Annotated in this window: 51 protein-coding genes and 1 pseudogene (1 of these 52 only partly in view); 34 read left to right on the top strand and 18 right to left on the bottom strand. The window is 72.0% G+C overall.

Annotated features, from left to right (window positions below; all coding sequences use genetic code 11):
* Together ACH4SI_RS34765 and ACH4SI_RS34770 are read left to right on the top strand one after the other, a co-directional pair.
* Positions 1-292, top strand: the final stretch of a protein-coding gene (locus tag ACH4SI_RS34765) for a hypothetical protein (protein ID WP_055546690.1). The gene continues 1,100 nt to the left of window position 1, outside the view; only the last 292 of its 1,392 coding nucleotides appear in the window; its start codon lies beyond the left edge, outside the window; it ends in the stop codon at positions 290-292.
* 138 nt (positions 293-430) lie between these two features.
* On the top strand, positions 431-2,419 hold the full coding sequence (locus ACH4SI_RS34770; protein ID WP_398302896.1) for a hypothetical protein: 1,989 nt from the start codon (positions 431-433) through the stop codon (positions 2,417-2,419).
* 100 nt (positions 2,420-2,519) lie between these two features.
* On the opposite strand, the gene ACH4SI_RS34775 is transcribed toward ACH4SI_RS34770, so the two are convergent.
* Positions 2,520-3,842: an ABC transporter substrate-binding protein gene (locus tag ACH4SI_RS34775; RefSeq protein ID WP_398302898.1), complete on the bottom strand. Its 1,323-nt coding sequence runs from the start codon at positions 3,840-3,842 to the stop codon at positions 2,520-2,522.
* A 172-nt stretch (positions 3,843-4,014) separates the two neighbouring features.
* Here ACH4SI_RS34775 and ACH4SI_RS34780 point away from each other — a divergent pair, with 172 nt between their 5' ends.
* Positions 4,015-4,464 (top strand): hypothetical protein, encoded by a 450-nt coding sequence (locus ACH4SI_RS34780; RefSeq protein ID WP_398302900.1) that lies wholly within the window; start codon positions 4,015-4,017, stop codon positions 4,462-4,464.
* 68 nt (positions 4,465-4,532) lie between these two features.
* Positions 4,533-5,402, top strand: coding sequence for a formyltetrahydrofolate deformylase (gene purU / locus ACH4SI_RS34785; RefSeq protein ID WP_398302902.1), 870 nt, complete (start codon positions 4,533-4,535; stop codon positions 5,400-5,402).
* A 27-nt stretch (positions 5,403-5,429) separates the two neighbouring features.
* Here purU and ACH4SI_RS34790 read toward each other — a convergent pair whose 3' ends face one another.
* On the bottom strand, positions 5,430-6,824 hold the full coding sequence (locus ACH4SI_RS34790) for a maleylpyruvate isomerase N-terminal domain-containing protein (RefSeq protein ID WP_398302904.1): 1,395 nt from the start codon (positions 6,822-6,824) through the stop codon (positions 5,430-5,432).
* Complete coding sequence (locus tag ACH4SI_RS34795) at positions 6,821-7,393, bottom strand: sigma-70 family RNA polymerase sigma factor (protein ID WP_398302906.1); 573 nt, start codon at positions 7,391-7,393, stop codon at positions 6,821-6,823. The genes ACH4SI_RS34790 and ACH4SI_RS34795 overlap by 4 nt, the downstream gene beginning before the upstream one ends.
* A gap of 309 nt (positions 7,394-7,702) precedes the next feature.
* Here ACH4SI_RS34795 and ACH4SI_RS34800 point away from each other — a divergent pair, with 309 nt between their 5' ends.
* A complete protein-coding gene (locus ACH4SI_RS34800) occupies positions 7,703-8,080 on the top strand; it encodes an STAS domain-containing protein (RefSeq protein WP_398302908.1) in 378 nt (125 codons plus the stop codon).
* 162 nt (positions 8,081-8,242) lie between these two features.
* Here the strand turns inward: ACH4SI_RS34800 and ACH4SI_RS34805 are convergent, their stop codons facing one another.
* From ACH4SI_RS34805 to ACH4SI_RS34815, 3 genes are all read right to left on the bottom strand, one after another.
* Positions 8,243-9,373: a sensor histidine kinase gene (locus tag ACH4SI_RS34805; RefSeq protein WP_398302910.1), complete on the bottom strand. Its 1,131-nt coding sequence runs from the start codon at positions 9,371-9,373 to the stop codon at positions 8,243-8,245.
* Between the two features lie 65 nt (positions 9,374-9,438).
* Complete coding sequence (locus ACH4SI_RS34810; RefSeq protein ID WP_398302912.1) at positions 9,439-10,107, bottom strand: response regulator; 669 nt, start codon at positions 10,105-10,107, stop codon at positions 9,439-9,441.
* A gap of 483 nt (positions 10,108-10,590) precedes the next feature.
* A complete protein-coding gene (locus tag ACH4SI_RS34815) occupies positions 10,591-12,126 on the bottom strand; it encodes a tetratricopeptide repeat protein (RefSeq protein ID WP_398302914.1) in 1,536 nt (511 codons plus the stop codon).
* A 19-nt stretch (positions 12,127-12,145) separates the two neighbouring features.
* On the opposite strand from ACH4SI_RS34815, the gene ACH4SI_RS34820 reads away from it, so the two are divergent.
* The 6 genes from ACH4SI_RS34820 (at position 12,146) to ACH4SI_RS34845 (ending at position 22,487) form a co-directional block, all read left to right on the top strand.
* Entirely contained in the window at positions 12,146-13,498 is a 1,353-nt protein-coding gene (locus ACH4SI_RS34820; RefSeq protein ID WP_398302916.1) for an alpha/beta fold hydrolase, read from the top strand.
* A 176-nt stretch (positions 13,499-13,674) separates the two neighbouring features.
* Positions 13,675-15,066: a M64 family metallopeptidase gene (locus tag ACH4SI_RS34825; protein WP_398302918.1), complete on the top strand. Its 1,392-nt coding sequence runs from the start codon at positions 13,675-13,677 to the stop codon at positions 15,064-15,066.
* A gap of 242 nt (positions 15,067-15,308) precedes the next feature.
* Positions 15,309-16,994, top strand: a complete 1,686-nt coding sequence (locus ACH4SI_RS34830) for a serine/threonine-protein kinase (protein WP_398302920.1) — start codon at positions 15,309-15,311, stop codon at positions 16,992-16,994.
* 149 nt (positions 16,995-17,143) lie between these two features.
* Entirely contained in the window at positions 17,144-18,961 is a 1,818-nt protein-coding gene (locus ACH4SI_RS34835; protein WP_398302922.1) for a serine/threonine-protein kinase, read from the top strand.
* Positions 18,962-19,025: 64 nt separating this feature from the next.
* Positions 19,026-20,666 (top strand): succinic semialdehyde dehydrogenase, encoded by a 1,641-nt coding sequence (locus ACH4SI_RS34840; RefSeq protein WP_398302924.1) that lies wholly within the window; start codon positions 19,026-19,028, stop codon positions 20,664-20,666.
* A 27-nt stretch (positions 20,667-20,693) separates the two neighbouring features.
* Positions 20,694-22,487 carry a GMC oxidoreductase gene (locus tag ACH4SI_RS34845; RefSeq protein ID WP_398302926.1) on the top strand — a complete coding sequence of 598 codons (1,794 nt, stop codon included), beginning with the start codon at positions 20,694-20,696 and terminating at the stop codon, positions 22,485-22,487.
* Between the two features lie 157 nt (positions 22,488-22,644).
* On the opposite strand, the pseudogene ACH4SI_RS34850 reads toward ACH4SI_RS34845, so the two are convergent.
* The 3 genes and pseudogenes from ACH4SI_RS34850 to ACH4SI_RS34860 form a co-directional block, all read right to left on the bottom strand.
* Positions 22,645-22,878 (bottom strand): annotated as a pseudogene (locus ACH4SI_RS34850) (helix-turn-helix domain-containing protein); the annotation flags it as partial.
* Between the two features lie 104 nt (positions 22,879-22,982).
* Positions 22,983-24,020, bottom strand: a complete 1,038-nt coding sequence (locus ACH4SI_RS34855) for an LAETG motif-containing sortase-dependent surface protein (protein WP_398302928.1) — start codon at positions 24,018-24,020, stop codon at positions 22,983-22,985.
* A gap of 634 nt (positions 24,021-24,654) precedes the next feature.
* On the bottom strand, positions 24,655-24,945 hold the full coding sequence (locus ACH4SI_RS34860; RefSeq protein WP_398302930.1) for a chorismate mutase: 291 nt from the start codon (positions 24,943-24,945) through the stop codon (positions 24,655-24,657).
* 263 nt (positions 24,946-25,208) lie between these two features.
* Between ACH4SI_RS34860 and guaA the strand changes: the two genes are divergently transcribed.
* The 5 genes from guaA to ACH4SI_RS34885 all read left to right on the top strand — a co-directional run bounded on the left by guaA (position 25,209) and on the right by ACH4SI_RS34885 (position 30,432).
* On the top strand, positions 25,209-26,795 hold the full coding sequence (gene guaA, locus ACH4SI_RS34865; RefSeq protein ID WP_398302932.1) for a glutamine-hydrolyzing GMP synthase: 1,587 nt from the start codon (positions 25,209-25,211) through the stop codon (positions 26,793-26,795).
* A gap of 115 nt (positions 26,796-26,910) precedes the next feature.
* Positions 26,911-27,501 (top strand): Uma2 family endonuclease, encoded by a 591-nt coding sequence (locus ACH4SI_RS34870; protein ID WP_398302934.1) that lies wholly within the window; start codon positions 26,911-26,913, stop codon positions 27,499-27,501.
* 72 nt (positions 27,502-27,573) lie between these two features.
* Entirely contained in the window at positions 27,574-28,377 is an 804-nt protein-coding gene (locus ACH4SI_RS34875) for a class II aldolase/adducin family protein (protein ID WP_398302936.1), read from the top strand.
* 116 nt (positions 28,378-28,493) lie between these two features.
* A complete protein-coding gene (locus ACH4SI_RS34880) occupies positions 28,494-29,798 on the top strand; it encodes a hypothetical protein (protein ID WP_398302938.1) in 1,305 nt (434 codons plus the stop codon).
* A gap of 61 nt (positions 29,799-29,859) precedes the next feature.
* On the top strand, positions 29,860-30,432 hold the full coding sequence (locus tag ACH4SI_RS34885; protein WP_398302940.1) for a DoxX family protein: 573 nt from the start codon (positions 29,860-29,862) through the stop codon (positions 30,430-30,432).
* Between the two features lie 11 nt (positions 30,433-30,443).
* On the opposite strand, the gene ACH4SI_RS34890 is transcribed toward ACH4SI_RS34885, so the two are convergent.
* Positions 30,444-32,084, bottom strand: a complete 1,641-nt coding sequence (locus tag ACH4SI_RS34890) for a serine/threonine-protein kinase (RefSeq protein ID WP_398302942.1) — start codon at positions 32,082-32,084, stop codon at positions 30,444-30,446.
* A gap of 154 nt (positions 32,085-32,238) precedes the next feature.
* On the opposite strand from ACH4SI_RS34890, the gene ACH4SI_RS34895 reads away from it, so the two are divergent.
* The 5 genes from ACH4SI_RS34895 (at position 32,239) to ACH4SI_RS34915 (ending at position 37,015) form a co-directional block, all read left to right on the top strand.
* Positions 32,239-33,573, top strand: coding sequence for a PspC domain-containing protein (locus tag ACH4SI_RS34895; protein ID WP_398302944.1), 1,335 nt, complete (start codon positions 32,239-32,241; stop codon positions 33,571-33,573).
* Complete coding sequence (locus ACH4SI_RS34900; protein ID WP_398302946.1) at positions 33,570-33,791, top strand: hypothetical protein; 222 nt, start codon at positions 33,570-33,572, stop codon at positions 33,789-33,791. The genes ACH4SI_RS34895 and ACH4SI_RS34900 overlap by 4 nt, the downstream gene beginning before the upstream one ends.
* 49 nt (positions 33,792-33,840) lie before the next feature.
* Positions 33,841-34,443: an HD domain-containing protein gene (locus ACH4SI_RS34905; protein ID WP_398302948.1), complete on the top strand. Its 603-nt coding sequence runs from the start codon at positions 33,841-33,843 to the stop codon at positions 34,441-34,443.
* A 581-nt stretch (positions 34,444-35,024) separates the two neighbouring features.
* On the top strand, positions 35,025-36,302 hold the full coding sequence (locus ACH4SI_RS34910; RefSeq protein WP_398302950.1) for a PspC domain-containing protein: 1,278 nt from the start codon (positions 35,025-35,027) through the stop codon (positions 36,300-36,302).
* Positions 36,299-37,015 (top strand): LuxR C-terminal-related transcriptional regulator, encoded by a 717-nt coding sequence (locus ACH4SI_RS34915; protein ID WP_398302952.1) that lies wholly within the window; start codon positions 36,299-36,301, stop codon positions 37,013-37,015. Before ACH4SI_RS34910 ends, ACH4SI_RS34915 begins: the two co-directional genes overlap by 4 nt.
* Here ACH4SI_RS34915 and ACH4SI_RS34920 read toward each other — a convergent pair whose 3' ends face one another.
* On the bottom strand, positions 37,016-38,503 hold the full coding sequence (locus ACH4SI_RS34920; protein ID WP_398302954.1) for an FAD-dependent monooxygenase: 1,488 nt from the start codon (positions 38,501-38,503) through the stop codon (positions 37,016-37,018).
* A gap of 99 nt (positions 38,504-38,602) precedes the next feature.
* Here ACH4SI_RS34920 and ACH4SI_RS34925 point away from each other — a divergent pair, with 99 nt between their 5' ends.
* Positions 38,603-39,235, top strand: a complete 633-nt coding sequence (locus ACH4SI_RS34925; protein WP_398303024.1) for a TetR/AcrR family transcriptional regulator — start codon at positions 38,603-38,605, stop codon at positions 39,233-39,235.
* On the opposite strand, the gene ACH4SI_RS34930 is transcribed toward ACH4SI_RS34925, so the two are convergent.
* Positions 39,228-39,653, bottom strand: coding sequence for an ATP-binding protein (locus ACH4SI_RS34930; protein ID WP_398302956.1), 426 nt, complete (start codon positions 39,651-39,653; stop codon positions 39,228-39,230). The two genes, ACH4SI_RS34925 and ACH4SI_RS34930, sit on opposite strands and share 8 nt — an antisense overlap.
* A 96-nt stretch (positions 39,654-39,749) precedes the next feature.
* Here ACH4SI_RS34930 and ACH4SI_RS34935 point away from each other — a divergent pair, with 96 nt between their 5' ends.
* Positions 39,750-40,565, top strand: a complete 816-nt coding sequence (locus tag ACH4SI_RS34935; RefSeq protein WP_398302958.1) for a Scr1 family TA system antitoxin-like transcriptional regulator — start codon at positions 39,750-39,752, stop codon at positions 40,563-40,565.
* Positions 40,562-40,879 carry a DUF397 domain-containing protein gene (locus ACH4SI_RS34940; RefSeq protein WP_398302960.1) on the top strand — a complete coding sequence of 106 codons (318 nt, stop codon included), beginning with the start codon at positions 40,562-40,564 and terminating at the stop codon, positions 40,877-40,879. Before ACH4SI_RS34935 ends, ACH4SI_RS34940 begins: the two co-directional genes overlap by 4 nt.
* Here ACH4SI_RS34940 and ACH4SI_RS34945 read toward each other — a convergent pair.
* A complete protein-coding gene (locus tag ACH4SI_RS34945; protein WP_398302962.1) occupies positions 40,866-41,708 on the bottom strand; it encodes an SAM-dependent methyltransferase in 843 nt (280 codons plus the stop codon). The genes ACH4SI_RS34940 and ACH4SI_RS34945 overlap by 14 nt on opposite strands.
* Before the next feature lie 284 nt (positions 41,709-41,992).
* Here ACH4SI_RS34945 and ACH4SI_RS34950 point away from each other — a divergent pair, with 284 nt between their 5' ends.
* The 6 genes from ACH4SI_RS34950 to ACH4SI_RS34975 all read left to right on the top strand — a co-directional run bounded on the left by ACH4SI_RS34950 (position 41,993) and on the right by ACH4SI_RS34975 (position 47,378).
* Positions 41,993-42,862, top strand: a complete 870-nt coding sequence (locus ACH4SI_RS34950) for a hypothetical protein (protein WP_398302964.1) — start codon at positions 41,993-41,995, stop codon at positions 42,860-42,862.
* Positions 42,863-42,926: 64 nt separating this feature from the next.
* Positions 42,927-43,505 (top strand): Uma2 family endonuclease, encoded by a 579-nt coding sequence (locus ACH4SI_RS34955; RefSeq protein ID WP_398302966.1) that lies wholly within the window; start codon positions 42,927-42,929, stop codon positions 43,503-43,505.
* 115 nt (positions 43,506-43,620) lie between these two features.
* Positions 43,621-43,890 carry a hypothetical protein gene (locus ACH4SI_RS34960; protein ID WP_398302968.1) on the top strand — a complete coding sequence of 90 codons (270 nt, stop codon included), beginning with the start codon at positions 43,621-43,623 and terminating at the stop codon, positions 43,888-43,890.
* Positions 43,883-44,509: a DUF6879 family protein gene (locus tag ACH4SI_RS34965; protein ID WP_398302970.1), complete on the top strand. Its 627-nt coding sequence runs from the start codon at positions 43,883-43,885 to the stop codon at positions 44,507-44,509. The genes ACH4SI_RS34960 and ACH4SI_RS34965 overlap by 8 nt, the downstream gene beginning before the upstream one ends.
* 280 nt (positions 44,510-44,789) lie before the next feature.
* Positions 44,790-46,940, top strand: coding sequence for an ATP-binding protein (locus ACH4SI_RS34970; RefSeq protein ID WP_398302972.1), 2,151 nt, complete (start codon positions 44,790-44,792; stop codon positions 46,938-46,940).
* 33 nt (positions 46,941-46,973) lie between these two features.
* A complete protein-coding gene (locus ACH4SI_RS34975; RefSeq protein WP_398302974.1) occupies positions 46,974-47,378 on the top strand; it encodes a DUF1326 domain-containing protein in 405 nt (134 codons plus the stop codon).
* 76 nt (positions 47,379-47,454) lie between these two features.
* Here ACH4SI_RS34975 and ACH4SI_RS34980 read toward each other — a convergent pair whose 3' ends face one another.
* Positions 47,455-48,426: a MerR family transcriptional regulator gene (locus tag ACH4SI_RS34980; protein WP_398302976.1), complete on the bottom strand. Its 972-nt coding sequence runs from the start codon at positions 48,424-48,426 to the stop codon at positions 47,455-47,457.
* 112 nt (positions 48,427-48,538) lie between these two features.
* On the opposite strand from ACH4SI_RS34980, the gene ACH4SI_RS34985 reads away from it, so the two are divergent.
* Positions 48,539-49,351, top strand: a complete 813-nt coding sequence (locus ACH4SI_RS34985) for a MerR family transcriptional regulator (RefSeq protein ID WP_398302978.1) — start codon at positions 48,539-48,541, stop codon at positions 49,349-49,351.
* Positions 49,352-49,357: 6 nt separating this feature from the next.
* Here the strand turns inward: ACH4SI_RS34985 and ACH4SI_RS34990 are convergent, their stop codons facing one another.
* Positions 49,358-49,957 carry a CGNR zinc finger domain-containing protein gene (locus tag ACH4SI_RS34990; protein WP_398302980.1) on the bottom strand — a complete coding sequence of 200 codons (600 nt, stop codon included), beginning with the start codon at positions 49,955-49,957 and terminating at the stop codon, positions 49,358-49,360.
* Positions 49,958-50,034: 77 nt separating this feature from the next.
* On the opposite strand from ACH4SI_RS34990, the gene ACH4SI_RS34995 reads away from it, so the two are divergent.
* Both ACH4SI_RS34995 and ACH4SI_RS35000 read left to right on the top strand, forming a co-directional pair.
* Entirely contained in the window at positions 50,035-51,339 is a 1,305-nt protein-coding gene (locus ACH4SI_RS34995) for an MFS transporter (RefSeq protein ID WP_398302982.1), read from the top strand.
* 28 nt (positions 51,340-51,367) lie between these two features.
* The gene (locus ACH4SI_RS35000; RefSeq protein ID WP_398302984.1) at positions 51,368-52,297 is read left to right on the top strand and encodes an alpha/beta fold hydrolase; all 930 of its coding nucleotides are present in this window, start codon (positions 51,368-51,370) and stop codon (positions 52,295-52,297) included.
* 32 nt (positions 52,298-52,329) lie between these two features.
* Here the strand turns inward: ACH4SI_RS35000 and ACH4SI_RS35005 are convergent, their stop codons facing one another.
* Both ACH4SI_RS35005 and ACH4SI_RS35010 read right to left on the bottom strand, forming a co-directional pair.
* A complete protein-coding gene (locus tag ACH4SI_RS35005) occupies positions 52,330-53,241 on the bottom strand; it encodes a DUF2690 domain-containing protein (RefSeq protein WP_398302986.1) in 912 nt (303 codons plus the stop codon).
* Positions 53,238-54,014: a helix-turn-helix domain-containing protein gene (locus ACH4SI_RS35010; protein WP_398302988.1), complete on the bottom strand. Its 777-nt coding sequence runs from the start codon at positions 54,012-54,014 to the stop codon at positions 53,238-53,240. The genes ACH4SI_RS35005 and ACH4SI_RS35010 overlap by 4 nt, the downstream gene beginning before the upstream one ends.
* A gap of 298 nt (positions 54,015-54,312) precedes the next feature.
* On the opposite strand from ACH4SI_RS35010, the gene ACH4SI_RS35015 reads away from it, so the two are divergent.
* Positions 54,313-54,807, top strand: coding sequence for a hypothetical protein (locus tag ACH4SI_RS35015; RefSeq protein ID WP_398302990.1), 495 nt, complete (start codon positions 54,313-54,315; stop codon positions 54,805-54,807).
* 46 nt (positions 54,808-54,853) lie between these two features.
* Here ACH4SI_RS35015 and ACH4SI_RS35020 read toward each other — a convergent pair whose 3' ends face one another.
* Positions 54,854-55,888 carry a C40 family peptidase gene (locus ACH4SI_RS35020; protein WP_398303026.1) on the bottom strand — a complete coding sequence of 345 codons (1,035 nt, stop codon included), beginning with the start codon at positions 55,886-55,888 and terminating at the stop codon, positions 54,854-54,856.
* Between the last annotated feature and the right edge of the window lie 157 nt (positions 55,889-56,045).

Raw genomic sequence — 56,045 nt, forward strand, 5'->3', positions numbered from 1 at the left:
CGGCCAGGCCGAGCCCGCCCGGCGGCGCGCCGAGGAGGCCCTGGCGGGCCACCCGGAGGGGCGGGTGCGGCGCCGCGCCATCGGGCTGCTGCTGCTGGCCACGGCGCACGTCCAGGGGCGCGAGGTGGAGCAGGCGTGCCATGTCGGCGGCCAGGCGGTGGATCTGCTCCAGACGCTGCGCTCCAACCGGGGCGTGGAGTATCTGGACGACTTCCAGCAGCGGTTGGAGCCGTACCGGGACGAGCCGGTGGTGCGGGAGTTCGGCGCGAGGCTGGAGGTGCAAGCGGCCTGAGCTGTGCTTATCCCCTCTCGCCCCGCCGTCGCCGGGCCTTCGCCGGTGACCAGTCTCTCCCTCCGGCGGGCTCATACCCCTGCGGGTAACCGGTAGCGTGACCCGACGATTCGGTAATCGCTTCTTCAAGGAGACCCGGTGACGCAGAGCGGACAGGGTAACGAGCCGCAGCTGCCTGCGGTCCGTGAGGGCGTCGTACTGCCCGCTCAGGGCGACCAGTGGCCCCCTGAGACCCCGGAGTCCTCGGGTCCTTCAGGACCGTCGGAGCCCTCGGGGCAGCAGCACGGCGCCCCGGCCGCCGGGCAGGCGTGGGGCCAGCCCTGGGGGCCACAGGACGCGCTACAGGGGCCGCCCCCGCAGGGCGCGGCTCCCGCGCCGCCTGCCGGGCTGCCCGCTCCTGCCGCGCCGTCCGCGCCCGCCGGGCCTCCTGCGGGCGCCGGGCCGCTGCCGCCCGAGGGGGCGCCGTACGGCCAGCCGGGGCAGTTCGGCCAGCCGGGGCAGTTCGGCCAGCCGGGGCAGCCGGGGCAGCCGGGGCAGCCGGGCCAGCCGGGTCAGGGGTTCGGTCCGCCGGAGCCGGCGCCGGGCCAGTCGTACGGAGCGCCGCAGGGCCCGGAGCAGGCGTACGGGCTGCCACCGGGGTCGGACCAGTCGTTCGGGGCGCCGGACCCCTCGTTCGGGGCGCCGCAGGACTGGGCGTCGCAACAGTCCCTGCCGCAACAGCAGTCACCACAGCAGCATCAGCCGTCCTCGTACGCGCAGCCCCAGCCGCAGCAGCAGCCTGCATACCAGCAGCCCCAGCCGCCGCAGTCGCAGCCCCCCGCGTACGGGCAGCCGCAGGCGCAACCGCTGCCGGACAGACAGCCACAGCCACAGCCGTACGCCGGTGCCGCCGACGAGACGCAGATGCTGCCGCCGCAGCCCGCGGGGGACGCCGAGGCGACCCAGTACATACCCCCCGTCACCGGCGGCCCCGGCGCCCACGCCGCCCCGCCCCAGCCGCAGCCGTCCGCGAGCGCGCCGCTGCCGCCCGAGAACCGGCCCGCCAAGGACGAGGCGCCCGGCGAGTCCACCACCCAGCTGCGCCAGGTGCGCCCCGGCCGGGGCGCGCACCGGGGCCGCGGGCAGCAGCCCGCGCACGCCGCCCCCGCCGCGGCCGCCGAGGAGACCGCCGTCCTGCCGACGCCGGTCCCGGCCGCCCCGCCGCCGCAGCCCGCCCCGTCGTCCCGGCGCGGCCGGCACCAGCAGCAACAGCAGCAGCCCCCGAAGCCGACCAGCTCGCCCTTCGCGATCCGCCCCGGCCGTCCGGGCGACCGGCCGCCGCCCTCCGAGTTCGACGGGCTGTTCCGGGCCGATGACGACGGCGCCGCGGGCACCGGTGCCCAGTCCCCCGGCGAGACGCAGCAGCTGCCGCAGTTCAGCGCCCCGGCCCCGGCCCCGGCCCCGTCGGACGGGCGCGGCGGCCACGGCGGCCGCGGTGGGCGCGCCGGCCGCGGCCGCCGGATGTCGCCCGCCGTGCTCATCGGCATCGTCGTCGCGGGCTGCGGGATCGCCGGGCTCGCCGCCGGGGCCGCGCTCAGCGCGGGCGGTGACGACGAGAAGAAGGACGACAACACGACGCTGGGCAGCTCCGAGCCGAGCGCCGGTGAGGACAAGCCGAGCAAGTCGGCCGATCCCGCGGAGCCGCAGGCGAAGTCGCTGGACGCGCTGCTCAAGGACAGCAACAACAGCCGCTCGTCGGTGATCAACGCCGTGAACAACATCAAGTCCTGCAAGGACCTGCCCAAGGCCGCCTCGGACCTGCGCACGGCCGCCCGCCAGCGCAACGACCTGGTGACCCGGCTGGGCAAGCTGACCGTGGACAAGCTGCCGAGCCACGCCCAGCTGACCGCGTCGCTGACCAAGGCGTGGAAGTCCTCCGCGCAGGCCGACAACCAGTACGCGGCGTGGGCCGATCAGGCCCGCGGCAAGAAGGGCTGTCAGAAGGGCAAGGCCCGCCGGACCGGGCGGGTCGGGGCGGCCGAGCGGGCCAGCGGCGAGGCGACCGCGGCCAAGCGGAAGGCGGCCGAGCTGTGGAACCCGCTCGCGAACAAGTACGGCCTCACCACGCACGACGCCACCCAGCTGTGAGCGGCGACACATAAGCCCAGCCACATGCGCAGTGACACATGAGCAGTGACACGGATAACGCCGCCGGGTTCGGGTGAACCCGGCGGCTCAGTGGTTCCCATCAGGCCCGGGGGCCGTACCGCTCCAGCGTCTTCGTCACGTTGACGAGCCCCTTGCGCACCGCGACCAGCCGCCCGTCGCGCACGACCTGGTAGGTGACGTCGGGGTTCACGATCCGCGGGTAGTCCGGCAGGTTCAGCGGGTCGTCGTAGCCCCAGCGCAGCGGGGGCGTCAGCCCGCCCGTGTCCACCTTGTGGCCGTGGTCCAGCGCGTTGCGCACGGTGCGCGCGCTGATCTCGTCCGGGTTCAGGGACATCAGGACGGAGCGCAGCGCGGTGTAGGCGATCCAGGTGGTCTGGGTGCCCGCGTCGTCGGGGTCGATGCGGTTGTCGTCGAAGGCGTACGTGTTGATGACCTTCTTCATCGGGCCCCAGCGCGGATCGTCCGGGGCCGGGTACCAGCCCGTGGCGTACGTCCCCTCCAGCGGGCTGCTCTTGCCGCCCGTGCTGTCGATCAAGGACTGCCGGACGCTGCCCATGATGGAGGCGATCCGCACCTTCGGGCGTTCCTCCTGGACGCGCCGGAAGGAGTCGAAGAAGGTGCCCGTGCGGTTGCCGAGCGTGGCGGTGACGCAGGAGCTCTCCAGCTTCGCGCCCGCGGCGGCGGAGCCCAGGGAGCTGTCGGCACCGACGGCCTCCAGGGCGGCGGTGGCCTGCGCGCTGTAGTCACCGGCGCCTTCGGGGGCGCGTATGTCGTGGGCGGGCTCGCGGCCCGCCGCCTGGAGACCGGCGTCGAGGAGTTCGGGGAGTTCGTCGCCCGCGATGGTGTCGGGACGTACCAGCGAGACGCGTGCGCAGCGGGAGCCGAGCTGCCGGCCGTTGCCCGCGAGCAGCGTGGCCTGGCCGCCGTTGACGGGGTAGGAGTACGGGCTGTTGAACTCCTCCTGGGTCAGCCCGTAGCCGCCGATGTACGGGATGCCGGAGACCTCCAGCGGGGAGGTGAAGGAGCGGCCGTGCTGGCTGTACGAGCCGACGACGGCGACGACCTTCGCCTTCCCGGCCTCCTGCGCGCAGCGCGCGGCCTGCACGGAGTCGTTGCGCTCGTTGCAGGTGATCACCTTGAGCTTGCGGCCGTGGATGCCGCCGCTGGCGTTGACCCAGCGGGCGTATGCCTGCGCCATAGCGGGCATTCCCGGCATATTGGTCGCCTTGGTGCCTTCGGGGGCCCAGGTCATCACGGTAATGGGCTTGTTGTTGTCGGACCCGCTCGCCATTCCTGGCAGCGAGCCGCAGCCGGTCAGCGACCACGCGCCGGCTGCGGTGCACAGTGCGGCGACGGCGGCTGCTCGGAGAGGGCGGGGAGAGGGGCGTCGCCGTCCGGTCATGGTATGGGAGCCTGGTGCTCCGGGCGGAACGCATCCGCTCGGTCAAGGAACGCACGGGTATCGAGAAGGTGAACACCAGGGGGGTTATGCGGCCCTCTGTGTGAAGAACGTACGATCGGTCACTGTGCAAGGTTCGGAGAAGTCTTCCCGTCGCGGCCATCGCTCGACCACCATGGGCGGTATGCCTGTCAACGACATGCCGTGGTGGCGCTGGCGTACCAATGTGCGCTCGGGGCTGCACATGCTCTCTGACCCGGTCTTCCAGCAGGAGTGCTGGCTGGCCGGGCAATCCGGATACGGGGACGTCACCGACGCCGTCTACCGACTGGTCGAGGACACCTGGCTGGACAACTGGTCCGCCGAGAAATACGTCGGAACGATCTTCCGTGACTCCCAGGAGGCGGCGCTCGTCGATGTCGCCGTGCTGCGGGTGCTGAGGATCCTCCACCAGGTCGGCGCGGACGCGCCGGTGTCGGCGTACCTCGAACACCACGGCTGGCCGGAGGCGATGCGGGCGGCCCGCGACGCCCATGTGCGGCTGGCCACCAACGACGGCGAGGACCCGGACGTGCCGCCGCGCACCCTGGAGGTGCTGGCGATCATGACGGCGCAGGTGGCGTAGCCGGCGTAGCCCGCCCGGCGGTTGTCGCGGTCCTGACCGGTGTCGCGGGTGTGCGACGCTATGGAGTCATGAGCGAGTCGCATTCCGTTCCCGACCAGTACATCCTCACGCTGTCCTGCCCGGACAAGCAGGGCATCGTGCACGCCGTGTCGAGTTACCTCTTCATGACCGGCTGCAACATCGAGGACAGCCAGCAGTTCGGGGACCGCGACACCGGGCTCTTCTTCATGCGGGTGCACTTCCGTGCCGTCTCGCCGGTGAAGGTGGAGGGGTTGCGGGCGAGCTTCGCGGCGGTCGGGGACTCCTTCGGGATGGACTGGCAGATCCACCGGGCGGACCAGAAGATGCGCGTCGTGCTGATGGTCAGCAAGTTCGGGCACTGCCTGAACGATCTGCTCTTCCGCTCCCGGATCGGTGCGCTCCCGGTGGAGATCGCGGCGGTGGTCTCCAACCACACCGACTTCAAGGAGCTGGTGGGCTCGTACGGGATCCCGTTCCGGCACATCCCGGTGACCAAGGACACCAAGCAGCAGGCCGAGGCGGAGTTGCTGGAGCTGGTGCGGGCGGAGAACGTCGAGCTGGTGGTGCTGGCCCGCTACATGCAGGTGCTCTCGGACGATCTGTGCAAGCAGCTGTCCGGCCGGATCATCAACATCCACCACTCCTTCCTCCCGAGCTTCAAGGGCGCCAAGCCGTACCACCAGGCCCATGCGCGCGGGGTGAAGCTGATCGGCGCGACGGCGCACTATGTGACGGCCGACCTGGACGAGGGCCCGATCATCGAGCAGGAGGTCGAGCGCGTCGGCCACGAGGTCACCCCGGACCAGCTGGTCGCGGTCGGCCGCGACGTGGAGTGCCAGGCGCTGGCGCGTGCGGTGAAGTGGCACAGCGAGCGCCGCGTGCTGCTGAACGGCCACCGGACGGTCGTCTTCGCCTGAAACGGCTGATTCCGGGGGTGCCGGGGCCTACAACCGGGACAGCGAGGCCGTCGCGAACAGCACGTCGCGGATCGCCTCCACGTCCCCCAGCTGCCCCACCGCCGCCTCCTGCGGCGGCACATGCCCGGCCGCGAGCTGGTAGAACGCCTCCGGGTCCAGCGCGATGTGGGCCACCGCCTCCTCCGCCGTGCCCACGGCGGCCGGTGAGTCCAGCGGGATGTACCAGTTGCCGCCGCCGGTGCCCTCGACCTCCAGATGGAGCGTACGGCCCGGGGCGCCCGCCTCGACCAGGCGGCGCGGCGGGGCGGCGAGCCCGGCCCGGCGCCGCTCGGCCAGCGCGTCGGGCAGCAGCCGGGCGCACAGGTCGATCATCGCCTTGAGGTGGGCGGAGGCGGGGAGTTCATACGGGTAGTCGACGGCCTCGGCGATGTCCCCGGCGTGCACCCAGCACTCGAAGGCGCGGTCCAGGAAAGCGTCGCGGACCGGCAGCGTGAAGTCCCCGAACGGGACGGAGAGATCCGAGGCCCCGCGCCCGGCGAACGACACCGTACGGACCAGCGCGTGCCCCTGCTCGCGCCACAACTCCCGCAGCAGGGTGGACGGACCGGTCCCACCCTCGGCGTCGGGCTCCGCGTCCCAGTACGCCTCCGTACGGGCCGAGAGCGAGCCGGGGGCGTGGTCGCCGAGCGGGTCGGAGAGCCCGAGGGAGGCGGCGACGACGCCGTCCACCACCATCAGGTGCCCGATCACCCCGGCGACGGTGGTGTCCCGGCTCGTGAGCCGCTGCCCGTCGAACCACTTGAGCCGCACCGGGGCGCGCCATTCGGCCTCGCCCATGTCCCGCAGCAGCGCGTCCAGCCGGGCGGCCTCCGCGTCGTAGGCGGCGGCCCAGCCGGGCACCGGTATCCGGGCGGGGCGGCGGCCGAGGCAGCCGGCCAGCACCCGGGAGCGGAGCAGCGGGTCGAGGTCGAGGCTGTGTTCGGCGTGCAGCAGCCCCACGGCCTCGCGCAGCCGCAGCGCCTCCTCGGCGCATGAGGTGCAGTGGTTGAGGTGGGCTTCGACGGCGGCGGTCTCGTCAGGGGCGCAGGCGGTGAGCGCCCAGGCGCCGAGGAGCGACCGCAGGACGTCGTGCGAGGGCGGTTGTGTGTTGGTTTGCGTGCTGTGCGGTTCCTGTGCGCTATGCGGTGATTGCGGGGTTATCGGTTCTTCCGGGGGGTCCGGCTCTTCCGGGTTCTCCGGCTCCGGCACCAGCGGCAGGGGGCCCGGCCAGCCGCTGGTGTCCTCGGGGGCGTATCGCGGGGGCGGGATGCGGGGCGGCCCGGCCAGTTCGGGCGGAATGCCCGATATGTCGCCGGGGCCGTCTCTGTCGTCGCCGAATCCGTCGCCGGGTTCGTACCGCTCCGGCCCGCCCGCGCCGCTCACAGCGCCCGTCCGTAGCCGGGAGGTGCCATGGTGCGCGGCGGTGGGACGTAGGCCGTGGACAGCAGCTGAAGCCCGAGCCGCAGGCGGCGCCTGGCCTCGTCCTCGGTCACTCCCAGGGCGGCGGCGGCCTGGCGGTAGTCGCGGCGGTCGAAGTAGGCCAGTTCCAGGGCGGCGCGCAGCGGGGCGGGCATGGAGGTGACGATGTAGTCGGCGCGGGCCGCGACGGAGGCGTCGCGTATGCGCTCCTCGACGGCGACGTCATCGCCGCCCTCGCCGTCCTCGGCGGTCTGCGACCGGAGCCGGTGCACCGCCTGGCGGTGGGCGAGCGTGGCGATCCAGGAGCGCACGGAGCCCTGCTTGGGGTCGTACGCGTCCGGGTTCTCCCAGACGTAGGCGAAGACTTCGCGGGTGATGCGGTCGGCCGCGTCCTCGTCCTCCAGGACGCGATGGGCGAGATGGTGGACGAGGGAGGCGAAGCGGTCGTACAGCTCGCCGAGCGCGGCGGCTTCGCCGCGCGCCAGCCGCTGCTGCATTCTGCGGTCCCAGCGGGGCGGTGCGTCGTTCGCCATGCGGCCCCCATCCCTGTTCGTCGGCCGGGTCTCCTGGCACTATGCCCACCTTCATATCGAATGTAGTGCCGGGGGCTGACACAACGCGCCTCCATGCGGCAAAGTGCGGCGCAACGAGGCTGCGGATGGTATTGGGTCGGTCACGGTGTGCAGGACCGGCGCGACGAAACGCTTCGGCGGGGCTTAGGGTCGTGCCTACTGCTTCGGGACGGGGGGAGTTTTATGCGGTGCCGGGCGGGCAGCCGCCCTGGAACAGCGAATTCCGGTTAGCTGCGAGCGAAGGGCTTCGAGCGCGTGACGTTGAAGGTGATGGAGGACGGACGGGGGGAGTGGGTCGTCCTGCAGGTCTCCGGCGAGATGGACCTCGTGACCTCGCCCGCAGTCCGGCAGCACGTCCACGACGCGGTCGCCGAGGGCCGCCATTCACTGGTGCTCGACCTCTCCGAGGTCCGCTTCTGCGACTCCAGCGGTGTCGGCGTCCTGATCGCCGCGCGGCGGCTGATGCGGTCGTGCTCGGGCCGGCTCCGGCTGATCCTCCCGCCACAGGACGCCGCCCATGGCTCCCATGTGCACCGCGTCCTCGCGGCCTTGGGCGTCCGCCGCCTGTTCGACGTCTATCCCCATCTGATGGCGGCGACGGATCCGGACGACGACGAGCAGGGCGCAGCCGACTCCCTCTCCGCCTAGGAGTTCCCGCCCTTCGAGCCCTCCTGCCTTACGCGGGGGTCTGTTCCCCACCCCGCCCCTTCCCGCAGCATGCGGCTCCGCCGCGTGGGGGGGGCAAGCCCCGGGCCCCGGGACGCCCTTCGGGCGTGGCCTCAAGCGCCGGCCGGGCTGGATTCTGCCGACCTACGGCCGTGGCGGGACCTTCGGGAAGTCCGCCAGCACCACGAAGCCCCCCTCCTCCGTCGGCTCCGCCGTGAGCGTGCCGCCCAGCAGCACCGCCCGCTCGCGCAGCCCCACCAGCCCGTGGCCGCCGCCCGGCAGTCCCGGCGCCACCGCGGAGGCGTCCGGCGGCCCGTTCCGTACCTCCACCCGCAGCCCCCGCCCCTGTACGGCCGCCTCCGTGACCCGTACGGTCACCCGCGCCCCCGGTGCGTGCTTGCGCACATTGGTCAACGCCTCCTGCACGATGCGGAACGCGGCCCGCTCCACCGCCTCCGGCCGGCCCGCCACCCGTGCGTCCTCGGCCTCCTCGTACGCCACGTCCAGCGCGCTCAGCTCGATCAGCCGCGGCAGGTCCGCCAGCCGGGGCTGCGGGGTGAGCTGTTCCAGGTCGCCGCCCGCCGCCCGCAGGATGCCGACCATGTGGCGCAGCTCCTCCAGCGTCCGTACGGACAGCTCGCGGATCGTCCGCGCCCCCTCCCGCGCCTGCTTGTCCTCCGCGCTGATCTGCACCGCCCCGGCCTGGAGGCTGATCAGGCTGACCTGATGGGCGACGACATCGTGCATCTCGCGGGCGAGCCGCGCGCGTTCGGTGCTCAGCACCCGCTCGGCGATCAGCTCGTCGGCATGGCGGCGGCTGCGGGTCAGGTCGGCCAGCCGGGCGGCGAGTTCCCCCCGGGTGCGCACCAGCAGGCCCAGCGCGATGGGCCCGACGGAGGTGATGCACGCGTCGATCAGCGTCAGCGCGTTCTCCCGGTACGCGGTCGGCTCGAAGTCGGAAACCGGCCACGGGATGAAGTGCGCGGCGGCCAGCAGCAGCGCCGAGACGCCGAGCAGCCGTGGGCCGGGGCGGCGTTCGGCCACCGTGTAGAGGGCGATCATCGGCGCGAACCAGATGTAGCCGATGAGGATGCCGGGCAGGGTGGCCAGGAACACCGGCGCCGGGAAGCGGCGGCGCAGCAGCAGGGCGGCCGCCGCGACCAGGGAGACGTCCAGCTCCAAGCCGAGGGTGACGCCGTTGACGAGCAGCGCGTCGGCCACGGCGAACACGACGGGGACCAGCAGCGGCCCCCACCGTGGCCACCAACGCGGCACCCACCCCGGCAGCCTGCGCCGCCACGACGGCGATGACGGAGGCGACGGAGGCAGCGACGGCGTTGTCACCGCGGCCCGCCCGCCCCCGGGCGGCTGGTGATCAGCCCGGCCCGGTCGGCGACGATGGCGGCCTGCACCCGGTTGAGCCCGCCCAGCTTGCCGAGCACCGCCCGCACATGGTCCTTGACGGTGCTGGGCGCGAGCCCCATCCGTTCGGCGATCTGCGGGTTGGCCAGCCCCTCGCCCAGCAGCGCGAGCACCTCGCGTTCGCGCGGGGTGAGGGCGTCGACGGCGGTGGCGGCGGTCGCCTCGGCCTCGGCGGCGAGATAGCCGCCGATGACGGCCCCGGTGACGCCGGGGTCGAGGACGCTGCCGCCCTGGGCGAAGGTGCGTACCGCGCGGACGAGCTGTTCCGGATCGGTGTCCTTGAGGAGGAAACCGGCCGCCCCGGCGCGCAGCGCGGCGGTCAGGTACTCCTGGGCGTCGAAGGTGGTCAGCATGGCGACCGTGGGGGAGCGGGGCGCGGCCCGCAACTGCCCGAGTACGGTGAGCCCGTCGGCGTCGGGCATGCGGATGTCGAGGAGGACCACGTCGGCCTCGCTGCCGAGCACGGTCTCGACCGCCGTTCCGCCGGAACAGTCGGCGACCACGTCGATGTCCGGGGCCGTGCCCAGGATCAGCCGCAGGCCGGATCGTACGAGCGCCTCGTCGTCGACCACCGCAACACGGATCACCGGCCGCTCCCTCCGTCAGCTGTCATGCGCATTGTCCGCACAGCCTGCCGCATCGGACCACCAAGATGGAGTGCTCTCCTCCGCCCTGTTGGGGGGATCACCCCTCCGATCGGCGGGGGGCGAGGGAAGACCAGGGACGGATGTCCGCGCGCCCCGCGGCCGGGCAGAGTGGATCACATGCCGCACCACTCCGCGGGGTATACCCGACCCCCCGCCCCAGCAGCGCGTCCTACGGCCTCTCGGCGCGCCGTGACCGCCGTGGCCGAAAATGGCCGCGGTGTGGGGCTGCAAGCGGGGCGTTACGGCGCTCGACAGGCCGCCGCGACCCCCACACGCGGCGGCCTGTTCACCCTTTGACCCGCCCGCCGTGCCGTGCCGACCGGCCCTCGCTGGGGGAGGACCGGCCCGTCGGGGCCTGACCAACCCCGAGCGGCCCCGGCCCGGCGGGCGCACCAACCGTCCTTCGTCCATGGCCAGTAGATGTCAGTGCGCGCCCTCGATCGGCGGTTCGGCCGGTGCCGGACCCAGCGTGGTGGTGCCCGGCGCGGCCCGGTGCCCCAGGCCCGTGCGGTACGCGTCCATCGCGGCCTCCAACCGCCCTTCGCGCCGCAGCAGATCGCCCAGCAGCCGGCACAGGTCGGCCAGGTCACCGGCGGCGCCGGTGCGTTCCAGCAGCGACAGCGCCGCGCAGTAGTGCTCCTCCGCACCCTCCGCGTCGCCGCGCTCGTCGGCTATCAGCCCGAGCAGCCGGTGTGCGCCGCCCGCGTGCACGGCGCCGCGCTCCGCGGTGAGTTCGACCGCCTCCTGCCCGTGCCCGGAGACCGCGGCGGCCTCGCAATTCTGAGAGTCCCCCCCGTCCCCGGAGTCCCCGCCGTCCCCGGGGCCGCCGGGGCGTGCGGCCAGCAGGGGCCGCAGCAGCGCTTCCGCTGCGGCGGTGCGGCCGCGTCGCCGCAGCACGTCCGCCAGCTCCACCTCCACCTGCACCGTGAAGAGCGCGGCACGCTTGGACGCCAGCATGTCGCGGGCGATGCGCAGTTCGCTCTCCGCGCGCTCCAGGTCGCCGTCCTGCGCGTGGACGTAGCCGCGCATCCAGTGGCAGTGCGCCAGGTCGGTGCGCAGCCGCAGCCGTTCGTACAGCTCCTGCGCCTTGGCCAGCGAGGCGTCGGCCTCCGCGGTGCGGCCCTCCGCTATCAGGGTGCGGGCCACTCCGCGGTGCATCTGGGCGACCAGTTCCGTGTTGTCCACGCTGGGTGCCAGCGCGAGCGAGAGTTCGGCGGCGCGCACCGCGCGGCCGTGCGCTCCCATGTCCATGTACGGGGCGATCGAGGCGGTGTAGAGCAGCAGCAGGGCGTTCGGGTCGTGCAGCCCGGAGGCGTTCAGCTCGTCGATGGCGCTCTCCAGCAGATAGCAGGAGTAGCGCAGTTCGCCCGCGAGCAGATGGGCCACGGCGCGGCCGCGGATCGCGGGGACGCGACGCGTCAGCGGCTCGTCGGCGAGCAGCTTCTCGGCGGCCTCGAAGTGGTCGCGGGCGGTGGTCAGTTCGCCGGTCTCCAGGGCGCAGTCGCCGAGCCCCAGCAGCGCCGCGGCCCGCTCGTCGGCGAAGCCGAGCCGGTCGGCCTCGGTGCCCAGTGCCGCGAAGCGGGCGGCCGCGTCCTCGGTGTCGCCGGTGGCCAGCGTCCGCCGGGCGTCGGTGAGCCCGGCGCGCAGCCGGGTGGCGTCCTGCGGCGAACGGCCGGTGGCCAGCTCCTCGTAGGTGACGCCGAGACGCTCGGCGAGGTGGCGCAGGGCGACCTCGGAGGGGCGAACCTTGCCGGATTCCAGAGTGGAGACGTACGCCGCGGTGTAGGCCGGTTCGGCCAGCTGCCGCTGGGTGAATCCGCGTTCCGTGCGCAGCCTGAGCACCCGGCGCCCGATCTCCGCCGTACCCCCCGCCCCCGCCGCCCGACCGTCTCCGGCGCTCTTTTCGGCCACCGTGCCCTCTTCTCCCCGGCGGTAACTTAATCGCCGAGCTAAGTCCATTTACGTGAGGATTGACAACATGCAGCAGGCGATGGATACAGCACCGGCCGGGCCGGGCGCCACGGCGACCGTCCGTCAGCCGGGGGTGTTCCTCACCGACCACCATTTCGACGTACCGCTTGACCATAAGGCTCCCGGAGGCGAACGGATCCGGCTTTATGGCCGAGAGGTGGTTGCCGCGGGCACCTCGGACGCCGAGCGCGAGCGGCTGCCGTGGCTGCTCTACCTCCAGGGCGGCCCCGGTTTCGGCGCCGACCGTCCGGTGGGCCGCTCCGGCTGGCTCGACCGCGCGCTCGACGAATACCGGGTGTTCCTCCTCGACCAGCGCGGCACCGGCCGCTCCACGCCCGCCACCCGCCAGACCCTGCCGCTGCGCGGCACCCCCGAGCAGCAGGCCGACTACCTGGCCCACTTCCGCGCCGACTCCATCGTCCGCGACTGCGAGCTGATCCGACCCCGGCTGACCGGCGGCCGCCCCTGGACCGTCCTCGGCCAGAGCTTCGGCGGCTTCTGCGCGGTCAGTTACCTGTCGTACGCGCCCGAAGGGCTCGACACGGTGCTGCTCACCGGCGGGCTGCCCGGACTCGCCACCTCCGCGGACGAGGTGTACCGGGCCGCCTATCCGCGCATGGAACGCAAAACCCTCGCCCACTACGACCGTTACCCGGGCGACGCCGACACCGTCCGCCGCGTCGTCCGCCATCTCGCCGCGCACGACGAGGTCCTGCCGGACGGCACCCGGCTGACCCCGGAGGCGTTCCAGCAGCTCGGCATCCTGCTCGGCTCCTGCGACGGCTCGCACCGCCTCCATTACCTGCTGGAGGACCCCTTCGTGGAGACGCCGTCCGGACCGCGGCTCGCCGACGCGTTCGCCGAGCAGGCCGCCGCGGTCCTCTCCCGCGCCGGAAGCCCCCTCTTCACGCTGCTGCACGAATCCATCTACGCCCAGGACGGCCGCGCCACCGCCTGGGCCGCGCACCGCGTACGGGACGAATTCCCGCGCTTCGACGCCGTAGGTGCGGCCGCCGAGGACCGTCCCGTCCTGCTGACGGGGGAGACCGTCCACCCCTGGATGCTGGAGACCCACGCCGCGCTCCGCCCGCTGCGCCGCACCGCCGAACTGCTCGCGACACGCACCGGCTGGGGCCCGCTGTACGACGCCGAACGGCTCGCCCGCAACACTGTCCCGGTGGCCGCCGCGATCTACCACGACGACCTGTACGTCGACACCGCGCACGCGCTGGCCACCGCCCGCGCGATCCGGGGGCTGCGCACCTGGGTGACGGACGAGTTCGAGCACGACGGGGTGCGGGCCGGCGGCCGCCGGGTCATGGACCGGCTGCTGGCGCTCGCCCGGGACGAAGCGGCATGATCGTGTGACGGAGCGTCACGAGGGCGCGGGGTGTGAGCCCGGATATAGGGCTCGATGGTCGATTTCCTTAGCGATTTCCCTAGTTCCCATTGCTCGGGCCTCCCTTTGGCCATAGGTTGAGCCGCGAATTAATCGTGTTTAACAGGTCGCTTACGGAGCAAACGTCGGGAGCCCCCGTGCGCAGAGGGACAGGGCGAGGCCGCCACACCCCCTTACGCTCCGCTGTCGTCGCCGGAGGTGTGGCGCTGACGGCGGTGTTCGCCGCGACCCTGAGCGCCGCCGCGGCCGACGCCCCTTCGGCGTCCGCGTCCCCCTCCGCCGAGCGGGCCGAGGGGGCCGCGCGGTCCGAGCGCTCGCAAGAGGTCCATGAGGTGGAGTACTTCACCGGCCCCGGCGCCCACCCCCGGCACACCGAGGTCCCGGCCGCCACCCCCGCCCGGCTCACCCGCGGCGACCGCGCGCTGTCGCCCGCCGAGACCGCCGCCGACGGCGACGTCACCTCCGTCATCGGGAACGGCCCGCCGGCCGACAAGGTCGATGTCGTCTTCGTCGGCGACGGCTACACCGCCGCCCAGCAGGACGACTTCCACGCCGACGTGCGCTCCAAATGGGCGCAGATCTCCGAGGTCGAGCCGTACGCCGCCTACCGGAACCTCTTCAACGTCTGGTCCGTGGACGCCGTCTCCAACCAGTCCGGCGTCTCCGGCGACCCGTCCCAGGGCGTCGTCAAGGACACCGCCCTCGACTCCCACTTCTGGTGCGACGGCACCGAGCGGCTGCTGTGCGTCGACACCGGCAAGGTCGAGTCGTACGCGGCGAAGGCGCCGGAGGCCGACCTGGTGGTCGTGCTGTCCAACTCCACCAAGTACGGCGGCGCGGGCTACACGATCAGCTCCGGCGTCGGGTACGACGGCATCGCCACCGCCTCCTCCGACCACCCCGACTCCGACCAGATCGCCGTCCATGAGACCGGCCACTCCGTCGGCCGCCTCGCCGACGAGTACGTGTACGCCACGAACGGCACCTACACCGGCGCCGAACCCGCCGAGCCCAACGCCACCAAGCTGAGCGCCGCCCAGCTCACCGCGGAGAAGCGGAAGTGGTACCGCTGGATCGGGCAGACCTCACCGGACGGCGGCACGGTCGGCGCGTACGAGGGCAGCCGCTACTACCCCGAGGGCCTCAACCGCCCCACCGAGAACTCGATCATGCGTACGCTCGGCCGCAAGTACAGCCTGCCCGGGCGCGAGGCGGTGATCGCGGGCTTCTACCGCCACGCCAGCGTGCTGAGCAGCCGCACCGGCACCGGCGCCTCGCTCGCCCGGGCGCGGAGCCTCAAGGTGAGCGTGCCGAAGTCCGCCTCGCTCACCTGGTACGTGGACGGACGCAAAGTCGCCGCGGCCCGCGGCAAGAAGTCCGTCACCCCCGCGTCGCTCGGCGTCCCGTCCGACGGCAAGCCCCACACCGTCACCGCCAGAGCAACGGACACCACCCGCGCGGTGAAGAACCCCGCGCTGCGCAAGCTGCTGACCGACTCCCGCACCTGGAGGGTCACCGCCACCAGCTGACGCGCCCCACCAACCGCCGCCCCGTGGACCCCCGCCGCGGGGCGGCTTCACGTGGTCCGGTCCGGTCGATGCGGGGCGGCCGCGGTCCGCCCCTGTAACATCGGCACGCTCTACGATCCCCGACGCGGCCTGTCCGCTCAATCGCCCCCAAGGGCGAGCGCACACGCTCGCGTTCCCCCGGCGCGCGGCTCATCGCACAAGGCGCCGGAGGCGCCCGCCGCGCTGTGCGGCAAGATGAGGCCATGGGTGACAACGGGGGCATGACCGGCCTGCTGGCCGGGCGTTATCGGCTGGTCTCACGGCTCGGCCGCGGTGGCATGGGCACGGTCTGGCGGGCCGTCGACGAACTACTCGGCCGCGATGTCGCGGTCAAGGAACTCCACGTGGACGAGGGCTCCGGGCCCGACAACCGGCTGCGCGGGGAGCGCGCCCTGCGTGAGGCCCGTACGGTCGCGCAGATCAAGCACCCCAACGTGATCGTCCTCCACGACGTCGTGGAGCAGGACGACCATCGTCCGTGGATCGTCATGGAGCTGGTCGACGGCGCCTCGCTCGCCGACCGGCTGGGCGCGCAGGGCCCGCTCCACCCGCATGAGGCGGGCCGGGTGGCGGCGGCGCTGCTGGACGCGCTGCGGGTGGCGCACGCGCGCGGCGTGCTGCACCGGGACATCAAACCGGCGAACGTGCTGGTCGAGGCGGGCACCGGGCGGGTCGTGCTGACGGACTTCGGGATCGCCCAGGTCGACGGCGCGACGACGCTCACCGAGACCGGTGCGTTCGTGGGCTCGCCGGAGTACACGGCGCCGGAGCGGATGTCGGGGCGCCGTACCGGGCCCGAGTCGGATCTGTGGTCGCTCGGCGTGCTGTTGTGCTCGCTGGTGAGCGGCGCGACACCGTTCCACCGGGAGTCCGTGGCGGCGGTGCTGCACGCCGTCGTCTACGACGAGATCCACGTACCGGAGGCCGCCGGGCCGCTGCGGCCGCTCATCGAGGGGCTGTTGCGGCGCGATACGGAGAAGCGGCTGACAGCGGACGAGGCGACCCGGATGCTGCGCACGTACCTGGGCTCGGGGGACACCTCGGGGCTCTCCGTGCGGCGCACCCCGACGCAGTCGAACGCAGCGCTCGGGTCCCCGGCGGCCACCCCGCTCGCCTCGACCACCCCCGCTCCGGCGGGGCGCCGCGCCCCCGGGCGCCGTACGGTGCTGATGGCCGTCGCCGCGGTCGTCGCCCTCGCCGGGCTGGGCGCGGGCACGATGGCGCTGCTGGACGGCGGCGGCAAGGGCGCGAAGGCCGGCGACCGCGGCGCGTCCCAGGTCGCGGAGAAGGACACCGGCAAGGAGAAGGACAAGGACGCGAGCGCGGGCGGCGACGCGGAACCGGCCGCGCGGGCCTCGGACCGTACGGACTCCCCGAAGGCATCCGCGGACCCGAAGGCGTCGAAGGGCCCGGCGGCATCCGCGTCCCCCGACCCGGGCGGGGTGCCCGCGGGGTACGAGCGGGTCCGCGACCCGGCCGGGTTCTCGCTCGCCGTGCCGGAGGGCTTCGCCCGCCAGGACAAGTCGCCCCGGGTCTACTACAACTCGCCCGGCCTGGAGTTCCGCATCGGCATCCACCCCCAGGAGCCGGACCCGAGGGGCCCGCTGGCGGTGAGCCGGGAGGCGGACGCCAACGGGCCGGGCGACTACGAGGGGTACCGCAACGGGCAGGTCATCCGGACCACGCACAACGGGCACCCGGCGGCGCTGTGGGCGTTCGTCTGGGACGGTTCGGCCGACGACGGCGGCTCGCGGCAGACCTTCGACCTGAGCTGGAACGAGGGCGGCAAGATGTACGACCTGTGGCTCTCCGTCCCGGTGGAGAAGAAGGCCGAGGGGAAACGTTACTTCGATACGGCCGTCGCCACGTTCACCCGGACCGGTGCGTAGGGGGTGTCTTGTCGATCAGGCGGGAGCCCGGCATGATCGGCGAGACACCCCCTAAGGGCTGACCCGGTCGCAACGGCTTTGTCACGAGCCGTCTCCGCAGCCAACCCACGGGTGGCGGTGTTCACGGCCGACCGGGTAATGATTTGCGCATGACGAACGACGGGGGACGGGCGAACGAGCCCAGCAGCTACGATCTGCGGCCGCCGCAACAGGCGGTGCCGCCCGCGCCGCCGCGCCAGGCGGGGCCCGGCGCGTACGAGCCCACGCAGGCTTCCGCGCAGCGCCCCGCCGCCGCATTCCACGACCCGCGCGACCCGCGCTCGGCCGCCCACGGCGCGCGGCCAGGCCCGGATCAGCACGGCCCGGATCAGCCCGGCGCGGATACGGGGCGGCTCATCGGCGGCCGCTACCGGCTCCTCGGGCGGCTCGGCCACGGCGGCATGGGCACCGTCTGGAGGGCGCACGACCAGATCGTGGACCGCGAGGTGGCGGTCAAGGAGCCGCGCGTTCCCGCGCATGTGCCGGACCGCGAGCGGCAGACCGTCTATCAGCGGATGGAGCGCGAGGTGCGCGCCGCGGCCCGGATCGACCACCCCTCCGTCGTCACCGTGCACGACGTGGTGGTCGAGGACGGCCGCCCCTGGATCGTGATGGAGCTGGTGCGCGGGGACTCGCTGGCCGACCGGCTGGCCGAGGGCACGCTCGATCCGCGCGAGGCGGCCCGGATCGGGCTGGCCGTGCTGGGCGCGCTGTCGGCGGCCCATGCGGCGGGCGTGCTGCACCGCGACGTCAAGCCGGACAACGTCCTGCTCGGCGGCGACGACCGGGTGGTCCTCACCGATTTCGGCATCGCGCAGGTCGAGGGCGAGCAAGGGCTGACCGAGACCGGCAGCTTCGTCGGCTCGCCCGAATTCATCTCGCCCGAGCGGGTGCTGGGGCAGCGCCCGGGGCCGGCGTCGGACCTGTGGTCGCTGGGCGTCGTGCTGTACGCGGCGGTCGAGGGCATGTCCCCGTTCCGCCGCTCGCACACCCCCGCGACCCTCCAGGCCGTGCTGTCGGCCGAACCGCAGCGGCCCGCGCGGGCTCCGGACGCGCTCGGCTCCATCACCATGCGACTGCTGCTCAAGGATCCGGCCATGCGGCCATCGGAGGCCGAGACGCGGGAGGCGTTGGAGTCGGTCGTACGGCCGGTGCCGCAGCAGCTTCCGACGGCGCCCCCGGCGGCCCCGGCGGCCCCGGCGGCATCGGCGCCCCCGGCGGCCGGGTACGGCGGCGGCCCGGCGGTGCGGGGCGGCGACGGGCCGACAGGGCAGGGCGGCAGCCGATTCGTCCCGCCCATCCTGCACAAGAACCGCACGGCGCAGTTCGGTCTGGGCGCGACCCTCGTGCTGATCGCGTCCGTGTGCGTGCTGGTCTTCGTCAAGCCGTTCGCGAGCGAGGACCCTCTGCCGTCCGGCTGGACGGTCCGCGAGGAGCGCGATGTGGTGGCCGCCTCGCTGGCCGTGCCGAGCGCGTACAAGCGGATTCAGGACGACAGCGACGAGCGCGCGCCCAGCGTCACCTTCGGCGACCCCAGCGGCGTCTACACCATCACCCTCACCAAGCTGCTCGCCGACCCGACCGAACCCGAGCGGAAGATCACGAACGCCGCGGGCCTGGCCGGGCGGACCGTCGCGTTCTACAAGAGCGGCGCCCTCTCGACAATGGACCGGGCGAGCACCGGGAAGGCCGAGGACACGCGGCAGCAGGGCAAACCCGCGAAGGACCTGAACACCACCTACTACAAGCCCGGCACCAGCAGCGACGAGAACCGCATCCTCTATCTGAACCGCGATCACCTCTACGTCAGCGACGATCACATCGCCTGGCAGCTGACCGTGACGATGCCCGCCCGGGGCGACGCCCGGACGACCGGGGACGCGTTGTACGAGGACGTCGTGAAGAACCTGAAGATCGAGAGCATCTGAACGACGGCCACAAATTGTTACCGCCGGGTACCCAAACCTCCCGGCCGGGCCTACGCTCGCCCCCATGACCGACTCGCAGGACAGCGCACAGGACCAGGCAACGCCCGTGGCGGAGGCACCCGCCGACGGAAACCCGGTCGCCGCCAAGGGCACCCGGGCCGCCGCCGACGTCGTCACCCCCGAGCTGGTCGCCCGGCTCGCCCGCGGCATCGTGGGCAGCGGGAGCACCGTCAACCACACCCCGTTCACCGGGGAGGTGCTGGCCTCCGGGCTGCCCGAGTCCACCCCCGAGGACGTCGCCACCGCCTTCGAGCAGGCCCGCGCGGCCCAGCGGGCCTGGGCCGCGACCCCCGTGCGCACCCGCGCCGCGATCTTCCTGCGCTTCCACGACCTGCTGCTGCGCCGCCAGTCGGAGGTCCTGGACCTCATCCAGCTGGAGACCGGCAAGACCCGGCTGCACGCCCATGAGGAGATCCAGGGCGTCGTCCTGGCCGCCCGCCACTACGGCCGCAAGGCGCACTCCTATCTGCGGCCCAAGTCCCATGTGGGCGTCGTCCCGACGCTCACCAAGGTCACCGAACTGCGCCAGCCGCGCGGCGTCGTCGGCCAGATCGTGCCGTGGAACTACCCGCTGGAGCTGTCGGTCGGGGACGCGATACCCGCCTTCGTCGCGGGCAACGCGGTCGTCATGAAGCCGGACACCGAAACCGTGCTGACCGCCCTGTGGGCGCGTGAACTGATGGTGGAGGCGGGCATGCCTGCCCGGGTGTGGCAGATCGTGGTCGGGGACGGACCGGTCGTCGGCCCGGCCGTGGTCCAGCACGCCGACTACGTCTCGTTCACCGGCTCCACCCGCACCGGCCGCGGCGTGGCCCAGGCCGCCGCCGCCCGCCTGGTGGGCTGCTCGCTCGAACTCGGCGGCAAGAACGCCATGCTGGTGCTGCGCGACGCCGACCTCGACCGGGCGGCCGAGGGCGCGGTCCGCGCGTGCTTCGCCTCCGCCGGGCAGCTGTGCATCTCCATCGAGCGGCTGTATGTCCACGAGTCGGTCGCTGACGACTTCGTCGAGCGGTTCGCGGCCCGTACGAAGGCCATGCGGCTCGGCTCGGCCCTCGCCTACGGCGCAGAGATGGGCTCCCTCGTCTCCGAACGTCAGCTGGAGACCGTCACCCGCCATGTGGAGGAGGCCGTCTCCAAGGGCGCCACGGTCGTCGCGGGCGGCCGCCCCCGCCCGGACATCGGCCCGTACTTCTACGAGCCGACGATCCTGGACGGCGTGGAGGCGCCGATGGCGGTGTGCAGCGAGGAGACCTTCGGCCCGGTGGTGTCCATCTACCGCTACGCCGACGAGGACGAGGCGATCGAGCGCGCCAACGCCACCCCGTACGGCCTCAACGCCAGCGTCTGGTCCAAGGACGCCCGGCGCGGACGCGCGGTCGCCGCCCGGCTGCGCGCGGGCACCGTCAACGTCAACGAGGCGTACGCCGCCGCGTACGGCAGCGTCGCCTCCCCGATGGGCGGCATGGGCGACTCCGGCCTCGGCCGCCGTCACGGCTCGGAGGGCATCCTCAAGTACACCGAGGCGCAGACGGTCGCCCAGCAGCGGCTGATGCCGCTCGGCCCGTCCTTCGGCCTGACGGACGAGAAGTACGCGGACTTCATGAGCCGCAGCCTGCGCGCGATGAAGGCCCTGCGGCTGCGCTGACCGGTACGCATCGACGGGGAGGTACCCGTGTCAGAGGACAAGCACGCCGACGACACCTATGACACCGATGACGACGGCTACGACTACGACGTCATCGTCGTCGGGTCGGGCTTCGGAGGAGCCGTCTCGGCCCTCCGGCTGACCGAGAAGGGCTACCGGGTCGGCGTCCTGGAGGCGGGCCGCCGCTTCACACCCGAGACCCTGCCCAAGAACTCCTGGGACCTCCGCAACTACCTCTGGGCCCCGGCCCTCGGCCTCTTCGGCATCCAGCGCATCCATCTCCTCGGCAAGGTGATGGTGCTGGCGGGCGCCGGGGTCGGGGGCGGTTCGCTCAACTACGCCAACACGCTGTACGTACCGCCCGAGCCGTTCTTCCGCGACCCGCAGTGGGGCCGCATCACCGACTGGCAGGAGGAGCTGAAGCCGTACTACGACCAGGCGCGGCGGATGCTCGGCGCCCGGCTCAACCGGACCATGACCCCCTCCGACGTCCATCTCAAGGCGGCCGCCGAGAAGATGGGCGTGGGCGACACGTTCCACATGGCGCCCGTCGGCGTCTTCTTCGGGGACGGCGAGGACTCCGACGGGTCGGCGAAGGCCGCGCCGGGGGAGGAGGTCCCGGATCCGTACTTCGGCGGCGCGGGCCCGGCCCGCCGGGCGTGCACCCAGTGCGGGGAGTGCATGACCGGCTGCCGCCGGGGCGCCAAGAACACCCTCAACGAGAACTACCTCTACCTCGCCGAGCGGGCCGGTGCCGTCGTCCACCCCATGACAACCGTGGTCGCCCTGTGCGACGACCCGGACGGCGGCTACCACGTGGCCACCGTCCCGACCGCGAACCGCCGCAAGGGCAGGCCGAAGACGCTGCGCGCGCGGTACGTCGTCCTCGCCGCCGGTACGTACGGCACCCAGACCCTGCTGCACACCATGCGCGACCGTGGCCTGCTGCCCCGGCTGTCGGACCGGCTCGGGATGCTCACCCGCACCAACTCCGAGGCCCTGGTCGGCGCCCAGACCACCGACCGCCGCTACCGCGCCCGGCGCGGTGAGCGGCCCGACTTCAGCCGTGGCGTCGCGATCACCTCGTCCGTTCACCCGGACGAGAACACCCACATCGAGCCCGTCCGCTACGGCAAGGGCTCCAACGCGATGGGCATGATGTCCATCCTCCAGATCCCGGAGGGCCGTGGCCCGCGCTGGCTGCGCTTCCTCGCCGCCAACCTCCGCCATCCGGTGCTCGCCGCCCGCTCCCTGTCCAACCGGCGCTGGTCCGAACGCACCATCATCGGCCTGGTCATGCAGACCCACGACAACTCGCTGACCACGTACCGCAAGCCGAAGGGCCCGGGCAAGGGCCTGCTGACCGCCCGCCAGGGCCACGGCACGCCCAACCCGGACCACATTCCCGAGGGCGCTGCGGCGGCCCGCCACGTCGCCGAGTCGATCAACGGCTTCCCGGGCAGCAACGTCGGTGAGCTGATGGGCACCCCGCTGACCGCCCACTTCCTGGGCGGCTGCCCGATCGGGGCGTCGCCGGAGGAGGGCGTGATCGACCCGTACCACCGGCTGTACGGACACCCGGGGATCGCGGTGGTGGACGGCGCCGCCGTCTCGGCCAACCTGGGCGTCAACCCGTCCCTGACCATCACGGCCCAGGCGGAGCGGGCGATGTCCCTGTGGCCCAACAAGAACGAGCCAGACCCCCGCCCAGCCCCGGGCGAGCCCTACGCAAGGCTGTCCCCGGTCTCCCCGAATACCCCCGCAGTCCCAAGGACGGCCTACGCCGCCCTAACGGTTGTGGGCAATCGTTCCGCCACGTAGACGGTGAACTGGTCAGTCCCCAGCACGCACAGCAGAGCCAGCTTCTCGTGGCCCTCCGTACCCGGCGTGGCGGTGAATATGAGCAGCGACTGCGGTCCGACTGGTGTCGTCGTGATCCTCGGGGTGGTACCGCTCACGGGCGGCCGGGTCGGTGCCGCAGACCGCGGGCGATGGCCGCGACCATCTGCTCCGGCGGTCGCGGACCGTCGCCGCGTTCCAGCCGGGCTGAGTAGTCGGCGGACATGGCGCACAGCTCCGCCACCTCCTCGCGGCGCAGGCCCGGGGCGCGTCGGCGTTGCCCGCGGCGCAACCCGACGTCCTCCGGTTGCAGCGCCGCTCGCCGGGTGCGCAGGAAGGTGCCGAGGGACGAGCGGTCGAACGATGGGTCCATCGTCCTCATCGTCGGCCATCCGGCACGGCTTCACCACGGCCCCGTTCAGTGGTCGCGTACGTAGGGCCACCCCGACCGGGGTGGCCCTACGTACGCGGTACAGGTCAGGCCGAAACGCGACGCCGACGCACGACGAACACGGCCCCGCCACCGACAGCCATCGCCACGCCACCGATGAGCCCGATCATCGGCAGCGCGGAGGACGACCCGGTCTCGGCGAGCTTCCCGGACACCGGCACCTCGCTCAGATCCTTGCCACCACCCTGCGGCGCGGGCCGGTTGCCCTTGTCGCCCGGCTTGCCCTCGGCGTCGTCGACCGGCCCCGGCTTGCTGCCCGCGACCAGGACGTCGAAGTCGTACTCCATGACCTCGGAGTAGCCACAGACGTCGTCCTCGTCGTGGTACGCGCCGATCGCGAGGCCGAAGCCGTAGCTGCCGGGGGTCTTGGCGTCGACCTTCAGCCGCAGCTTGGCGTCGGCGTACTCACCGGGCTTCAGCTCGCCGATCGAGCCGAAGTAGCCCTCCTCGCCGCTGACGTTCGTCCACGCCCCGGCGTCCTCGTCGTACGACTGCACGGTGAGGAGCTTCGAGACGTTCTCCAGCTTGTCCTTGCTGATGGCGTTCATCGTCACGAACGCGTCCACCGACTTCATCGACTTGTCGGAGGTGTTGGTGGTGCGGAAGGTGAACGGCACCCAGCCGGAACCGGCCACGACCTTGCTGGGCAGCCCGCGCAGCTCGGTGGTGACGGCGGCCTCGTCGGACTCCTCCTCGCAGGTCGGGTCGGTCGGCTCGTCGGTGGGCTCGTCCGTGGGGCCGATGGTCGGCTCGTCGGTGGGCTCGGCCGTGGGCTCATCGGTCGGCTCGTCGGTGGGCTCGGCCGTGGGCTCATCGGTGGGCTCGTCCGTGGGCTGGGCCGTCGGCTCGTCCGAGGGCTCACCGCTGGGGCCACTGGTGGGCCCGGACGTGGGCTCGTCGGTCGGCTCCTCCGACGGCGGTTCCGACTGCTCGTCCCCCGGCACGGTGGCCGTCGGGGTGGGCGACGGGTCGCTCTCGGCGAAGGCGGACGGCGCGGCGAGCAGCGCGGCCGGGGCCAGGGCGGCCGTCGCTACGGCGGCAACCAGCGTGCGGCGAATCTTCATGAAGACCTCTTCTGGAAGGCCGTCGCGGTGGGGACGCGGAATGGCCGTGCGTTCGGTTTGCACGTACATGACCATCCCGGTGGCCGAAAGGTTGCCTTCACAGTTGCTCACAGAACGGTCACAGAATCCGCAGGAGCCTCAGGGGTCACGACCCGGAACAGGCGTAGGGCCCCGGAACGTCCGAACGGATCGGACGTCCCGGGGCCCTAGGCGGTCAGTACCGGCGTCAGGGCAGCGCCGGTACTGAAGGGGCGGCGCCGGGGGGTTGCGCCGCGGGCTCGGGGTGGGGATCGGTGGAGCGAGAGGAGGAAGGTGCGTCAGGGGCGTACGCCCGCGCGGCCGGACTCGTGATCAGGCCGTGGTCGGACCAATGACGGGTGCTGACCCGGGGTGTTTTCCCTCACTGCATCGTGGTGGATGCGGCGCTCCGGGCGCAACCATTTCGACTGGATACGGTCGGTCCCAGGCGTCCCCGGGACCGACCGCCCTGTGGATGGTGACCGGGCTGCTGTCCCCTGCCGACCGGTCACCTCGCCGACGCGGCACCGGGATCAACGAGCCCGTTCACAACCCGGTCACGCGCCGTACGGGTGATGGAAAGGGCATCACGCGGCATCGCACGGCATCACGCGCATTACGCCCGGCCGCGGCACAGCTCCAGCAGCGTCATGGCGAGGGTCGTACCGGGCTTGCCGAGGGTCTGGCGGTAGCGGTCGAGGATCTCCATCTCGCGGGAGAGGTGCACCCGCCGCCCGCCCGACGCGATCCGCGCCTCCTGGATGGAGGCCGAGACCGCCATCCGTTCCCCGATGAGTTCGAGGATCCGCCCGTCGAGGGCGTCGATCCGCTCGCGCGCGGAACCGATCACGGCGGCGGTGTCGGTTACATCAGCGGTGTCGGTCACATCAGAGGTGGTGCTGCTCATATCCGTATCTCCAGGTCTCTGTCCATCGGCGGGACCGGAACCGGCCGAGACCCGAAGACAAACGCACCAGCGCCCCGGGCCTTGGCCGGCCCGGGGCGCCTGGGAAGTCGCTTGTCAGTAGTTCAAGCAGCACGACCATGGCAGCCGGACGGGCCGGTGCCATAGGTAAAGACGAAGGTCATGCGCGTGGACATGGCGTCGATTATGGGCTGGTTAGAATCGAAAGTCCAACCCTCCAGTTCCACCGCCGGAAGGCCGCCGAAGTGCCATCAGCGTCCCCTGCTGCCGCCCCCGACACCGTCCTGGTCGTCGACTTCGGCGCGCAGTATGCCCAGCTCATTGCCCGACGAGTCCGCGAGGCCCGGGTCTTCAGTGAGATCGTCCCGTCCACCATGCCGGTGGCGGAGATGCTCGCCAAGAACCCGAAGGCGATCATCCTCTCCGGTGGGCCGTCGTCGGTCTACGCCGAGGGAGCACCCAGGCTCGACCGTGCGATCTTCGAGGCCGGGATCCCCGTCTTCGGCATGTGCTACGGCTTCCAGCTGATGGCCGTCACGCTCGGCGGCACCGTCGACAACACCGGGGCGCGCGAGTACGGCCGTACCGACCTGACCGTGAGCAAGCCGGGCTCGACGCTCTTCGCGGGCACCCCCGAGCACCAGCAGGTGTGGATGTCGCACGGCGACGCCTGCTCGGCCGCGCCCGAGGGCTTCGCCGTCACCGCGTCCACCAGCCAGGTGCCGGTCGCGGCGTTCGAATGCGACGAGCGCAAGCTGTACGGCGTACAGCACCACCCCGAGGTCATGCACTCCACCCACGGCCAGCAGGTCCTGGAGCACTTCCTGTACCGGGGCGCGGGCCTGGAGCCGACCTGGACCACCACCAATGTGGTGGAGGAGTCGGTGGCGGCCATCCGCGAGCAGGTCGGCACCAAGCGCGCGATCTGCGGACTGTCCGGCGGCGTGGACTCCGCTGTCGCCGCCGCCCTCGTCCAGAAGGCCATCGGTGACCAGCTCACCTGCGTGTACGTCGACCACGGGCTGATGCGCAAGGGCGAGTCCGAGCAGGTCGAGAAGGACTTCGTGGCCGCCACCGGCGTCCAGCTGAAGGTCGTCGAGGCCGAGCAGCGCTTCCTGGACGCGCTCGCCGGGGTGTCCGACCCCGAGGAGAAGCGGAAGATCATCGGCCGGGAGTTCATCCGGGTCTTCGAGCAGGCCCAGGCCGAGCTGGTGGCCGAGGCGGGCGCGGCCGGTGAGGCCGTGGAGTTCCTGGTCCAGGGCACCCTCTACCCGGATGTGGTGGAGTCCGGCGGCGGCACCGGCACCGCCAACATCAAGTCCCACCACAACGTGGGCGGGCTGCCCGACGACATCGAGTTCCAGCTGGTCGAGCCGCTGCGCCGGCTCTTCAAGGACGAGGTGCGGAACGTCGGCCAGGAGCTGGGCCTCCCCGACGACATCGTCCACCGCCAGCCCTTCCCGGGCCCGGGCCTCGGCATCCGCATCATCGGCGAGGTCACCAAGGACCGCCTGGACCTGCTCCGCGAGGCCGACGCGATCGCCCGCGAGGAGCTGACCGCCGCCGGCCTGGACCGCGACATCTGGCAGTGCCCGGTGGTCCTGCTCGCCGACGTCCGCTCGGTCGGCGTCCAGGGCGACGGCCGCACCTACGGCCACCCCATCGTGCTGCGCCCGGTCTCCTCGGAGGACGCGATGACGGCCGACTGGTCGCGCCTCCCGTACGACGTGCTGTCGCGGATCTCGACCCGCATCACCAACGAGGTGGACGAGGTCAACCGGGTGGTCCTGGACATCACCAGCAAGCCGCCCGGCACGATCGAATGGGAATGATCTTCATCTGATCGCCAAACGCCGCTGCCGTCGCTCATTCGTTTGGGTGGCGGCAGCGGCGTTCGTGCTCGGTACGCTGGCCCTACGGCCAAGAATCCCGTCCATGGGAGGAACCATGACCGCTGAGCCGCTGCACACCACCTCGTGGCCGATGCCGCCGACGGATGGCTACACCGTGGACGACCTGCTGACGCTGCCCGACCTCCCGCCACACACCGAGATGATCGACGGGAGTCTGGTTTTCGTGAGTCCGCAGCGCGATCTTCACAGCGTGGTGATTGATCTGCTGGCCAGCGGGCTGCGCCGAACCGTGCCCCCCGAGCTCAGGGTGCGGCGGGAGATGACCGTGGTGATCGACAAGCGCAACGGTCCGGAGCCGGACATCACGATCGTGCGCGCCGAGGCCGTGCGGAGTCGTGAACAGACCTATTACGAGGTCGGCGATGTGATCCTCGCCGTCGAGGTCGTCTCCCCCGAGTCCGAGGCCCGCGACCACGACACCAAGCCGCACAAGTACGCCAACGCGGGTATCCCGCACTTCTGGCGCGTCGAGATGACGAGCACGGACGCAAGCCCCGTGGTCCATGTCTTCGAACTCGACACCGAAACGCGCACATACCGGCATACCGGCCTCCACCACAACCAGCTCAAGCTCACCGTCCCCTTCGACATCGACATCGACCTCACCGAGATCGACCGTTTGTGACCCTGGCCTCCGGCGATACCCAGAGGTAGCTTCCGCCTCGGAGCCTTGAAGGTCCCGAGGAGGGAGCTGCCCATGACGATGCCCATGCCGCGGCAAAACCCCGAGCCGATACCGACCGACCAACTGCACATCACCATGCCGCCCACCCACGCCTCGCTCGCCGACGAGCGGCGGTATCGCAAGGAGCGGCTGGCGGCGGCGCTGCGGATCTTCGGGCGGTACGGGTACGAGGAGGGCGTCGCGGGACACATCACCGTGCGCGACCCGGAGTTCACCGACCACTTCTGGGTGAACCCCTTCGGCATGCCCTTCGCCCACATCACCGTGAGCGACCTGATCCTCGTCAACGAGGCGGGCCAGGTGGTCGAGGGGCGCTACCACGTCAACCAGGCGGCCTTCGTCGTTCACTCGTCCGTGCATCGAGCCCGGCCGGATGTGGTGGCGGTCGCCCACACCCGTTCCGTCCACGGCCGGGCCCTGTCCGCGCTCGGTGAGCTGCTGGAGCCGATCACCCAGGACGTGTGCGCCTTCTTCGAGGACCACGGGCTCTACGACAGCAGTACCGGCATCGTCGTGGACGAGGAGGAGGGGCGCAGGATCGCGGCGGCGCTCGGTGCCTACAAGGCCCTCATCCTGCGCAATCGCGGTCTGCTGACGGTCGGGGACTCGGTCGACGCGGCCGCGTGGTGGTTCATCACGATGGAGCGCGCCTGCCAGACGCAGCTGACGGCGAAGGCGGCGGGGAAGCCGGTTCTCATCGATCACGAGAGCGCCGCGCAGACCCGTGAGCAGCTCGGAAGCGATCTTGTGGCGTGGATCAACTACCAGCCTCTGTATCTGCAGATCACCCGCGGTGAGCCGGACCTGCTCAACTGAGCCCCCTCTCCGTGCGGCACAATCCCCTCCCAACGCATGTCAGTTGGGGCGCTCCGAGCGCCCCGTACAGACGACTGAACGTACAGAACGAGTGAACGACGGAGCGGTGAGACCTCGTGGCGGTGGACACGACGAAAGACGCCACGAAGGCGAAGGCAGGCGCACCTGATGGCCGCTGCCACCCGGACCACGGCCCGGCGGGCTGTGAGTGCCCCCAGGGCGCCCGTGAGGGCCACCGGAGGGCGGTGGCCGCGTTCGTGGCCATGCGGGAGCGTTTCGCGGCCGGAGAGGGCGTTCCGGCGGCGCTCGCGCACTCTGCGGGGGCGTCCCGGCAGTGGGTGTCGGATGAACTCGCCCACGCGGCCCGTACGGTCGTCGACAGCGGCCACGCCGAGAGCACCGCATGGCGCGACGCGGTGTGGCGGCGCACCCTGCTGGTGGTGTGGGGCGCGGTCGGGGCGCTGCTGGTCGGGCAGCTGGCGACGGCGCTCGGCGCCGGCTGGTCGGTCGCCCGCACCGCCGGGCTCGCCGCCGCCCTCGTCACCGGCGCGCTGCTGACCCTCACCGCCCGGCTGCACTACGCGGGCGGCGGCCCGCTCGCGCCGCTCGTCGGCGAGGACAACCGGATGTCCACCTCCCGCTCCCTCGCCGCCGCCTGGCTGCTGCTCGCCGTCTTCTCGGTGCTCGTCCTCGCCGTCGAACTGGCCGTCGTCCCCGGCGACCGGGACCGGATCGCCGGCGGCCTGTCCCTCGGCCACGCCGCCGGGCTGCTCACGGTCGCCGGGCTGACCTGCGTGGCCGCGGTGCTGGCCCGGCTCGTCGTCGCGGCCCGGGTGCGGGCGCAGCGGCTCCAGAAGGTCCGCGCGGTCCGCCCGCGCGCCGCCGACCTCCTCACGGACGATGCGGGCCGCGGCAGCTTCGCCGACGCCCAGTACGTCGTCGTTCACGCGGTCGCCCTCACCTTCGCCGCCGTCGGCCTCGCCCGCGAACCGTGGCGGCTGCCGGAGCTGCCCTGGGGGCTGGTGTTGCTCGCCGTCGTCTCCGTCCTGATGTACCTCACCGGCAAGTACGCGGAGGGCGGCCGCCCGACCGTGCTGTCCGTCGTCCGGGTCCGCCCCGAGGAGGGCGGCATCGACCGCGACGCCCCGATCCGCACCGGCGACGACATCGAGATCCGCGGCAACGGCTTCGTCCCGCCGGGCGCGCAGGACCCCGACCGGCTGGCCCGGATGGTCGTCCGCATCGGCGCCGTCCACGTCCACGTACCCCTGGTGCCGGTGGCGGGCGGCTTCAGCAACCCGACCGACACGGCGCTGACCGTTCCGGTGCCGGTGGACGTGGAGCCGGGCCGGGTGGACGTGCAGGTGGTGACGGCCTCGGGGGCGGAGACGAACCGCTACCAAATCGACGTGCTCGACTGAGTAGGAATCCGCTTCCCCTCCGTATGGTTTTGATGACAGCGCAACGGGAGAGGCGGGCGTCATGAGGCATGCGGACCGAACAGTCGGAGGGGGCCCCGCGGGCGACGCGGGCAGTGTGAACGTCGTGAGCGGCATAGGCGGCGCGCAGACGGGCGGCGTGCGGGAGACGGCCGCCCGCTACGCGCTGCTGCCGCTGCGGATCTTCCTCGGCGTCACCTTTGTGTACGCGGGGATCGACAAGCTGACCGATTCGGCGTTCCTCGCCGACAGCGGCGCGGGCTCGATCGGCCAGCTGATGAACCAGGTGCGGGACACATCGGCCGTCCCCTGGATGGTCGACCAGGCCCTGAACGCCCCGACCACCTTCGGCTACGTCATCGCCTACGGAGAACTGGCCGTCGGCCTCGGCACTCTCTTCGGCCTCCTCTCCCGCCTGGCAGCCCTGGGCGGCGCCCTGATCTCGCTGAGCCTGTGGCTGACGGTGAGCTGGCAGACGGAGCCGTACTACTACGGCAACGACCTGGCCTACCTGATGGCCTGGCTCCCCCTGGTCCTCGCCGGCGCCCCCTACCTGTCCCTGGACACGGCCTGGTCCAAGCACCGCCGCCGCCAGAACTCACAATTGTTCACGTAGGGTCGACCGGCTCAGGGGAGGCGGATGCCGTCGCGGACCTTGTCGAAGATCGGGCGGTACTGGCTCCACTGGTCTTCCGGCGCGCTGAGGTAGATCGCGTACTCCTTGTCGCCCTCGTTGCCGAAGCCCAGGTCGATCGCCCGGAACCAGCGGGCGCGGCCCTTGAAGCGGAACTCCCAGACCGCCGCCGGCATGCCGCGGAAGGTGGTCTCCTGCAGGCGGGTCCGGTCGTACGCGAGGACCTCGTCCTTCAGGGCGCTCTCGACGTCCTCGAAGTGCTTGACCTGGTCCTTGGACGCGAAGTCCAGGACGTTGACCGACAGTCGGGCCATCTTCGTGGGGTCGAGGTAGCGGACCTCCTGGGTGCTGTCGACCTTGCCCTCCGCGTCGGAGTCGTACGTCCAGTTGTCGGGGACCGGGAAGGAGACCCCGAGGCCCTTCGCCAGGTGGTAGCCCTTCGGGACGGGGGACGGGGTGGCCGAGGGGGAGGCCGAGGTGCCGGGGCCCGAGTCGGAGACGGACGGGAAGCTGCCGTCCGTCTTCCACACATAGACGCCGCCCGCCACCATCACGACCGCCAGCGCCGTCCCGATGGCGGCCCAACGGGCCTTGCGGGGGCTGGAGAGCTTGGGCGGCGGGGCGGGGGAGAAAACGGGGGCAGGGATGGGCGCCGGCGGCGTGGCGTCCTGCTGCCGCGGCGGCTGCGGCTGCGGCTGCGGCTGCGGCTGCGGGGGCGGAGTCGGGGCCGGGGGCGAGGACGGGGCCGGAGTCGGGGTCCTCGTCAGGACCATGGTCGTGGTCGTACGGTCCTCCACCGGATACACCGTCGTCTCCGGCTCCGACGCCGGGCCGCGCAGCGCCCGTTCCGTCTCCTCCGCCGTCGGCCGCTGCTCCGGCTCCTTCTCCAGCAGCGCCTCGATCAGCGGGGCCAGCGAGCCCGCCCGCTTCGGCGGGTCCAGGGGGTCCACGGCGATCGCGTACCCGGTCTCGATCGGCGTCGGCTTACGGAACGGAGCCCGGCCCTCCACCGCCTGATAGAGCGTCGCGCCCAGCGCCCACAGGTCGGACGCCGGGCCGGGCTTGCGGCCGCGCACCCGCTCCGGGGCGATGTAGTCGATGGAGCCGACGACCTCGCCGGTCTTGGTGAGCGTGGACGTACCGGTGGCCATGGCGATGCCGAAGTCCGTGAGCACGACCCGGCCGTCGGTGCCGAGCAGCACGTTGCCGGGCTTGACGTCGCGGTGCAGGACGCCCGCCGCGTGGGCGGCGCGCAGGGCGGCGATCATGCCGCGGCCGACGCGGGCGGTCTCGTCGGGGGAGAGCGTTCCGCCCTCCTTGAGCAGGTCGGCCAGGGTGGTGGAGGGCACGTACTCCATCACGATGCACGGCAGCCCCCCGTCGTCCACGACGTCATGCACCACGACCACGTTGGGGTGCGTGATGCGGGCCGCGCTCCGCGCCTCGCGGCGGGTACGCTCGTGCATCGTCGTCAGTTCTTCCTCGCTGAGGTTCGGCGAGACGTGCAGTTGCTTGACGGCGACCTGACGGCCCAGCAGTTCGTCCTCGGCGCGCCAGACCGTACCCATGCCGCCGCGGCCGATTTGCTCGGCCAGCCGGTACCGTCCGGCAATCAGCCGCCCTACGTCCGACACCGCACTCCCCTCCCGCTCCACGGCGGCCTGCTTTCACGCATGTCGCGCATGTTCGATCCGCCACGATAGCCGCCGCGACATCGGGGATGATCTCAGGGAAGGCCCAGGGTTTCACCGGATGTCCCCGGAACGACCGTCTTGTCACCATGGACGCATGACCGATGCACCCACCGTGGCGGACGAAGGCGAGGGGGCGGCCGGTTCCGGGGAATCCCGGGGCACGCAGCCGCCGCCCTTCATGAGCGCGCCGCTGCGGCGCAGCCGTGACCAGAAGATGATCTCGGGGGTGTGCGGCGGGCTCGGCCGCTATTGCGACGTCGACCCGGTGATCTTCCGGGTGGTCCTGTCCATGCTCGCCGTCGCGGGCGGGATCGGCCTGATCGTGTACGGCTTCTGCTGGCTGCTCGTCCCCCTCAACGGGGAGGACGAGAACGAGGGGCGCCGGCTGCTCTCCGGGCGTGTCGAGGGCCCGGCGCTGACGGCGGTCCTGTGCGCGCTGGTCGGCTGCGGGCTGTTTCTGTCGATGCTGAACAACGGCGGCGTGGTGTCGTTCTCGTTCATGCTGTTCCTCGCGGTGGCCGGCGTCGGTTATTGGTCGCACCACCGGCGACAGGCGGAGTACGGCGGGGCGGTGGATTCGGCCACGGCGCAGGCCGTCGCGGACGCGCCTCCGGAGGCCAAGGCTCCGCCGACGCGGGGCGGGCCGGGGCCGTCGTGGTGGCGGGATCCGATCGTCAAGGACGGTACGACGGGGCTGCCGGGCGGGCCGGGCCGATCGGGGGCGGGGTATCTGTGGGGGCCGGACGACGGCCCGTACGACAGGGCCGTGGCGCGGGCGGAGCGGGCCCGGCGGATCCGCGACCGGTCCTCCATCGGCGGCTGGATCTTCCTGGTCGCCCTCGCCGCCGCGGCCATCGGCATCCGGCTGTCCTGGTACTCCCAACCGCTCGGCACCAGCCTGGAGATCGGCCTCACGAGCGCGCTGGCGGTCTTCGGGCTCGGGATGGTGGTCAGCTGCTGGTACGGGCGGACGGGAGCGGGGACGGCCATCATGACCGTCGTCACGTGCGCGCTGCTGGCCGCCGCCACGGCGCTCCCCCGGTCGGTCACCACCGACTGGTCCCGCGAGACCTGGGCCCCGACGTCCGCGGGCGCCGTGCGGCCCTCGTACGAGCTGGGCGGGGGCGTCGGGGAACTGAAACTGGACCACTTCCGGCTGACGGAAGACCAGACCGTCCGGACCCGGGCCGAGGTGGGCGCCGGAAAGCTGGCCGTGACCGTGCCCCGGGACGCCCGCCTCAAGCTGTCGATACGGACGGGGCTCGGCGACATCCGGCTCCCGGGCGAGCCCGGCGACAACATCGACATCGAGCCGGGCCGCGAGCGGAGCGTGACCCTCGACCCGAAGGGCGGGCCGAGCGAGGCCCACGGAACGCTGGTCCTGCGGCTGTCGATCGGCCTGGGGAACGTGGAGGTGACGCGCTCATGAAGCGGCATCCGATGGAGCCGGGAAAGCTGGTGGCGGGCCTCGTCGTGCTGGGCGTGGCGACGGTGTACGGGCTGGACGCCGCCGGGGAGTGGGACGTGCGGTCGCTCGCGCCGCTGATGGTGCTGGTGGGCGGCCTGTGCGTGGCGGGGGCGGTGTCGGCCCTGACGTACGTGGCCCGGGGGAAGCGCGCCCGGGGGACGGAGGGCTCCGCGCCGTAGGTCCGCGCGGTAGGTCCGCGCCGTAGGGGGGAGTTGCTACGCTCCCGCCGTGATCCTCCCGACGGTCGACGACATCCGCGCGCTGCACGAGAAGCACGCGCCGACGCCTGAAGCGTTCGAGCTGGTGTACACGCACTGCGAGATCGTCTGGAAGATCGCCGAGCAACTGCTGTCCGCCGACGGCCACCGGCTCGATCTCGACGCCGACCTCACCCGCGCGGGCGCCCTGCTCCACGACATCGGCGTGTACCGGCTCTACGACAACACCGGCCGACTCCGCACCGAGGACTACATCCGCCACGGCGTGCTCGGTCACGCGATCCTCCGCGAGGAGGGCTTCCCCGAGCAGCTGTGCCGCTTCTGCTCCTGCCACACGGGCGTCGGCCTCACGCGCCACGACATCGAACGGCAGAACCTCCCCCTGCCGGTGGCCGACTACGTGGCGGAGACCGCCGAGGAACAGCTGGTGATGTACGCGGACAAGTTCCACACCAAGACCACCCCTCCGGCCTTCCTCTCCTTCGACACCTACGCCGCGCAGATCGGCCGCTTCGGCGAGGAGAAGGCCAGCGCGTTCCACACCCTGCGCACCCGCTTCGGCGAACCAACCCTGGCCCCCCTCACCACCCAATACGGCCACACGCCGGCCTGAAGCAATCCACCCCCTCCGGCACACCCCTAGCCCGTCCGGCGCCCCCAGCCCTTCCGGTCCCGCTCGGGGAGTGGGGTCCGGGGGCTGGGGGTGGAGATGCCCCACACCCCAGCCCGTCCGGCACGCCCCAGCCCTCGCGGTGCAACCCGGCCCGGCCGACGCGCCACAGCCCCTCCGGCACACTCCAGCCCCTCCGCCGCACCTCAACCCTTCCGGTCCCGCTCGGGGAGTGGGGTCCGGGGGCTGGGGGTGGAGATGCCCCACACCCCAGCCCGTCCGGCACGCCCCAGCCCTCGCGGCGCAACCCGGCCCCTCCGGCGCACCCCAACCCCTCCCGGCCCGCTCGGGGAGCGGGGGCCGGGGCGGAGATGCCCCACTGAGTTTGAGGAGCGGGGTCCAGGGGCGGAGCCCCGGCGGGGTGCGGGGGCGGAGCCCCCGGTCGGGGTCTGGGGCGGAGCCCCAGTTTCGGGAAGGGGCGGGGTGGGGGACAGCGCCGCAGGCACCCGCACCGGCCCCGCTCCGGGAATGATCAGGGTCGACCCTGATGTCCGGAACGCGGGGCCCGTGTGACGATCGAAGGCATGACCGCCCCCGCACCCCCGACCACCCCCACCGAGCCACCCCCGCGCAAGCTCTACCGCAGCGCCGAGGGACGCCTGCTCGGCGGCGTGGCACGGGGGCTCGCCGGGCACCTGGGGCTGCCGGTCGCCTGGGTCCGGATCGCGTTCGTCGCGCTGATCATGGCGGAGGGCTTCGGCACCCTCCTCTACGCGCTGTTCTGGTTCATCGTCCCCCTCGGCGTCGGCGGCGTAGGGGAGACGACGACCCGCCCGCTCACCACCGTGGGCCCCGACGGACGCCGCCGCATCCTGGCCCGCAAGCCGGAGCGCGGCCAGATCATCGCCCTGGTCGCGCTCTTCATCGGCATGGGCATCTTCATCCAGGGCGTCCAGCTGGGCCGCGCCAACACCTACATCTGGCCCCTGCTCCTGGTGGGCGCGGGCGTCGCCCTGTTCTGGCGGCAGGCAGACAACGCCCGCCGCGCCCAGTGGGTGGAGCTGAGCCGCAGCAAGCGAGTCCTGCCGCTGGCCCGGGCCGGGGCGGGGGTGGTGCTGGTCGGCGCGGGGGTGACCGGCATCCTCGTCCTCCAGGGCTCGGCCCGGCACCTCGGCGCCGTCCTCCAAGCAGCCCTCGCGGTGATCGTCGGCATCGCGCTGCTGGCCGGCCCGTACGTGATCCGGATGACGCAGGACCTCTCCGAGGAGCGCCTGATGCGCATCCGCGCCCAGGAGCGGGCCGAGGTCGCGGCGCACGTCCACGACTCCGTGCTGCACACCCTCACCCTGATCCAGCGCAGCGCCGAGGACCCGCGCGAAGTGGCCCGGCTGGCCCGGGCCCAGGAGCGGGAGCTACGCGCCTGGCTCTACAAGCCGGAGGGCACCGGCAAGGACGAGGCGGATGAACCGGACACCCTCGCCGAGGCGGTCAAGGCGACGGCGGCGGAGGTCGAGGACCACCACGGCGTCCCGATCGAGGTCGTAGTGGTCGGCGACTGCCCGTTGGACGAGAGGCTGGGCGCGCAGATGCAGGCCGCGCGCGAGGCGATGGTGAACGCCGCCAAGTACGGTGGCGACGGCGGGGCGGTCCAGGTGTTCGCCGAAGTCGAGGGCGCCACGATCTTCATATCCGTACGCGACCGCGGCCCGGGTTTCGATCTGGACGCGGTTCCGGACGACCGCATGGGCGTCCGTGAGTCGATCATCGGCAGAATGCAGCGCAACGGCGGCACGGCCAGGCTGAGGTCCGCGCCCGACGGGGGCACGGTAGTGGAGCTGGAGATGGAGAGGGCGACGACATGACCGAGGCAACGGGCGGTACGGCTGGTGCGGGCGGCAACGGTAAGGACGACGCCCGCCGTTGCCGCGTCGTCCTCGTAGACGACCACCGCATGTTCCGCACCGGCGTCCAGGCCGAGATCGGCGAGACGGCCCGTACCGGCGTCGAGGTCGTCGGCGAGGCGGCCGACGTCGACCAGGCCGTCACCGTGATCACCGCGACCCGCCCCGAGGTGGTCCTGCTCGACGTCCACCTCCCCGGCGGCGGCGGGGTCGAGGTGCTGCGCCGCAGCGCCGCGCTGATGGCGGCCGCGGAGCGCCCGGTGCGCTTCCTCGCCCTGTCCGTCTCGGACGCCGCCGAGGACGTCATCGGCGTCATCCGCGGCGGCGCCCGGGGTTACGTCACCAAGACGATCACCGGCACCGACCTGGTCGACGCGATCTTCCGCGTCTCCGAGGGCGACGCGGTGTTCTCCCCGCGCCTCGCCGGTTTCGTCCTCGACGCGTTCGCCTCCACCGACGCCCCGCCCGTGGACGAGGACATGGACCGCCTCACCCAGCGCGAACGCGAGGTGCTGCGCCTGATCGCGCGCGGCTACGCGTACAAGGAGATCGCCAAGCAGCTGTTCATCTCGGTGAAGACGGTGGAGAGCCATGTCTCGGCGGTTCTGCGCAAGCTCCAGCTCTCCAACCGCCACGAACTCACCCGCTGGGCGACGGCACGCCGTCTGGTCTGATCACCCGGTCGTCAGGTGCTCGGCGACCGCGTCCAACACCCCCGCGCGGCACGCCTCGGCGTCGTCCGCCGCCCAGCAGACGTAGCCGTCGGGCCGGAGGAGCAGGGCACCCGCGCCCAGGTCGGTGGTGGACTTGCCGCGTACGAGGTCGACGCGTCCCGGCAGCGTCACGTCGTCCGGGACGAGCCCGCCCACGTCCAACAGCACGGCGTGGCCCGCGCCGAAGAGGGCCGACAGCCGGGTGGGACCCGCGTCCGTGCGGAGGTCGGCGTCCGGGACCCGCTGCCCGGCGAGGGGGTGCGCGCCGGGTACGTCGTAGTGGAGGGCCAGGCCGGAGATCAGTCCCGCCAGGTAGCGATTGGTGTCCGGCAGCCGCATCAGGTCGATGAAGATGTCCCGTAGGGCCGCCACGTCCTCGCTCGCGCGCGGGTCCGCCAGCACCCGCTGGGCCGAGGTGTGGTGGAGCACCCGGGCCGCGACCGGGTGCCGTTCGGCGTGGTAGCTGTCGAGCAGCCCGGCCGGCGCCCGGCCCTGGACGGTCGCGGCCAGCTTCCAGCCCAGGTTGAACGCGTCCTGCACGCCCAGGTTCAACCCCTGGGCGCCCAGCGGCGGATGAATGTGCGCGGCGTCCCCGGCAAACAGCACCCGGCCTTCCCGGTACTGCTCGACCTGCCGGGTCGCGTCCGAGAACCGCGAGGCGTTGTCCACCCCGCCGAGCACCGTCTCCCCGCCGTATACGGCCCGCAGCGCGGCGGCGATCTCGTCCTCGCCGACCGGGGTGTCCCGGGTGCGGTCCGCCGGGCCTTCGTGCCCGTAGGTGAGCCGGTAGCGGTCGTCGCCGAGCGGGATGAGCATGGCCCAGTAGCCGTTCGCCTGGCGCGTCAGCGTGCTGATCTGCCCCCGCTCGCGTGGGACCAACGGCGATACAGCCGACAGCCGGATGTCCGCGAGAACGGCCAGATACGTCCCGTCCCGCCCGGGGAACGGCATGCCGAGCTTCTTACGAACCGCACTGCGGCCCCCGTCGCACGCCACCGCGTACCGCGCCCGCACCCGTAGGCCGTCGTCCGTCGTGACGGTCACCCCGTCGTCGTCCGCCTCGACCGACGTCACGGCGGCGTCGCGCCGTATGCGCGCGCCGAGGGCGGTGGCCCGCTTCTCCAGCACCTCTTCGATCTCCCACTGCGGGAGCATGATCGGGGACAGATGTCGGGTGTCCCAGGACCTGCAGTCCAGCGGCACCGGCAGCAGGGCGAAATTCGCGCCGACCGGAGGGCCGGGGAGCGCCCGCCGCAGCATCGGCTCCAGCAGCCCGCGCAGCTCCAGCATTTCCGCCGTACGAGGCTGGATGGCCCCGCCCTTCACCTGCTGGACGCGCTCCGTCAGCTTCTCCAGCACCAGGGTCTGGACCCCGGCCAGCGCCAGTTCATGCGCCAACGTCAGCCCGGTCGGCCCGGCCCCCACGATGACGACCTCGGTCTCGCTCATCCCACGCTCCCCTTCGCGTCTCTGCACTCAGTAGATAAGTACCCCAGGTGCAGAAATAATCCAAGTGCAGTGAGGTGGGGTAACGTGAACGCCGTGACGATGCCCGACAAGCCAGGACTGCGCGAACGCAAGAAGGAGCGCACCCGTACGGCGATCTCCGACGCCGCCATCGGCCTCTTCCTCGAACACGGCTTCACCCAGGTCTCCGTAGCCCAGATCGCCGAGGCCGCCGAGGTCTCCAAGCGCACGCTCTTCGCGTACTTCCCGACCAAGGAAGACCTCGTGGTGCACCGCATGGCCGACCACGAGGCCGAGGCCGCCCGGGTCGTACGCGCCCGCCCCGCGCACACCACCCCGCTGGACGCCCTGCGTGCCCACTTCCTCGACGGTCTGCGCCGCCGCGACCCGATCACCGGCCTCAACGACCACCCCGCGATCCGCTCGCTCACCGAGCTGATCTTCGGAACCCCGGCCCTGATCGACCGCATGCAGCGCTTCAAGGCGGGCGGCGAACGCGCCCTCGCCGAGGCCCTGCACGACACCACGGACGCGCCGGACCTCACCGCCCGCCTGGCCGCCGTCCAGGTCATCGGCGTCCAATGGGCGCTGTCCATGGACAACTTCCAGCGCCTTACGACAGGCGAGACCGCCGACGAGCGCTACCCGGGCGCCGTACGCGACGCCGAGCACGCCTACGACCTGCTGGCGGGTGGCCTCGCGTCGGTCACGTAACCGCGATCAACTTCAGCTCGAACCACACCGTCTTCCCGATGCCGCAGGCGCGCGGATGCGCGTCCCACGCGTCCGCGAGCGCCGCGATCAGCGCCAGCCCCCGCCCCGACTCGTCCTCCGCCGTCGCCGTGCGGGGCTGAGGCATCGCCTCGCTCGCGTCCGACACCTCGACGCGCAGTTTCTCGTCACGCACCACGCAGCGTGCGCGGATCTCCCGACCTGGGGAAACGCGCGCGTGGCGGCAGGCGTTCGTCACCAGCTCGCTGATCAGCAACACGGCGACCTCGGCCTGCGCGTCCGGGACCTGCCACGTACGGGCCTGCTCACGCAGCAGCGCCCGCGCCCGGCCCGCGCTGCGGGGGTGGCGGGGGAGCCGCCATTCGATGTCCATCGGAAGTGGGGGAGTTGGTGCATTCATGACCGGAATGCTGCTGGTCAGGCGCACTGTGCCCGAGTAACGACGTCGGTACGGAGCGTATGCGTACCGCAGGTGCCTCATGGGAGAGAGGGCGCGATGACGGTCATGGAGGGTGGTTCGCAGTCGCCGATGTCCTGGCGGTATTGCGGAAACCAGATCAAACTGTGGCGCATGCAGGCCGGGGTGAGCCGCGAGGAACTGGGCAAAGAGGCCAACTACGAGTACGAGACCGTGAAGTCCATGGAGCAGGGGCGCCGCAAGCCCGCGCTACGGCTGCTCCAGGTCGCGGACCAGATGTTCGGGGCGCGGGGGCTGCTGCTGGCGGGTCAGGAGTACCTGAAGCCGGATAAGTTCGCGTCGTACTCGGAAGACTTCATCCGGTACGAGGCCGAGGCGATTGTCCTCAACTGGTTCGAGCCTCAGCACATTCCAGGACTCCTGCAGACAGGGGAAACTGTCCGAGCGCTGCTCCAAGCGGCGTGTCCGGTGCTGGACGACGAGACGATCGAGGAGCGAGTCGCGGCCCGGCTGGAGCGACACTCCCTGTTGGACAAGCAGACGAAGGCGTTCAACTTCGTGATCGGGGAAGCGGCTTTGCGCTACCCGGTCGACGAGTACGACGTCCACAAGCGGCAACTGCAGCACCTGCTGGACATGGGGGAGCGACGCAATGTGACCATCCAGGTCTTGCCGTTTGGGGGAGCCCACCCGGGCCTCAACGGACCGTTCGTACTGTTGGAAACCCCCGAGCACGAGCAGCTTGCGTACGTAGAAGCCCAGGAGACCGGGATCTTGTCCGCAGACCCGGCGAAGGTCAGCGTCATCGCCCAGCGGCATGCCATGATCATTCGGCGAGCCCTCAGTCCTGAGGATTCGGCAGACTTCATCAGAAAGTTGGCGGAGGAGCTATGAGCGACGAGCTCGCGTGGTTCAAGTCCAGCTACAGCGACACTCAGGGCGGCGCCTGCGTAGAGGTCGCCCTCTCCTGGCGTAAGTCCAGCTACAGCAACAGTGAAGGCGGCGCCTGCGTGGAGGTCGCTGGTAGCTGGGCCAAGTCCAGCTACAGCGACACACAAGGCGGCAACTGCGTAGAGATCGCCACCTGCCCGCACACCGTCCACGTCCGGGACTCGAAGCTCAACGCCGGACCGCAACTGGCCCTCGCCCCGGACGCCTGGGCGGAGTTCATAACCTTCGCCGCCACCGCCACCGTCAGCCCCGCTTGAGCGCCACGCCCCCGTACATCGCGACTTCCTCGTCCCGGACCCCCTCGCATGTGGCGTCCGGACGCCAGTGATGGAGCAGGGTCACGCCGGGGTCGATCAGTTCCAGGCCGTCGAAGAACCGCTCGGCCTCGGCCTTGTCCCTGATCTTGAGGGGGATGCCGCGCTCGTTGTACTCGCGGCCGACCCCGGCGACCTCCTGGGGGGCCGTGTCGCCGGTGAAGACGGTGATGGCCAGCGCGCTGCCCGGCGCCAGTTCGGCCATCAACTGCCGCACCAGACCCTGCGGATCGTCCTCGTCCATGACGAAGTGGACGATCGAGATCAGGGACAGCACGACCGGCTGCTCCAGGTCCAGGGTCTTGCGCAGGGAGTCCGCGCCGAGGATGGAGTCGAGGTCGCGGATGTCCGCGTCGATGTACTCGGTGCGGCCCTCCGTCGTGCTCGTCATGAGGTGACGGGCGTGGGTGAGGACGATGGGGTCGTTGTCGACGTACACGACCCGAGCGTCGGGGGCGATTTCCTGTGCGACCTCATGGAGGTTCGGGGGCGTCGGGATGCCGGTGCCGATGTCCAGGAACTGACGTATGCCGTGCTCACGCACCAGATGACGGACCGACCGGTGCATGAAGTAGCGCGCCTGCTTCATGGACGTCGGCAGGCTGGGCCAGGCCCGCGCCGAGGCGTCGCCGGCGGCGCGGTCCGGCGGGTAGTTGGTCTTGCCGCCCATGAGGTAGTCGTAGACGCGGGCGGAGTGCGGGATGTCCGTACGGAGATCGACCGGAGCCTGGGCGAACTCCGACCTCGATGACATCCAGTCTGTTCCTGACATTTTCCAGCGCCCCGATCGTCAATCTGCGGCAATCAGCTGACCAGTTGCGGTCGTGAGCCATCGTAAGAGGCACTGAGCTTCGGGCGCCGAGACCTGAGCGCATTTATCTAAGGAACGGGTGGGTTGCACAAACCCACCCACCCTCCCTGCTTGTGCACATGACGTGACCGACTTGCCACGCGCGGTTGCGGCGGTCTAGCGTTCGCGGCAACAAGCAAACGGCCCCGGCGGTGCGCCAACACCAAACCGGGGCCTGACCTACAAGATCGAAGAGGACTCGATCCGTGGCTTCTGCCGACTGTATCGCTGCCCCGCGCGCGTCCGCACACCCGCTGGCCAACCCCGGCTACGGCAAGCGCAGCGCACCCCGCCAATCCCCTCGTCGCGCCGACGACTTCGCACATCTGCCCAGGCGTGAGGCGGCCATCGCCGCGTACATCGACCGGCTGCCGGACGGCTCCGCGATGGACGCCAAGACGCTCGCCAAGACCCTTCCCGACTACGGCCAAATGGCCTGCGCCACCGCGCTGCGGCGGCTGTCCGAGGCCGGTCATCTGCGGCGCGTACGCGAGCACCACATCACGGAGGACGGGGCGCGCTGGGTGACCCGTACGTTCTTCTCGCGGACCGCGCGCGGGGAGGAGTGGTGGGCGGCGTTCGTACGCGGCGACGACGCCCCGGAACCTCGTCCCGCGCCCGCCCCCACCGCGCCCGTACCGGCCAGAACTCCCGCGTACGACGCCCTCGCGTCCCTGGGCCGTACGGATCCCCGGATGACCCTCTCGGCCGCCGACTGCACCGCCCTCGAACCCCTCGCGGCGGCCTGGCTGGCGCGTGACGCCGACCCCGTCCGCCTCGTCCAGGCGCTGACGGCCGGGTTGCCTGTGCAGGTGCACAGCCCGGCGGGGATGGCCCGCACCCGGCTGGAGTCCAAGCTGCCGCCCGAGCCGCCGCTGCCGGAAGCGCGGCCGGAGATCACGATCAGCCGCCTCCTGGAGTGCACCGACTGCGGCCGCCCCGGCCCGCCCGCCGCCCTCCCCGGCGGCCTCTGCCGCCCCTGCCGGGGCGAGGCGGAGCCGCTGCCGCCGGGCGGCAGCGACGTTCACACCTGGGCCGAGCGGCTGCGAGCCGCCGCCCGCGACGCGAAAGGATGAGCGAATGACCTTGCAGGACGCGCCACCCGATGTCGGGGCACCATGGGTGCGAGGAGGCGAACCCATGACCCCTGGCACCACCGATCGGCCGCAGATGAGCATCGAGGAGTTCGAGCAGCTCGCCCGTACGGCGCCGGAAACCGTCACGCTCGAATTCATCAGCGGAAAGCTAGAGGTCAAGCCCGTGCCGGACGGGGATCACGACGAGATCATCATGTGGGTGCAGGACCAGTGCATGCAGCATCGTCCGGACTTGCGGCTGTACCGGGAGCGGGGGCTGAAGGCAGAAAGCTACCGCAAGGGGCGTGCCCGCCCGGACGGCGCCTTGGCGCCCCGCAAGCACTTCGCGGGGCATGGCGAGTGGTCGGACGCCGAGGGGGTCCTGATGGCCGTCGAGGTCACCTCTCACGATAGGGATGCAAACCGGCGTGACCACGTGGACAAGCCCGATGGCTACGCCGCCGCGGGAATCCCGGTCTACCTCCTTGTCGACCGCGACGAGTGCACGCTCGTCGTCTACAGCGAGCCGCAGCGCGGGATGTACCGCAACAGGAGGGTCTCGGCGTACGGCGAGGCGGTCGAACTCCCCGACCCGATCGGGATCACCTTGAACACGGAGGAGCTCAAGGACTACGCGTCCTGAGCACGCGCCCTCACCGTCCTGGCGGACAGCCGCCTGGACCGCACGCCCAGCCTTGCCGTGCGTAGTCGGCATCCATACGCTCTGTAGTACTCGGGTTGTGGAGGTGGGAGGCGTCATGTCTCGTCCTTGGGATGCTGATTTATCCGCAGCGTTCGCGCGGCGGTTGGGGAAGTCGGCCAAAGAGCTGGGCGTGACCAGGGAGGAGGATGATTGTCCGGACATCTGGGAGCTCGACAACGGCGATATCGCGATCGTGGGGCGGGATCGTACGGATGCCTATGCCGCCCGGTTGCCCGCAGGCGTAACCCTCGCAGCGGATGAACGCCTCGTGATCATCCCGGGGGCCATGCTCCGCTCGGCAAAGCCGGACATCGCCGATGCTTGACCGGAGCGCTCTTGAGCTGGCCTCTTCCCAGGGGGACCGGCTGGTCATCGCCGACTACCGAAGTGACTTCCGGCTGCATCGCGGCGCGATCCGCGATGTGGACTGCTGGAAGTTCGAGCGGCAGCAGGACTTCGTGGACAAGGGCGACAGCTGGGACGCCTTCTGCCAGGGCCGCTGGGAGGAGTCCGTGCGGCTCCTCGAGGAGGAGCGGGAGAACCTTCGCGAGGCCGTCCGTCAGGATCGCGAGCGCAACATCGTCTTCCACCGCGTGCGGGTCGTGGAAGAGCCACTGACTCCGTATCTGCACTGGGAACTGCACGCCCTGCGCGTACAGGCCGAGGCGGGAAAGGAGATCCGTGTCATCGGCCCCGGTGCGTGGAGCGCCCTGGAGGCGGACGGGCCGCTGCCCGAGGTGGTCGTGGTCGGCGGGCGGGTCCTCTACCGGGTCCTCTACAACGAGGCAGGCGCCCTGGACGGTGGCATCCGATTCCGCGACCCTGAGCTGATCAAAAACTGGGAGGGCTTCATCGCGGAGCTCTACGAGGGCGGGGAGGACATCCTGTCCTACTTCGAGCGCCACGTGGCGCACCTCCCTCCCCCGCGGATGAAAGCGGAGTAGGGCCATCAACGAGGACGACGCAGGCGAGGGACGCCCAGGGGGCACGGACAACGACCTGTCGGGCTCGTCTCGCGACGTCATACAGGCCGGGTCCATCAGCGGAGGAGTTCACTTCCACAACGACCCGGCGCCGGGCGGCGGCCCCGCGAAGGTCGTACCGCGACAACTGCCCGCTGACGTAAGGGGCTTCGTCAACCGCACCGACGAGCTGCACCGCCTCGACGCGATCCTGGCCGAGAGGAGGGACGGCGGAACCTCGGTCGTCGTCGCGTTATGCATTGTGGCGGGGACGGCGGGCGCGGGGAAGACCTCGCTGGCCCTGCGCTGGGCGCACCAGGTGAAGGCCCACTTCCCCGACGGCCAGCTCTATGTCAACCTGCGGGGCTACGCCCCGGGCGAGCCGGTCACCGGGCAGGAAGCGCTGCACCGGTTCCTCACCGGGCTCGGCGTTCCCGCGCACGCGGTTCCGGTGAACACCGAGTCCGCCGCCGCGCTGTTCCGTTCTCTGCTGGCCGACCGCCGGGTGCTGATCGTCCTGGACAACGCCGCGACCGCCGCCCAGGTACGGCCTCTGCTGCCCGGTCACTCCGGCTGTCTCGTCGTCGTCACCAGCCGCGGGCGGCTGTCCGGGCTGTCCGTACGGGACGGGGCGCACCGCATCACCCTCGGCACCCTCCCCGAACCGGAGGCCGTCGCCCTCCTGCGGGCCGTGACCTCCGGCTACCGGCCCGAGGACGACGCGGAGAAGCTGGCCGAACTCGCCCGGCTCTGCGCCCGCCTGCCCTTGGCGCTGCGTATCGCGGCGGAGCGCGCCGCGTGCCATCCGCACATGGGGTTGGACGAGCTGATCGCCGATCTGCGGGATGAGTCGGGACTGTGGGAAGCGCTGAGCACGGGAGAGGAGCAGGACGCCGACGCGGTGCGTTCCGTCTTCGCTTGGTCCTACCGGGCGTTGTCCCCGGACACGGCGCGCCTCTTTCGGCTGCTCGGCCTGCACCCGGGGCCCGAGTTCGGCGTCGAGGCCGTCGCCGCTCTCGCCGGAATCAGCGTGCGGAAGGCCCGGCAGTCGCTGGACGTTCTCGTTGGCGCGCATCTGCTGGAACAGACGGCCCCGGACCGCTTCGAATTCCACGATCTGCTCCGGGCCTACGCGACAGATCAGGCCCGGCTGGAGGAGACGCCGGACAGCCGCGCCGCCGCACTGCGGCGCGTCCTCGACTGGTACCTGCACACGGCCGATGCCGCGCAGGGCTTGATGGCGCCTGCCCGTGACCGTCTTGAGCTCGACCCGGCGGACGAGCAGGTCGCCCCGCTGTCGTTCTCCGACCACGACCAGGCTGTCGACTGGGCCGAACGGGAACGGAAGAATCTGATCACCGCCGTGCACGCCGCCGAGAAGGCCGGACTCGATCGGTATGCGTGGCAGTTGGCCCTGGTGCTCTGGAGCGTCCCGGCCCCGTCCGCTCCCGTCGCGGAATGGCTTGTGGCAGGGGAGATCGGCCTGGGCGCCGTACGACGTCTCGGCGACCGCGCCGGGGAAGCCGGGCTCTTGCAGAGTGTGGGCTTCACCTACCGTCAGCTCCACCGCCTCACCGAAAGCCGGGACGCGCACCAGGAGGCGTTGACGATCCGGCGCGAGCTGGGCGACGCGCGGGGCGAGGCCGCCGCGCTGAACGCTTTGGGGCTGATCGCGCTGCGTATGAGGAGGCTGGACGAGGCCGAGGGCCATTTCACGCGCGCGTTGGATCTGTTCCGGGACCTCGGCGGCGAGCATTGGGAAGCCGTGACGCGCGCCAACCTGGCGACAGCGCACCGTGAGGCGGGACGCCTCACGGAAGCGGCGGACCAACTCGATCAGGCGCTGGCCGTCCATCGACGGATGGGAAACCGGCGCAGCGTGGGCAATGCCCTGCGACTGCGGAGTGCGGTGCTTCGCGAACGCGGTGAGCCGGACGCGGCCGTTCAGGCGGCGCAGGACGCCGTGGACATCGCGCTGGAGCTGCGCGATCGGGTGGCGGAAGCGTACTGGCTGCTCTACCTGGGCGATGCCCAGCAGGCCGCAGGACGGTTCGCCGAGGCGCTGACCTCGTACCAGCGGTCCGCCGCTCTGCACCGCCGCCTCGGCGATCGCGGCCGCGAAGCCCTTGCCTGGCAGGGCACCGGTGAGACGTACCGGCGCCTTGAACGCCACGACGAGGCCGCCGCCTTCCACCGCCGGGCTGCGGGCGCGCAGCAGGACCTGGGCGACGCGTGGCAGCAGGCCATCGCGCTGGACGGCCTCGCCGCCGCCTCCCTGAGCGGCGAGGAGGGCGATGCGGTGGCCGCCCGTCGGCACTGGGCCGACGCCCTGCGCCTCGTGGACGGCTACCGGGACGCGCGGGCGGGGAGGCTGCGGGAGCGCATCGAGGGGCGGCTGGCGCGCGACCGCTGATCCCGCACCTGACTGTATACCCCCCGCGGGTATTTGCACTGCCGCGGGTGGCGGGCTAACCTCACACAGCGGGATGCCCTCGAGGAGATCTTCCGCGGCAACGCCGGGGGGTGGCCGGGCACGTTCGGTTCGCTGATCAGCGACGTGCGCGGCGTGCAATACGCCCCGATTCACTTCGATGCCGCGCCGGATCTCGCGTACTGGCGGGCGACCGTGTCCGACAAGGTGAGCGTGGGCGCCACGGCGCTGACCGGTCCCACCTCGGACCCCGAACGCCGGGTGCAGTTGCTCAACGCCCCCGGGGCGGAGGTCGGGCCCGGCCAGGTCGCGACGTGGGGTGTGGTGAGTGAGGACCACGCCGAGGGCTTCGACTTCTCCCGCGAGTACCGTGGCGGGTCCAGCAAGCACTTCCCGTTCGACTGGCGGCCGGGCGCATAACGGCGGCCCGCACCCGTACTCGACCCCTGGCCGCCTTGTCAGCGGCGGCCAGGGGTCAGCCCTGTCGAGGAGAGCCCTACCGAGGGGCGTCGCGCAGCCAGGTCAGCACCTGGTCGGCGTGCTCGTTCGGCGGGAAGACCGGATAGAAGACGTGCTCGATCACGCCGCCGCGGATGATCAGCGTCAGCCGCTTGTAGAGCGTCAGCCCGGCGACCTCGAACGTCGGCAGGGCCAGCGCCCCGGCCAGGCTGTGGGCCGGGTCGGAGAGCATGTCGAACGGCAGGTGGAGCCGTTCCACGACCTCGCGCTGATAGTCGGTGTCCTGGCTGGACAGGCCGAACACCCGGACCGCGCCGGCGTCCAGCAGCTCCTGGTAGTGGTCGCGGAAGCCGCAGGCTTCGGGGGTGCAGCCGCGGGCGCCGGGGATCGCGTTCCACCCCTCGGGCAGGTCGGTGCCAGGGCGGCCGGTGAGCGGGTAGACGTAGAGCACCGTCCGGCCCGTGCCCAGCGCGTCGAGCCGGACCGTCGTATCGCCGGTGCTGCGCAGCTCCAGGGGCGGTGCCGGGGTGCCGGGCAGATGGGCGGTCGCGCCGTCGTCCTCGGGGACGGGCAGGTCGGCGGGCAGGCTCAGGTAGTCGTTCATCGGGTTCGCTCCTCCGTCGTCGGGCCCTTCACTGCCGGGGGAGACGCGACTGTTGCGGTGGGCGGCCTGCTGGAGGTGCCCGATCAGCGCCGTCCGGCGTGCCGTGAGCCCCGCGATGCGCTGCGACAGTTCGTCGATCGCCTGCCGGTACCCGGCCAGCGACGCCGCGCAGTCGTCGGCGTGCTGATGGCCGACGTCCAGGCAGTCCAGGAACGGCCGGGTGCGCTCGACGGGGATCCCCAGGCCGCGGAGCGCCCGGATCTCCCGCGCGAGCCGTACGTCGTGCTCGTCGTAGTCCCGGTAGCCGTTGGCCAGTCGCCCGGGCGTCAGCAGCCCCAGTGACTCGTAGTAGCGCACCGCTTTGGTCGTCACACCGGCCCGGCGGGCCAGCTCACCGATCCGCATGTCTCTCACCTCGACGAACGCTAAACCTTGCCCTTGAGGGTAAGGTCAAGCCCCGGTTCGGCGGCGGGTGCTTGACCCTGACACCGTGTGAGGCCGTGGACTGGGAGACATCATGTTCACCATCGGAGATTTCGCCCGGCACGGGCGGGTGTCGGTCCGGATGCTGCGCCACTACGACGCGACCGGACTGCTGCACCCCGCCCGGGTCGACCCCGCCAGCGGCTACCGGTACTACACCGCCGCCCAGCTCGCCCGCCTCAACCGCATCATCGCCCTCAAAGAGCTCGGCTTCACCCTCTCCCAGGTCCGGGAGATCCTGGAGGAGAAGGTCACCACCGAGGAGCTGCGGACCATGCTGTGGGTGCGGCGGGCCGACCTGGAGGCCACGATGACGGCCGCGGCGGCGCGGCTGGTGCAGGTCGAGGCGAGGCTCCGGTCGATCGAGAGCGAGGGACAGATGTCGTCCGACGATGTCGCGGTGAAGAGCCTTCCGGGCGTGCGCGTCGCCGAGCTGACCGGCGTTGCGTCCGGATTCGACGCCATCGGACCGGTCATCCAGCCGCTGTACGGGGAACTGCTCCCGCGTCTGGCGGCGGTGGGGATCACGCCGACCGGGCCCGGTGTCGCCTACTACGAGGACGCGCCGGACGGCGGTGTCCTCATCCACGCCGGGATCGAGGTCGCGGCCCCGGTGCAGGAGGACGACGGCCTGCGGGTCGTGGACCTGCCGCCGGTCGAGCAGGCGGCGACGATCGTCCACCGGGGGTCGATGGAGGCGGTCCTGCCGACCATCCAGACCCTGGGCCGCTGGATCGAGGCCAACGGCTACCGGTCGGCCGGATACCCCCGGGAGATCTACCTGGAGTGCCCGGAGAACCAGGACGAGTGGGTGACGGAACTCCAGGAGCCGATCACGGCTGTGTAAGGCCGATCACGGCTGGCCGAGCGCGGCTTCCTCTCGTGCCGCTCGGTGGCTCTTGAGGTTCGCCTTCTTCATCTTGTTTCCGCAGGTCGCCATGGAGCACCACCGCCGCCGTCGGCCACGGCTGGTGTCCAGGAAGAGCCCTCCGCAGGTGCGCTGCTCGCAGCGTTTGATCACGCCGTCTTCGTGGTGGGTGCCCAGCGTGGTGACCGCGTCGACGGCGACGATGGCGAGCGCCGCGCGGGCGGGGTCGGTGTCCGGGAGGCGCCACCGCGCCCGCCCGCCGGTGAGGACGAGCCGCGCCCGGTGACGCGCGGTCCAGCGGTTGAGCAGCGCCTCGTCCGCCGGGTCCGGAACGTCGTCGGCGGCGATGGCGGTCCCGGCCCGGTGGATGGCCTCGCGCAGTTCGCGGGCGTCCCGCAGGAGGGCGTCGGAGGGGAGCGGCATGTCCGCGCTGCCCAGCTCGTTGACGGCGAGCCACGCCCGTAGTTGCTCCGGGGTGGCGATGCGCTCCACCACCGCGTCGCCGCGCCGCTCCCCGAGCGTGGCGACGAAGCGGAACGCCAGGATCTCGTTGCCGAGCCGGAAGGCCATGGGTGAACCGGTCATGGGGGTTCATCGTAAATGCTCCGCCGCTCCGAGGCCAATGTTGACATCGCCCGGGGGAACCGTTTAAACAGGTTCACATGAACCAGTTGGAACGGTTCCCCCATGATGTGGTGGAGCCCCCGGACAGAAAGTCCCGGATTCCCTGCGGCAAGCCGTCCGGCCCCGGGCGGTACCGGGTGGGGTTCTGGGCCGTGGCGGTGATTTTCGCCGTCACCACCGCGTTCTCGACCGTGCCGACGCCGCTGTATCCGCTGTACGAGGAGCGGGACGGCTTCGGTTCGTTCACCGTGACGGTGGTTTTCGCCGTGTACGCGGTGGGGGTGGCGGTCGGCCTGGTGGCCGCCGGTCATCTCTCCGATCGCACCGGCCGTCGCCCGGTCCTCGTCGCGGCGCTCCTGGGTCAGCTGACCGCGGCGGTCCTCTTCCTCGTGTGGCCCGCTCTGCCCGGCCTTCTCCTCGCCCGGTTCGTCACCGGCCTCGGCGTGGGCATGGCGACCCCGACCGCCACCGCCTACCTCCAGGACCTCCACATACGCTCGCGGCCCACGGCTGGGCAGGCGGGACGCTTCCAGGCGGTGTCGACCGCGGCGAACGTCGGCGGCCTCGGCGTGGGCCCGCTGGTCGCCGGGTTGCTCGCGGCGTACGTCCCGGCCCCGATCCATACGCCCTACGCCGTCTTCGCGGTGCTCCTCATCGCCGGGGCCGTCGCCGTCACCGCCCTGCCGGAGACCGTGGACCGCCCCACCCGCCCGGTGCCGTACCGCGTGCAGCGGGTGCGTCCGCACGGCGGCGCCGGACCCTTCTCCCTGGCGGTCGCGTGCGCCTGCGCGGCCCTGGCGATCTTCGGGCTCTTCACGTCACTGGCGCCCGGATTCGTCGCGACCACCTTGCGCCAGACGTCGCCGGCCGTCGCGGGCGCCGTGGTCTTCGCCGTCTTCGCCGCCGCGGTACTGGGCCAGAGCTTCACCGGCGCCCTGCGGCCCGCGGCGCGCCGAGCCCTCGGCGTCGCCGCGGAAGCCGCCGGATGCGCCGCCGTCGCCGCGGGAATGGTGCGGGAGGACCCCGCTCTCTTCATCGCGGGAGGCGTCATCGCCGGGATCGGCGCCGGCACGCTCTTCAAGGCCGCGGTCGCGCTGGTCACGGAGGCGGCGCCCGCGCACGTGCGCGCGGAGGCCCTGGCGACCTTCTTCCTCGCCGCCTACACGGGTCTCGTCGTCACCTCCCTCGGACTCGGCCTCGCCGCACAACGGACCACCCCGACGACCGCGACGCTGTGGTTCTCCGGCTTCCTCGCCGCGCTCCTCACCGCGATCGCCCTCCTCGACCGGACGGTGGGCGGAGCACGCCGCCGGCCGTCACCGCCCCCGTCCCCGTCACAGTGACCCGACACATGCGCAAGGAGAGCCACACATGATCACGACCACGACCACGACCCGCCCGCTCACCGGCTTCGGCACCGTGACCGGTGTCCCCTGGCTCCCCGACGGCTTCACGGACGTCTTCGCCAGCACCCTCGTCCGCGTCGGCGACGTCGCCCTGCACACCGTGCAGGGCGGCGCCGGGCGGCCCCTGCTCCTCGTCGGCGGCTGGCCGCAGAACTGGTACGTGTGGCGGCACGTCATGCCGCGCCTCGCCGAACACTTCCGCGTCGTCGCGGTCGACCCGCGCGGCGTCGGACCGTCCGACAAGCCCCGCGACGGATACGACACCGGCACCGTGGCGGCCGAACTCGTCGCCCTCATGCGGGCGCTCGGCCACGAGCGCTTCGCGATGGCCGGGCACGACGTCGGCATGTGGCTCGGCTACGCCCTCGCCGCCGACCACGGCGACACGGTCGAACGCCTCGCCCTGCTCGACGCCATGATCCCCGGCCTCGCGCGCGACATCCCCGTCTTCGGCCCGGAGGCGCAGAACGACATGCTGTGGCACTTCTCCTTCAACCGGAAGCGCGACATCAACGAACAGCTCGTCCGCGGCCGCGAGGACATCTACTACGGCGACCAGTTCCGGGTGAAGGCCGCCCGGCCGCTGCCGGACTCGGCCGTCGACTTCTACGTCGAAACCCTCGCCCGCGACCCCGAAGCGCTGCGCGCCAGCTTCGAGTACTACCGCGCCACGGACGACAACATCGCCCAGAACAACCGGCGCAAGCAGCATCCGCTCCGCATGCCCGTCCTCGGCGTCGCCGGAGCCCGTGGCCAGGGCGAACGCCTCGGCGCCCTGCTCGACCCGGTGACCGAACGGCTCGACAGCGTCGTCCTCCCCGACTGCGGCCACTACGTGCCCGAGGAGCGTCCCGAGGCCCTGCTGGAGCACCTGCTCCCCTTCCTCCGCCGCTGAGCAGCGCTTCCCCCTGCGGGACTCCCGCCGGCTCAGCCGCCGACGCACACGTGCGCGCCATGCCTCGGGTGGTAGCAGGCGGTGACACGCCGGGGCGTGTCCGTCGTCAGCATGGGCGTGGTGTGGTAGCCGCCGGTCTTCGCCGGGTCGGTGTCCGCCACGCTGCGCCGCTGACCGGGCAGGGTGACGACGAGCCGGTCCCCCGGCCGGGAGAACCACATACGGCCCCACGCCGCCCCGCACGACTTGCGGTAGCGCACCTCGAACCAGGTGCCTTCGGGGGTGCGCTTCCTGACGACCGTCTCGGACCCGCTGACGCACCACGCCGCCGCGGGGTCCTCGCCCTGGCAGTCGCGGCCCGCGCAGAGGGCCTGCGCGGTGGCGATGGCCGCCGGGGGGCGCGGCGCGGCCGACCGGGCGCCTACGGTGCCGCCCAGACACCAGGCGAGCGGGAGGGTGACCGCGGCGACCAGGGCGGCGGTGACCGCCACCGCCCACACGGGATAGCGCCGCCGGGCGCCCTCCGTCCGCCGCGGAGGGCGCCACCGGACCGCACCGGCCGTGGTGTCCATGATCCGTTGCGGGGACGACCGCCGGGGCGCGGCCTGCCGCTGTGGTGCCCCGGTCGCGGGCGCGGCGCCTGCCGGTGCCTCGTCGGCGCCCGGGCGGCCGCGCCAGGTGAGGTCGGCCAGCTCCCACAGGGCGAGGATGGGCTCGGCGGGCTGCCCGGCCAGTCGGCACAGGCCCTCCACCGCTTGCCGCGGCGGCAGCGTGCTGCCGTTCAGGCAGCGGTCCCACGACGACTTGCTGTACGCCGTCTGCTCCGCCAATACGGCCAGGCTCACCCCGGCGCGGTCCTTCAGCTCCCGCAGCCTGGTGACGAACCGTGTGCACTCGGGGCTGAGCGTGTCCGGCAACGGCTTCCACCGCATGGTCCCGCTCACCCCTCCTGGCGCAGCACGGGCCAGGTGTGCTGCCCGATGATCCCGTCGGGCACCACTCCGGCGTCCCGCTGCGCCCGCCGGGCGGCGTTGCGGGTGGCGATGTCGTACAGGCCGTCCACCCGGCCGGTGTCGTAGCCGTGATGGCCGAGCAGGCACTCCGCCTCGGCCACCCTCTCCCCGTAGTAGCCGAGCCCGACCGTCTCCTTCCAGGTTCGGCTGTGGCCCGCGTAGAGAGCGCCCTCTTCCGACCGCACGTCACAGCGCACCGGAGGGAGCCGGGTTGCCGCCCTTGCCTCCTGCTGCGGCCCCCGGCCGAGGAGCACTCCGGTCACCGCGGCGCCGACGAACGCCACGGTCACCACCAGCGTGAAGACCCCGCGTGCGACGCCTCGCCGCGCCGCGCAGCCCCCGCCGCCGGCTGCCGGGCCCGCCTCGCCCTGGTCGCCCTGATCGACCTGGTCGTCCTGGTCGTGCTGGTCCCTGTTCCTGTTCGGCGTGGCGGACGACGCGTTCCAGACCGTCTCCGCGACCTCCCGAAGCGCCAGCAGCCGGGCCCGATCCGTGCCGCTCAGCTCGCACAGGGCCACTATCGCCCGCTGCGACGGCAACGCGCGCCCGCTCAGGTACCGCTCCCACGACGATCTGCTGCACCCGGTCTTGGCCTCCAGCGCGGCCAGACTCAGCCCACTGCGGTCCTTGAGCCTGCGCAGATGTGTGACCAGCTGGCGGACGCTGGGGTCCATCCCCTCGGGCAGCGGTTTCCAACGCGGCATCCCCACCCCCGGTGTGCTCTGCGGACGCTGATTTCGCGCCCTTCACTATTACCGACAGCGATAGGACAAACACAACTCGTGACACCTGTTCGCTCTCGTTTTACGTACCTGCCCCGGGGGCGCGGCGGCCGTCCCGCGCATCCCGCCACACCGTCCCCGGGTCGTCCCATTCCGCAGGTCGGCGCGCGGGACGTCCCGCGTTCACCGCGCCGCCCGGCCGACGCTGGCCGGGACGGCGGCCGCGCCGACACGATCAGGCCGACGCAGAACGCGTTTCACCGGGACGAAAGGAACCCTGATGACCCTCAAGCGTCTCGCACACCGTGGTTACGCCGCCGCCGTGGCCGTCACCGCGGCGACCGCCGTTCTCCTGCCCGCCACCACGGCGGAGGCGAGTGGCGTCAAGCTGACGCACAGTCAGGCGGCGGCCAAGCTGCGCGCGGCCGGTATCAGCTGGACCTCCAGCGGCAACTGCTCCGACCGCAACCGGAGGACCTGTACCTCCTTCACCAAGATCAACTCCGGCACCATCAAGGGCATCATCACCTTCAAGCGGGCCAGCCGCTGCGGGGTCACCATCACCGGGGGCACGGAGACCGGGCACGCCGGGGGTACGCGCAGCCACTGGAACGGCTACAAGGTCGACATCAAGCCCACGACCTGCGTCACCCGCTTCATCAAGCGCGAGTACCGCTACATCGGCAGGCGGGGCGACGGGGCACCCATGTACCGCTCCTCGGCCGGCAACATCTACGCCAACGAGGGCAGCCACTGGGACATCACGTACAAGTAACCGGCGCGGTCGCGATCGGCCAGGTGGACCTCGGACCGGGCGGACCTCAGACCGGGCGGGCCGCGCCCGCGAAGGGCATCTGGTCGATCGGGGCCACCCGGACCGGGGCGCCGGGGCGCGGGGCGTGGATCATGAGGCCGTTGCCGATGTAGAGGCCGACGTGGCTGACGCCGGAGTAGAAGAAGACCAGGTCACCGGGGGCCAGTTCGCCGCGCGAGATGCGGCGGCCCGCGTTGATCTGGGTGTAGGTGGTACGCGGCAGGGACACCCCGGCGGCGCGCCACGCGGCCTGGGTCAGGCCCGAGCAGTCGTAGCCGTACGGCCCGGTCGCGCCCCAGACGTACGGCTTGCCGATCGCCCCGTACGCGAAGGAGATGGCGCGCGCGGCCCGGTCGCCCGTCCGGGCCGGGGCGGGGGAGTGGTGCCGGGGTGCCGACGCGGTGCGGGCGTCCTGGGAGCGGAGGCGGTCGCGCTGCTCGCGGGTCAGCTTGGCCAGCAGTGCGTCGGCCGCGGCCAGCTTCTCCTGGACCGCGTGCTTGCAACGGGCCGCGGCCGCCTGCGCGGCGCGCAGCGTACGGAGGCGGTCGGCCGCCTCGCCCCGGACCCGGCGCAGTGACCGCTCCTCGCGGGTGATGTTCGCGATGGTCACCGCCTGGCGGTCGCCCGCGCGGTCGGCGAGCGAGGCGCGCTGGAGGTACTGGCCGGGGGAGGAGGAGAGGGCCAGCTGGAGGGTGGGGGCGACGGTGCCGGAACGGTACTGGGCGGTGGCGAAGGCGCCGAGGGCGTTGCGGGCCGTGTTGAGGCGGGCGGTGCGACGGGCGGCCTCGTCGCGTAACCGATGGAGCGACCGCTGCGCCCTGTCGGCCGCGGCCCGGGCGCCGTCGTACTTCTCGGTGGCCTCCTCCGCCTCCCGCTGATACGCGTCGACCTTCGCCTTCACCTGGGCGGGCGTCAGCCGGGGCTCGGCGTACCCAATGCCCGGGAGGGCGGCCGCGGAGGCCGCGCCCGCGAGGGCGAGGGTCGCGGCGGTGCGGATGGTGGTGCCGGCGAGCGACGAGCGGTGCCGCTGCTTCGGCTTCATGGGGGGCTGCGGCGCCACTGCGGCGATTCACCTTTCGTGCGGGTACGGGGGTTGTTGTGTCTGGAGGGGAAGCTAGGCCGGTCGGCGGCGCGGCGCGCTGGGATGAACGGAGGTGGACGGATTCGTCCTCCCGGTGGCGCCTGCTGATCACGGGGGC

Source organism: Streptomyces sp. NPDC021212, from assembly GCF_044332925.1.
In the GTDB taxonomy this organism is placed as follows: domain Bacteria; phylum Actinomycetota; class Actinomycetes; order Streptomycetales; family Streptomycetaceae; genus Streptomyces.

What these genes read in the sequence shown, in the direction of transcription:
- ACH4SI_RS34775 (WP_398302898.1), bottom strand. Translation starts at nt 3,842, where the DNA reads ATGACCGGACGGCGACGCCCCTCTCCCCGCCCTCTCCGAGCAGCCGCC.
- ACH4SI_RS34885 (WP_398302940.1), top strand. Translation starts at nt 29,860, where the DNA reads ATGAGGCATGCGGACCGAACAGTCGGAGGGGGCCCCGCGGGCGACGCG.
- ACH4SI_RS34920 (WP_398302954.1), bottom strand. Translation starts at nt 38,503, where the DNA reads ATGAGCGAGACCGAGGTCGTCATCGTGGGGGCCGGGCCGACCGGGCTG.
- ACH4SI_RS34855 (WP_398302928.1), bottom strand. Translation starts at nt 24,020, where the DNA reads ATGAAGATTCGCCGCACGCTGGTTGCCGCCGTAGCGACGGCCGCCCTG.
- ACH4SI_RS34900 (WP_398302946.1), top strand. Translation starts at nt 33,570, where the DNA reads ATGAAGCGGCATCCGATGGAGCCGGGAAAGCTGGTGGCGGGCCTCGTC.
- ACH4SI_RS34945 (WP_398302962.1), bottom strand. Translation starts at nt 41,708, where the DNA reads ATGTCAGGAACAGACTGGATGTCATCGAGGTCGGAGTTCGCCCAGGCT.
- ACH4SI_RS34895 (WP_398302944.1), top strand. Translation starts at nt 32,239, where the DNA reads ATGACCGATGCACCCACCGTGGCGGACGAAGGCGAGGGGGCGGCCGGT.
- ACH4SI_RS34870 (WP_398302934.1), top strand. Translation starts at nt 26,911, where the DNA reads ATGACCGCTGAGCCGCTGCACACCACCTCGTGGCCGATGCCGCCGACG.
- ACH4SI_RS34960 (WP_398302968.1), top strand. Translation starts at nt 43,621, where the DNA reads ATGTCTCGTCCTTGGGATGCTGATTTATCCGCAGCGTTCGCGCGGCGG.
- ACH4SI_RS34820 (WP_398302916.1), top strand. Translation starts at nt 12,146, where the DNA reads ATGCAGCAGGCGATGGATACAGCACCGGCCGGGCCGGGCGCCACGGCG.
- ACH4SI_RS34965 (WP_398302970.1), top strand. Translation starts at nt 43,883, where the DNA reads ATGCTTGACCGGAGCGCTCTTGAGCTGGCCTCTTCCCAGGGGGACCGG.
- ACH4SI_RS34925 (WP_398303024.1), top strand. Translation starts at nt 38,603, where the DNA reads ATGCCCGACAAGCCAGGACTGCGCGAACGCAAGAAGGAGCGCACCCGT.
- ACH4SI_RS34800 (WP_398302908.1), top strand. Translation starts at nt 7,703, where the DNA reads ATGGAGGACGGACGGGGGGAGTGGGTCGTCCTGCAGGTCTCCGGCGAG.
- ACH4SI_RS34955 (WP_398302966.1), top strand. Translation starts at nt 42,927, where the DNA reads ATGACCCCTGGCACCACCGATCGGCCGCAGATGAGCATCGAGGAGTTC.
- ACH4SI_RS34930 (WP_398302956.1), bottom strand. Translation starts at nt 39,653, where the DNA reads ATGAATGCACCAACTCCCCCACTTCCGATGGACATCGAATGGCGGCTC.
- ACH4SI_RS34985 (WP_398302978.1), top strand. Translation starts at nt 48,539, where the DNA reads ATGTTCACCATCGGAGATTTCGCCCGGCACGGGCGGGTGTCGGTCCGG.
- ACH4SI_RS34875 (WP_398302936.1), top strand. Translation starts at nt 27,574, where the DNA reads ATGACGATGCCCATGCCGCGGCAAAACCCCGAGCCGATACCGACCGAC.
- ACH4SI_RS34780 (WP_398302900.1), top strand. Translation starts at nt 4,015, where the DNA reads ATGGGCGGTATGCCTGTCAACGACATGCCGTGGTGGCGCTGGCGTACC.
- ACH4SI_RS34860 (WP_398302930.1), bottom strand. Translation starts at nt 24,945, where the DNA reads ATGAGCAGCACCACCTCTGATGTGACCGACACCGCTGATGTAACCGAC.
- ACH4SI_RS34835 (WP_398302922.1), top strand. Translation starts at nt 17,144, where the DNA reads ATGACGAACGACGGGGGACGGGCGAACGAGCCCAGCAGCTACGATCTG.
- ACH4SI_RS35015 (WP_398302990.1), top strand. Translation starts at nt 54,313, where the DNA reads ATGACCCTCAAGCGTCTCGCACACCGTGGTTACGCCGCCGCCGTGGCC.
- ACH4SI_RS34940 (WP_398302960.1), top strand. Translation starts at nt 40,562, where the DNA reads ATGAGCGACGAGCTCGCGTGGTTCAAGTCCAGCTACAGCGACACTCAG.
- ACH4SI_RS34980 (WP_398302976.1), bottom strand. Translation starts at nt 48,426, where the DNA reads ATGCGGATCGGTGAGCTGGCCCGCCGGGCCGGTGTGACGACCAAAGCG.
- ACH4SI_RS34795 (WP_398302906.1), bottom strand. Translation starts at nt 7,393, where the DNA reads ATGGCGAACGACGCACCGCCCCGCTGGGACCGCAGAATGCAGCAGCGG.
- ACH4SI_RS34935 (WP_398302958.1), top strand. Translation starts at nt 39,750, where the DNA reads ATGACGGTCATGGAGGGTGGTTCGCAGTCGCCGATGTCCTGGCGGTAT.
- ACH4SI_RS35020 (WP_398303026.1), bottom strand. Translation starts at nt 55,888, where the DNA reads ATGAAGCCGAAGCAGCGGCACCGCTCGTCGCTCGCCGGCACCACCATC.
- purU (WP_398302902.1), top strand. Translation starts at nt 4,533, where the DNA reads ATGAGCGAGTCGCATTCCGTTCCCGACCAGTACATCCTCACGCTGTCC.
- ACH4SI_RS34910 (WP_398302950.1), top strand. Translation starts at nt 35,025, where the DNA reads ATGACCGCCCCCGCACCCCCGACCACCCCCACCGAGCCACCCCCGCGC.
- ACH4SI_RS34995 (WP_398302982.1), top strand. Translation starts at nt 50,035, where the DNA reads ATGAACCAGTTGGAACGGTTCCCCCATGATGTGGTGGAGCCCCCGGAC.
- ACH4SI_RS35000 (WP_398302984.1), top strand. Translation starts at nt 51,368, where the DNA reads ATGATCACGACCACGACCACGACCCGCCCGCTCACCGGCTTCGGCACC.
- ACH4SI_RS34915 (WP_398302952.1), top strand. Translation starts at nt 36,299, where the DNA reads ATGACCGAGGCAACGGGCGGTACGGCTGGTGCGGGCGGCAACGGTAAG.
- ACH4SI_RS34840 (WP_398302924.1), top strand. Translation starts at nt 19,026, where the DNA reads ATGACCGACTCGCAGGACAGCGCACAGGACCAGGCAACGCCCGTGGCG.
- ACH4SI_RS34830 (WP_398302920.1), top strand. Translation starts at nt 15,309, where the DNA reads ATGGGTGACAACGGGGGCATGACCGGCCTGCTGGCCGGGCGTTATCGG.
- ACH4SI_RS35010 (WP_398302988.1), bottom strand. Translation starts at nt 54,014, where the DNA reads ATGCCGCGTTGGAAACCGCTGCCCGAGGGGATGGACCCCAGCGTCCGC.
- ACH4SI_RS34815 (WP_398302914.1), bottom strand. Translation starts at nt 12,126, where the DNA reads ATGGACTTAGCTCGGCGATTAAGTTACCGCCGGGGAGAAGAGGGCACG.
- ACH4SI_RS34990 (WP_398302980.1), bottom strand. Translation starts at nt 49,957, where the DNA reads ATGACCGGTTCACCCATGGCCTTCCGGCTCGGCAACGAGATCCTGGCG.